The 56,652-nt window shown below is 75.3% G+C and carries 49 protein-coding genes and 1 riboswitch (2 of these 50 running past the window's edge); of the genes, 27 read left to right on the top strand and 22 right to left on the bottom strand.

The features are described 5' to 3' along the window. The 4 genes in view from ADL08_RS12230 to ADL08_RS12215 are tightly spaced (at most 54 nt apart) and all read right to left on the bottom strand, a layout consistent with a single transcriptional unit that may run on beyond the window. Nucleotides 1-301: the 5' portion of a DUF6286 domain-containing protein gene (locus ADL08_RS12230; RefSeq protein ID WP_053642113.1), read on the bottom strand. It extends 311 nt beyond the left edge of the window; the window shows 301 of its 612 coding nt (coding positions 1-301); the start codon lies at nucleotides 299-301; its stop codon lies off the left edge, out of view. Further along, a complete protein-coding gene (locus ADL08_RS12225; protein WP_053642112.1) occupies nucleotides 298-678 on the bottom strand; it encodes an Asp23/Gls24 family envelope stress response protein in 381 nt (126 codons plus the stop codon). The genes ADL08_RS12230 and ADL08_RS12225 overlap by 4 nt, the downstream gene beginning before the upstream one ends. Nucleotides 679-684: 6 nt before the next feature. Continuing rightward, the gene (locus tag ADL08_RS12220) at nucleotides 685-876 is read right to left on the bottom strand and encodes a hypothetical protein (protein ID WP_053642111.1); all 192 of its coding nucleotides are present in this window, start codon (nucleotides 874-876) and stop codon (nucleotides 685-687) included. Nucleotides 877-930: 54 nt separating this feature from the next. Further along, on the bottom strand, nucleotides 931-1,416 hold the full coding sequence (locus ADL08_RS12215; protein WP_078968306.1) for an Asp23/Gls24 family envelope stress response protein: 486 nt from the start codon (nucleotides 1,414-1,416) through the stop codon (nucleotides 931-933). Nucleotides 1,417-1,508: 92 nt separating this feature from the next. Between ADL08_RS12215 and ADL08_RS12210 the strand changes: the two genes are divergently transcribed. After that, nucleotides 1,509-2,180 (top strand): hypothetical protein, encoded by a 672-nt coding sequence (locus ADL08_RS12210; RefSeq protein ID WP_053642110.1) that lies wholly within the window; start codon nucleotides 1,509-1,511, stop codon nucleotides 2,178-2,180. Between the two features lie 28 nt (nucleotides 2,181-2,208). On the opposite strand, the gene ADL08_RS12205 is transcribed toward ADL08_RS12210, so the two are convergent. The 3 genes from ADL08_RS12205 to ADL08_RS12195 form a co-directional block, all read right to left on the bottom strand. Beyond that, entirely contained in the window at nucleotides 2,209-3,009 is an 801-nt protein-coding gene (locus ADL08_RS12205) for an enoyl-CoA hydratase/isomerase family protein (RefSeq protein ID WP_053642109.1), read from the bottom strand. 128 nt (nucleotides 3,010-3,137) lie between these two features. Continuing rightward, nucleotides 3,138-3,359, bottom strand: coding sequence for a helix-turn-helix domain-containing protein (locus tag ADL08_RS12200; RefSeq protein WP_006123601.1), 222 nt, complete (start codon nucleotides 3,357-3,359; stop codon nucleotides 3,138-3,140). 376 nt (nucleotides 3,360-3,735) lie between these two features. Further along, nucleotides 3,736-5,334, bottom strand: a complete 1,599-nt coding sequence (locus ADL08_RS12195; RefSeq protein ID WP_053642108.1) for an ABC-F family ATP-binding cassette domain-containing protein — start codon at nucleotides 5,332-5,334, stop codon at nucleotides 3,736-3,738. A gap of 270 nt (nucleotides 5,335-5,604) precedes the next feature. Here ADL08_RS12195 and ADL08_RS12190 point away from each other — a divergent pair, with 270 nt between their 5' ends. Both ADL08_RS12190 and ADL08_RS12185 read left to right on the top strand, forming a co-directional pair. Continuing rightward, nucleotides 5,605-6,495 (top strand): neutral zinc metallopeptidase, encoded by an 891-nt coding sequence (locus ADL08_RS12190; RefSeq protein WP_053642107.1) that lies wholly within the window; start codon nucleotides 5,605-5,607, stop codon nucleotides 6,493-6,495. Between the two features lie 69 nt (nucleotides 6,496-6,564). Further along, entirely contained in the window at nucleotides 6,565-6,966 is a 402-nt protein-coding gene (locus tag ADL08_RS12185) for a VOC family protein (protein ID WP_053642106.1), read from the top strand. Nucleotides 6,967-7,003: 37 nt separating this feature from the next. On the opposite strand, the gene ADL08_RS12180 is transcribed toward ADL08_RS12185, so the two are convergent. Continuing rightward, entirely contained in the window at nucleotides 7,004-8,422 is a 1,419-nt protein-coding gene (locus ADL08_RS12180; protein ID WP_078968307.1) for a hypothetical protein, read from the bottom strand. 355 nt (nucleotides 8,423-8,777) lie between these two features. After that, entirely contained in the window at nucleotides 8,778-9,905 is a 1,128-nt protein-coding gene (locus tag ADL08_RS12175) for an alpha/beta hydrolase (RefSeq protein ID WP_053642104.1), read from the bottom strand. Between the two features lie 391 nt (nucleotides 9,906-10,296). Between ADL08_RS12175 and ADL08_RS12170 the strand changes: the two genes are divergently transcribed. From ADL08_RS12170 to ADL08_RS12140, 7 genes are all read left to right on the top strand, one after another. Then, entirely contained in the window at nucleotides 10,297-11,568 is a 1,272-nt protein-coding gene (locus ADL08_RS12170; RefSeq protein ID WP_053642103.1) for an inorganic phosphate transporter, read from the top strand. A gap of 12 nt (nucleotides 11,569-11,580) precedes the next feature. Then, nucleotides 11,581-11,802, top strand: a complete 222-nt coding sequence (locus ADL08_RS12165) for a hypothetical protein (RefSeq protein WP_053642102.1) — start codon at nucleotides 11,581-11,583, stop codon at nucleotides 11,800-11,802. Between the two features lie 120 nt (nucleotides 11,803-11,922). Continuing rightward, nucleotides 11,923-12,055: riboswitch (cobalamin riboswitch) on the top strand. Between the two features lie 34 nt (nucleotides 12,056-12,089). Then, the gene (locus ADL08_RS12160) at nucleotides 12,090-13,061 is read left to right on the top strand and encodes a cobalamin biosynthesis protein (RefSeq protein WP_053642101.1); all 972 of its coding nucleotides are present in this window, start codon (nucleotides 12,090-12,092) and stop codon (nucleotides 13,059-13,061) included. Beyond that, complete coding sequence (locus ADL08_RS12155; protein WP_053642100.1) at nucleotides 13,058-14,605, top strand: cobyric acid synthase; 1,548 nt, start codon at nucleotides 13,058-13,060, stop codon at nucleotides 14,603-14,605. The genes ADL08_RS12160 and ADL08_RS12155 overlap by 4 nt, the downstream gene beginning before the upstream one ends. Nucleotides 14,606-14,828: 223 nt before the next feature. Next, nucleotides 14,829-16,919, top strand: coding sequence for a putative cobaltochelatase (locus ADL08_RS12150; protein WP_053642099.1), 2,091 nt, complete (start codon nucleotides 14,829-14,831; stop codon nucleotides 16,917-16,919). Further along, nucleotides 16,919-17,527, top strand: a complete 609-nt coding sequence (gene cobO, locus ADL08_RS12145; RefSeq protein ID WP_053642098.1) for a cob(I)yrinic acid a,c-diamide adenosyltransferase — start codon at nucleotides 16,919-16,921, stop codon at nucleotides 17,525-17,527. The genes ADL08_RS12150 and cobO overlap by 1 nt, the downstream gene beginning before the upstream one ends. Next, entirely contained in the window at nucleotides 17,521-18,885 is a 1,365-nt protein-coding gene (locus ADL08_RS12140; RefSeq protein ID WP_053642097.1) for a cobyrinate a,c-diamide synthase, read from the top strand. Before cobO ends, ADL08_RS12140 begins: the two co-directional genes overlap by 7 nt. A gap of 2 nt (nucleotides 18,886-18,887) precedes the next feature. Here the strand turns inward: ADL08_RS12140 and ADL08_RS12135 are convergent, their stop codons facing one another. Beyond that, nucleotides 18,888-19,616 (bottom strand): ZIP family metal transporter, encoded by a 729-nt coding sequence (locus ADL08_RS12135; RefSeq protein ID WP_053642096.1) that lies wholly within the window; start codon nucleotides 19,614-19,616, stop codon nucleotides 18,888-18,890. Nucleotides 19,617-19,622: 6 nt separating this feature from the next. Between ADL08_RS12135 and cobC the strand changes: the two genes are divergently transcribed. After that, a complete protein-coding gene (gene cobC / locus ADL08_RS12125) occupies nucleotides 19,623-21,236 on the top strand; it encodes an Rv2231c family pyridoxal phosphate-dependent protein CobC (RefSeq protein WP_078968308.1) in 1,614 nt (537 codons plus the stop codon). Between the two features lie 126 nt (nucleotides 21,237-21,362). Here the strand turns inward: cobC and ADL08_RS12120 are convergent, their stop codons facing one another. Together ADL08_RS12120 and ADL08_RS12115 are read right to left on the bottom strand one after the other, a co-directional pair. Beyond that, complete coding sequence (locus ADL08_RS12120) at nucleotides 21,363-22,361, bottom strand: SCO1860 family LAETG-anchored protein (RefSeq protein ID WP_053642094.1); 999 nt, start codon at nucleotides 22,359-22,361, stop codon at nucleotides 21,363-21,365. A gap of 320 nt (nucleotides 22,362-22,681) precedes the next feature. After that, a complete protein-coding gene (locus ADL08_RS12115; protein WP_053642093.1) occupies nucleotides 22,682-23,401 on the bottom strand; it encodes a siderophore-interacting protein in 720 nt (239 codons plus the stop codon). Nucleotides 23,402-23,461: 60 nt separating this feature from the next. Between ADL08_RS12115 and ADL08_RS12110 the strand changes: the two genes are divergently transcribed. Together ADL08_RS12110 and ADL08_RS12105 are read left to right on the top strand one after the other, a co-directional pair. After that, nucleotides 23,462-25,852, top strand: coding sequence for a penicillin acylase family protein (locus tag ADL08_RS12110; RefSeq protein ID WP_107092066.1), 2,391 nt, complete (start codon nucleotides 23,462-23,464; stop codon nucleotides 25,850-25,852). Further along, entirely contained in the window at nucleotides 25,849-26,409 is a 561-nt protein-coding gene (locus tag ADL08_RS12105) for a GNAT family N-acetyltransferase (protein WP_053642091.1), read from the top strand. Before ADL08_RS12110 ends, ADL08_RS12105 begins: the two co-directional genes overlap by 4 nt. Before the next feature lie 105 nt (nucleotides 26,410-26,514). Here ADL08_RS12105 and ADL08_RS12100 read toward each other — a convergent pair whose 3' ends face one another. Then, entirely contained in the window at nucleotides 26,515-27,600 is a 1,086-nt protein-coding gene (locus tag ADL08_RS12100) for an amidohydrolase family protein (protein WP_053642090.1), read from the bottom strand. A gap of 130 nt (nucleotides 27,601-27,730) precedes the next feature. On the opposite strand from ADL08_RS12100, the gene ADL08_RS12095 reads away from it, so the two are divergent. Beyond that, nucleotides 27,731-28,831 carry a pyridoxal-phosphate-dependent aminotransferase family protein gene (locus ADL08_RS12095; protein ID WP_053642172.1) on the top strand — a complete coding sequence of 367 codons (1,101 nt, stop codon included), beginning with the start codon at nucleotides 27,731-27,733 and terminating at the stop codon, nucleotides 28,829-28,831. Between the two features lie 78 nt (nucleotides 28,832-28,909). Here the strand turns inward: ADL08_RS12095 and ADL08_RS12090 are convergent, their stop codons facing one another. Next, nucleotides 28,910-29,977, bottom strand: coding sequence for an alkene reductase (locus ADL08_RS12090; protein ID WP_053642089.1), 1,068 nt, complete (start codon nucleotides 29,975-29,977; stop codon nucleotides 28,910-28,912). 141 nt (nucleotides 29,978-30,118) lie between these two features. Between ADL08_RS12090 and ADL08_RS12085 the strand changes: the two genes are divergently transcribed. Then, entirely contained in the window at nucleotides 30,119-30,628 is a 510-nt protein-coding gene (locus ADL08_RS12085) for a MarR family winged helix-turn-helix transcriptional regulator (RefSeq protein ID WP_053642088.1), read from the top strand. Between the two features lie 195 nt (nucleotides 30,629-30,823). Here ADL08_RS12085 and ADL08_RS12080 read toward each other — a convergent pair whose 3' ends face one another. Both ADL08_RS12080 and ADL08_RS12075 read right to left on the bottom strand, forming a co-directional pair. Next, nucleotides 30,824-31,882 (bottom strand): aminotransferase class V-fold PLP-dependent enzyme, encoded by a 1,059-nt coding sequence (locus tag ADL08_RS12080; RefSeq protein ID WP_053642087.1) that lies wholly within the window; start codon nucleotides 31,880-31,882, stop codon nucleotides 30,824-30,826. 154 nt (nucleotides 31,883-32,036) lie between these two features. Then, nucleotides 32,037-32,747, bottom strand: coding sequence for a DsbA family oxidoreductase (locus ADL08_RS12075; RefSeq protein WP_053642086.1), 711 nt, complete (start codon nucleotides 32,745-32,747; stop codon nucleotides 32,037-32,039). A gap of 862 nt (nucleotides 32,748-33,609) precedes the next feature. On the opposite strand from ADL08_RS12075, the gene ADL08_RS12070 reads away from it, so the two are divergent. Continuing rightward, the gene (locus tag ADL08_RS12070) at nucleotides 33,610-34,437 is read left to right on the top strand and encodes an NAD-dependent epimerase/dehydratase family protein (RefSeq protein ID WP_053642085.1); all 828 of its coding nucleotides are present in this window, start codon (nucleotides 33,610-33,612) and stop codon (nucleotides 34,435-34,437) included. On the opposite strand, the gene ADL08_RS12065 is transcribed toward ADL08_RS12070, so the two are convergent. Beyond that, nucleotides 34,412-35,497 carry a GlxA family transcriptional regulator gene (locus ADL08_RS12065; protein ID WP_234352110.1) on the bottom strand — a complete coding sequence of 362 codons (1,086 nt, stop codon included), beginning with the start codon at nucleotides 35,495-35,497 and terminating at the stop codon, nucleotides 34,412-34,414. The genes ADL08_RS12070 and ADL08_RS12065 overlap by 26 nt on opposite strands. 70 nt (nucleotides 35,498-35,567) lie before the next feature. Between ADL08_RS12065 and ADL08_RS12060 the strand changes: the two genes are divergently transcribed. Both ADL08_RS12060 and helR read left to right on the top strand, forming a co-directional pair. Beyond that, nucleotides 35,568-37,007 (top strand): MFS transporter, encoded by a 1,440-nt coding sequence (locus ADL08_RS12060; RefSeq protein ID WP_053642084.1) that lies wholly within the window; start codon nucleotides 35,568-35,570, stop codon nucleotides 37,005-37,007. A gap of 108 nt (nucleotides 37,008-37,115) precedes the next feature. Further along, complete coding sequence (gene helR, locus ADL08_RS12055; protein ID WP_053642083.1) at nucleotides 37,116-39,296, top strand: RNA polymerase recycling motor ATPase HelR; 2,181 nt, start codon at nucleotides 37,116-37,118, stop codon at nucleotides 39,294-39,296. A 14-nt stretch (nucleotides 39,297-39,310) separates the two neighbouring features. Here helR and ADL08_RS12050 read toward each other — a convergent pair whose 3' ends face one another. After that, nucleotides 39,311-40,225 carry an AraC family transcriptional regulator gene (locus ADL08_RS12050; RefSeq protein ID WP_053642171.1) on the bottom strand — a complete coding sequence of 305 codons (915 nt, stop codon included), beginning with the start codon at nucleotides 40,223-40,225 and terminating at the stop codon, nucleotides 39,311-39,313. Nucleotides 40,226-40,491: 266 nt separating this feature from the next. On the opposite strand from ADL08_RS12050, the gene ADL08_RS12045 reads away from it, so the two are divergent. Further along, nucleotides 40,492-41,454, top strand: a complete 963-nt coding sequence (locus tag ADL08_RS12045; protein ID WP_053642170.1) for a zinc-dependent alcohol dehydrogenase family protein — start codon at nucleotides 40,492-40,494, stop codon at nucleotides 41,452-41,454. 29 nt (nucleotides 41,455-41,483) lie between these two features. Here ADL08_RS12045 and ADL08_RS12040 read toward each other — a convergent pair whose 3' ends face one another. After that, nucleotides 41,484-42,983, bottom strand: coding sequence for an aldehyde dehydrogenase (NADP(+)) (locus tag ADL08_RS12040; RefSeq protein WP_078968314.1), 1,500 nt, complete (start codon nucleotides 42,981-42,983; stop codon nucleotides 41,484-41,486). A 154-nt stretch (nucleotides 42,984-43,137) separates the two neighbouring features. On the opposite strand from ADL08_RS12040, the gene ADL08_RS12035 reads away from it, so the two are divergent. Further along, a complete protein-coding gene (locus ADL08_RS12035) occupies nucleotides 43,138-43,908 on the top strand; it encodes an IclR family transcriptional regulator (RefSeq protein ID WP_053642082.1) in 771 nt (256 codons plus the stop codon). A 68-nt stretch (nucleotides 43,909-43,976) separates the two neighbouring features. Here the strand turns inward: ADL08_RS12035 and ADL08_RS12030 are convergent, their stop codons facing one another. After that, nucleotides 43,977-44,471, bottom strand: a complete 495-nt coding sequence (locus ADL08_RS12030) for a cupin domain-containing protein (protein ID WP_053642168.1) — start codon at nucleotides 44,469-44,471, stop codon at nucleotides 43,977-43,979. Between the two features lie 100 nt (nucleotides 44,472-44,571). Beyond that, nucleotides 44,572-45,663: a hypothetical protein gene (locus ADL08_RS12025; RefSeq protein ID WP_234352109.1), complete on the bottom strand. Its 1,092-nt coding sequence runs from the start codon at nucleotides 45,661-45,663 to the stop codon at nucleotides 44,572-44,574. 156 nt (nucleotides 45,664-45,819) lie between these two features. On the opposite strand from ADL08_RS12025, the gene ADL08_RS12020 reads away from it, so the two are divergent. The 5 genes from ADL08_RS12020 (at nucleotide 45,820) to ADL08_RS12000 (ending at nucleotide 54,444) form a co-directional block, all read left to right on the top strand. After that, entirely contained in the window at nucleotides 45,820-47,271 is a 1,452-nt protein-coding gene (locus ADL08_RS12020; RefSeq protein WP_053642081.1) for a peptidoglycan D,D-transpeptidase FtsI family protein, read from the top strand. A gap of 179 nt (nucleotides 47,272-47,450) precedes the next feature. Next, a complete protein-coding gene (locus ADL08_RS12015; RefSeq protein WP_053642166.1) occupies nucleotides 47,451-47,837 on the top strand; it encodes a hypothetical protein in 387 nt (128 codons plus the stop codon). A 229-nt stretch (nucleotides 47,838-48,066) separates the two neighbouring features. Continuing rightward, complete coding sequence (locus tag ADL08_RS12010) at nucleotides 48,067-50,133, top strand: SpoIIE family protein phosphatase (protein ID WP_053642080.1); 2,067 nt, start codon at nucleotides 48,067-48,069, stop codon at nucleotides 50,131-50,133. After that, a complete protein-coding gene (locus ADL08_RS12005) occupies nucleotides 50,130-52,985 on the top strand; it encodes a SpoIIE family protein phosphatase/ATP-binding protein (protein WP_078968311.1) in 2,856 nt (951 codons plus the stop codon). The genes ADL08_RS12010 and ADL08_RS12005 overlap by 4 nt, the downstream gene beginning before the upstream one ends. Before the next feature lie 703 nt (nucleotides 52,986-53,688). Continuing rightward, nucleotides 53,689-54,444 carry an SDR family oxidoreductase gene (locus tag ADL08_RS12000; protein WP_053642079.1) on the top strand — a complete coding sequence of 252 codons (756 nt, stop codon included), beginning with the start codon at nucleotides 53,689-53,691 and terminating at the stop codon, nucleotides 54,442-54,444. 337 nt (nucleotides 54,445-54,781) lie between these two features. Here ADL08_RS12000 and ADL08_RS11995 read toward each other — a convergent pair whose 3' ends face one another. Continuing rightward, nucleotides 54,782-55,807: an AraC family transcriptional regulator gene (locus tag ADL08_RS11995; RefSeq protein WP_107092067.1), complete on the bottom strand. Its 1,026-nt coding sequence runs from the start codon at nucleotides 55,805-55,807 to the stop codon at nucleotides 54,782-54,784. A gap of 55 nt (nucleotides 55,808-55,862) precedes the next feature. On the opposite strand from ADL08_RS11995, the gene ADL08_RS11990 reads away from it, so the two are divergent. Together ADL08_RS11990 and ADL08_RS11985 are read left to right on the top strand one after the other, a co-directional pair. Then, on the top strand, nucleotides 55,863-56,102 hold the full coding sequence (locus ADL08_RS11990) for a hypothetical protein (RefSeq protein WP_107092069.1): 240 nt from the start codon (nucleotides 55,863-55,865) through the stop codon (nucleotides 56,100-56,102). Between the two features lie 45 nt (nucleotides 56,103-56,147). Further along, nucleotides 56,148-56,652 carry the beginning of a TerD family protein gene (locus ADL08_RS11985; RefSeq protein WP_053642078.1) on the top strand. Its footprint extends 713 nt past the window's final position, so only the first 505 of its 1,218 coding nucleotides appear in the window; it begins with the start codon at nucleotides 56,148-56,150; its stop codon lies beyond the right edge, outside the window.

Below are 56,652 nucleotides of genomic sequence, written 5' to 3'. Positions count from 1 at the left end.
GGAGCAGGAGCCAGAGGCCGAGGACCGCGGCGACGCAGGCGCCGGCGAGGACCCAGGTGGAGTCGAGCGGCCGGGTCGCGAGGCCGTCGGCGGCCTCCTTGCGCCAGGCCATGGCCGACTGGTCGGCCCGTACGGCCGCCACGTCGTAGAGGAGCAGTCCGGCTCCGCCGAGGACGACGGCCGCGAGCAGGGCCGCCGGGATGCGCCGTACCGACCAGAAGCGGCGGGCGCGGGCCTCGGGAGCGGGAGCGGGCTCGTCCTCCCGGGCGGAGGGAGGGGACTGTTCCGGAGTGGTGGTCATGAGAGGCGGCCCCTCGGCGTGTCGTCGCGGGTGAGCGCGGAGTGGAGGCGCTCCACGTGGACGGACACCTCGTGGACCTCCATGCCCACGAGGTGTTCCACCTGGCTGCGGACCCGGTTCCGGACGGCGCCGCACTGGCGGGCTACGTCGGAGGGGTAGTCGAGTTCGAGGCTCACCGAGACCCGGGCGACGTCCCTGTGGACGTCGACCGAGGCATGGGGTTTCGATCCGCCCTTCGGGACGCCGCCCAGAGCCTCCCTGGCCGCCCGGGCGGCGATCTTCGCGACGACCCGGTCGGCGATGTCGGTCGCTCCCCGGTCACGCGCCGGGTCCCGTGCCGTGTCCTGCGCCGGGGCCGCTGCCAGTTCGGTCGCCACTCCGCGTCACCGCCGCCGGTCGTCGCGTTCGCGTCCCCGGAACAGATCGCGGGGTTCGAGATCTCCTTCGAGGAAACGACCGGCCACGAAGCCGACCACCCCGAGGGCCGCGATCAGCAGAAACGCTCCGAAGCCGCCGAAGTATCCGGCGAAGCCGAGAGCCATGCCGGCCAGTAGGCCGACCACCGCCATGCTCATAACGAGTCCCTTTCCTGGCCTTGTCACCGGCTCCGGACGCCGGAGTTCCGGCGTCTACTGGAGACGGCGCTGGTCGTCGTCGCCGCCGTCGTCATCGTCGTCCTCGTCGGGCAGCTTCACGTCGCTGACCGCGATGTTGACCTCCACGACCTCGAGGCCGGTCATCCGCTCCACGGCGGAGATGACGTTCTCCCTGACGTCGCCCGTGACCTCGGAGATGGGATAGCCGTACTCGATGACGATCTCCAGGTCGAGCGCGGTCTGCACCTCTCCGACCTCGGCCTTCACCCCTCGGGTGACGTTCGACCTGCTGCTGCCCCCGGGGACCCGGTCGCGTACGGCGCCGAAGGTGCGGGAGAGGCCGCTGCCCATGTCGTGGACGCCGTCGACGTCACGCGTGGCGAGGCCGGCGATCTTCTCCACGACGCCGTCGGCGATGGTCGTCTTGCCCCGGGTGGCGGCGGAGCCGCTCCGCTTGGTCAAGGGAGATCGCCGCACCTCGTCGGTCGTGGAGCCGCCGGAATGAGTGGTGTCCGTCATTAGTTTCGCCCCTTCTGGGTTATTTCGGGGTTCTCCGCTCAGATTAAGGGCGTTTCCTGCAATCTGCTCCGCCAATGCGGCAGTCTGGGGGAATGACGACGACTGACGGCTGGACGGCGGCGGTCCGCGACCGCCTCGCACCGGGCAGGCTGCTGCCGCTGGGAACGGCGGAGGACGGTGCCTGGATCACGGAACGGGCGGTGCGGCAGGCCCTCGACCGGACCGCCGCGGCGGTACGGGGAGTGGTGCCGGGCAGGCTCCGGGTCGGATCGGACCCCGACGGGGAGCAGGGTCCGGAGCCGCTGCCGGTGCCGCCGGGCGGTCTGCCGCCGGGACCGCTGCGGATCACCGCGGACTTCCGGGCGGTGGCGGGCCGGCCGCTGCCGGAGCTGACCGAGGAACTGCGGACGGCCCTGCTCGGGGCGGCGGGCGGGCTCGGGCTCACGGTAACCGGCGTGGACCTGCGGGTGACGGAGCTGCTCGACGCGGCGCCGGAGGAGGGGCCGGCCGCTCCCCCGCCCGGACGGCCCTCCCCGGCGACGGACGACCCGGTGGCCCTGGCGGTGCTGCGGGTCGAGGGGGTGGCGGGCGTGACGGACGCGCTGGGGCCGCCCGTGCGCCGCAGCGGGGACGCGCTGCGGGTCGAGCTGGCCGTGACGGCGGGCCGCCGCCCGCTGGACGTGGCCCGCGCCGCCCGGATCGCCGCGACCGCGGCCGGCGATGGGGCGACCGCGGTCACGGTGCTGGTGTCGGAGCTGCGCTGAGGGCGCCGCCCCGGCCGGACGCCCGGTGTCAGTCGCCGAGGCCCGCGAGGTCGCGCAGACGGCGGCCCTGGGCGGCGCGCTCGGCGACGCGCTGCTCCTCGTAGGAGCGGCCGGAGACTCCCTGGAGGAGCGCCTTGGTCTCGTTGACCGCGTCGCGGGGCGCCGCGACCAGGGCGGCGGCGAGGTCGCGTACGGCCGCGTCGAGCTGGTCGGCGGGCACGGCGAGGTTGGCGAGGCCGGTGCGCTCGGCCTCGTCGGCGTGCACGAAGCGTCCGGTGGCGCAGATCTCCAGGGCGCGGGCGTAGCCCACGAGGGAGACGAGGGGGTGCGTACCGGTGAGGTCGGGGACGAGGCCCAGGCTGGTCTCGCGCATGGCGAACTGCACGTCCTCGGCGACGACCCGCAGGTCGCAGGCGAGGGCGAGCTGGAAGCCCGCGCCGATGGCGTGGCCCTGGACGGCCGCGATCGACACGAGGTCGGCGCGGCGCCACCAGGTGAACGCCTCCTGGTACTCGGCGATGACGGCGTCGAGGTCCTCGTCGGACCCCCGCGCCATGTCGAGGAAGGAGGGCTCGCCGTCGAAGCCCTCGGGCGTGAACGCCTGCCGGTCGAGCCCGGCGGAGAAGGACTTGCCCTCGCCGCGCAGGACCACGACCCGCACGCTGCCCGGCAACGACCGTCCGGCTTCCGTCAACGCCCGCCACAGAGCGGGAGACTGGGCGTTGCGCTTCGCCGGATTGGTCAAGGTCACCGTGGCAACGGCGTCCTCGACGGTGAGCCGTACACCGTCCTTGTCGAATACGAGCTCAGAGTCGTCGAGCGTAGTCATGGGGCGCCTCCGGTTCCGGTGCAGCACTGCATCCGATGCTAAGTGACTGCACAGTAACCACCCGGTCGACCGTGGAGCCGGCCGGGTGGCCACCGGGAGACCCGGTGGCCCGGTGGGGCCGCCCCGTGTCAGGCCGAGGCCGCCTTCTTGCCCCGTGTCGCTCCGCCGCGTCCACGCAGCGTGACTCCGGACTCGCTGAGCATCCGGTGGACGAATCCGTAGGAGCGGCCGGTTTCCTCGGCCAGCGCCCGGATGCTCGCACCGGAGTCGTACTTCTTCTTCAGGTCTGCCGCGAGCTTGTCGCGCGCGGCGCCGGTCACCCGGCTGCCCTTCTTCAGAGTCTCGGCCACCCGTGCCTCCTCATGGGAAGTGCGCTCTGGACTTCTCATGATCACCCCTCCCGTCCGTCCTGGCCACCCATTCGACAAGGTCCGTGCCGCTTCGTTGGTGGACGAGTGCGGCATCGCCATGACCGGAAGCCCTGATTCCGGTCTTCGGGAAAGCCGTCTCCGCGCCGGGCGGAACGGGAAGCAGCAGGTCAGCGGGGCGCCGGGGACACACGTGCGGCGCGGGCCTGCCGGAAGGATTCAGCAGAGCACCGCGCCGACGGGTACGAGACGTCCTCACTCAGATGATGGATCACCCATGAGCCGAATGATCCAGCCCGGAATGATCGTTCCGGGTCCGGAAGGGGTTCCCGGGGGCCTTCGCGAGGCCCCCGACGGGTCAGGCCAGGGCCACCAGGTCCGCGTAGTCCGCGCCCCACAGGTCCTCGACGCCGTCCGGGAGCAGGATGATCCGCTCCGGGTCGAGCGCCTGCACGGCCCCCTCGTCGTGGGTGACGAGGACGACGGCGCCCTTGTACGTGCGCAGCGCGCCGAGGATCTCCTCGCGGCTGGCCGGGTCCAGGTTGTTGGTGGGCTCGTCGAGGAGCAGCACGTTCGCCGAGGAGACGACCAGGGTCGCCAGGGCGAGCCGGGTCTTCTCGCCGCCGGAGAGCACCCCGGCCGGCTTGTCGACGTCGTCGCCGGAGAAGAGGAACGAGCCCAGCGTCTTGCGCACGTCGACCAGGTCGAGGTCGGGCGCGGCCGAGCGCATGTTCTCCAGGACGGTCCGGTCCGGGTCGAGGGTCTCGTGCTCCTGGGCGTAGTAGCCGAGCTTCAGGCCGTGGCCCGGGGTGACCTCGCCGGTGTCGGGCTGCTCGACCCCGCCGAGGAGGCGCAGCAGGGTCGTCTTGCCGGCGCCGTTGAGGCCGAGGATGACGACGCGCGAGCCCTTGTCGATGGCGAGGCTCACATCGGTGAAGATCTCCAGGGAGCCGTACGACTTGGAGAGCCCCTCGGCCGTCAGCGGGGTCTTGCCGCAGGGCGAGGGCTCGGGGAAGCGCAGCTTGGCGACCTTGTCGGAGGCGCGCACCGCCTCCAGGCCGGAGAGCAGCCGCTCGGCGCGCTTGGCCATGTTCTGCGCGGCGACGGTCTTGGTGGCCTTGGCGCGCATCTTGTCGGCCTGCGAGTTGAGGGCGGCGGCCTTCTTCTCGGCGTTCTGGCGCTCGCGCTTGCGGCGCTTCTCGTCGGCCTCGCGCTGCTGCTGGTAGAGCTTCCAGCCCATGTTGTAGACGTCGATCACGGAGCGGTTGGCGTCCAGGTAGAAGACCTTGTTGACCACGGTCTCGACCAGGTCGACGTCGTGGGAGATGACGATGAAGCCGCCGCGGTAGGTCTTCAGGTAGTCGCGCAGCCAGACGATGGAGTCGGCGTCGAGGTGGTTCGTGGGCTCGTCGAGGAGGAGCGTGTCGGCGTCCGAGAAGAGGATCCGGGCGAGCTCGACGCGGCGGCGCTGACCGCCGGAGAGGGTGTGCAGCGGCTGGCCCATGACCCGGTCGGGCAGGCCGAGGGCGGCGGCGATGGTGGAGGCCTCGGCCTCGGCCGCGTAACCGCCCTTGGTCAGGAACTCGGTCTCCTGGCGCTCGTACTGGCGCAGGGCCTTGTCGCGGGTGGCGCCGGAGCCGGTGGCGATGCGCTCCTCGTTCATCCGCATCTTCTTGAGGAGGGTGTCCAGGCCGCGGGCGGAGAGGATGCGGTCGCGGGCCAGGACGTCGAGGTCGCCGGTGCGCGGGTCCTGCGGGAGGTAGCCGACCTCGCCGGAGCGGGCGATGGTGCCGCCGGCGGGCTGGCCCTCGCCGGCGAGGCACTTGGTGAGGGTGGTCTTGCCCGCTCCGTTGCGGCCGACCAGGCCGATGCGGTCGCCCTTGGCGACGCGGAAGGAAGCGGACTCGATGAGGACGCGGGCGCCGGCGCGCAGCTCGATGCCGGAAGCGGTGATCACGGACAGACTCCAGGGCGGTGGGGATACGGCGGAAGGACGGGGTGGAGGGCTTCGACGCCGCTAATGCACGGGGAGAATGGCCATACGGCCAGTCTAACGGGCCCCTGCAACTGGTTTTCGGCCATACGGGGCGTGGACCGCCTCCGTCCGGGCCTTCCCCGCCCGCCGCTCCCGCCGGCGCTTCGCAAAAGAAGCGCCGGGTACACGGGCGTCCGATACTCGGCGCAGGGCGGCGGTCACTGCCCGGCGGACAGCGGAGGGCGGTGGACCGTGCAGTTCGACGACAACGCCGATCTGGACACCTCGGAGGTCAATGACTCCCGGGGCGGCCGGATCCCGGGCGGCGGAGCGACCATCGGCGGCGGGATCATCGGTCTCGTCGCGCTGGTCCTGGGGCTGTTCTTCGGGGTGGGCCCCGACCAGCTGGGGCTCTCGGACGGCGGCGACCAGCCGGCCGCGACCTCGTCCCCGGCGACACAGGTGGACCAGGTCTGCAAGAAGGGCTCGGACGCCAACACGCGCGACGACTGCCGGATCGTCGCCGTCGTCAACAGCGTGCAGGACTACTGGCGGAGCGAGTACGGGCGCCGGGGCGGGACCTACCGCACCGCCTCCACCGAGCTCTTCACCCAGCGGGTCGGGACCGCGTGCGGCACGGCGACCTCGGCGGTGGGCCCCTTCTACTGCCCCGGCGACCGGCAGGTCTATCTGGACCTGGGCTTCTTCGAGGAGCTGCGGACCAAGTTCGGGGCGAGCGGCGGGCCCTTCGCCCAGGCGTACGTGGTGGCGCACGAGTACGGCCACCACGTCCAGAACCTGATGGGGACCCTGGGCCGCGCCCAGGACGGCCGGACCGGCGCGGACTCCAACGCGGTGCGGGTCGAGCTCCAGGCCGACTGCTACGCGGGCGTGTGGGCGCGGCACGCGACGACCACGCCCGACGAGAAGACCGGCCGGCTGCTGCTCACGAAGCTCACCGACCAGGACATCCGGGACGGCCTGGACGCGGCGGCCGCGGTGGGCGACGACCGGATCCAGGAGAGGTTCCAGGGCCGGGTGACGCCGGAGAGCTGGACCCACGGCTCGGCGGCGCAGCGGCAGCAGTGGTTCTACACGGGGTACGAGACGGGCGACATGGCCCGGTGCGACACCTTCCGCTGAGTTGTCGGTGGCGGCTGCGAGACTGAGACCTGGATCACACGCGGCCGATTTCGAGAGGACGTGGTCCGGATGACCGGGGCACCCCACATCTGTCCGACTCTGCTGTACGAGGACGCGAAGGCGGCGATCGAGCTCCTCACGGAGGGCTTCGGCTTCACCGCGACCGGTGTCTACGAGGGCGAGGACGGGCGCGTCGCGCACGCCGAGCTGTCCTTCGGGAACGGCGTCGTGATGCTGGGCAGCAAGGGCACCGGGAGCGCGTTCGACCGGGCGATGGCGGGCTCCGGTCCCACGGGCGTCTTCGTGTACGTGGAGGACGTGGACGAGCACCACGCGCGCGCGGTCGCCCACGGGGTGGAGGTCCTGGCGCCGCCCGCGGACCAGGAGTACGGCGCCCGGGACTACATGGCCCGGGACGCCGAGGGCAACGTCTGGAGCTTCGGGACGTACGTCCCCGGCGCCGCGGAGTAGCCGGGCGCCGGGGCCTCCCCCGAGGCGGGGCGGGGCGTCACGCTCCCCCGGTGTGGACCTGGAAGGCGGCCCTGCGGACCGCCTTCGCCAGGGCCGGGTCCGGGTGGGCGGCGGCGAGGGCGACCAGGACCTGGACCGTACGGGGGTGGCCGACGGCCCTGATCTCGTCGAGCAGCGCGGGGACGGTGCCCTGCACGGCGGAGTCGAGGTGGCGGACGAGGAGCGCGCTCTCGCCGTGGTCGGCGACGGCCGCGGCGGTGTCCACCCAGAGCCAGGTGGCCTCCTCCCGGGTCAGCACCTCCTGGGCGTCGTCGGGGTCGGCGCCCTCGTACTCCGCGAGCCAGAGCAGCGCGTACGGGCGCAGCGAGGGCTCGGCGACGGTGGCCCGGACCTCGGCCTCGGCGGGGGCGCCGACGACCCGGAGCGCCTCGAAGGCGAGGCCGCGCAGCAGGGCGTCCTCGCCGCGGGCGACGGCGAGGAGTTCGGCCACCGCGCTGGAGAGGGTGCGGGCCGCGAGCCAGGCGCGGTACTCGTCGCGGGCCGGGCCGGGGGTGAGCCGGGCGCAGCCGCGGAGCATGTCCCCGGCGGACTGCTCGATGTTGCCCGCGGGGCTCTGCGCGGCGACGCAGATCTGCTCCAGCTTGACCCACACGGCCCAGTTGCCGAGCGGGGTCAGGGTGGCGTGGCGCTCGTCCGCGCCGGAGTCCAGGGTGAGCGCGCCGACGGCGGCCAGGCCCTCCAGGGCCCAGTCGAGGAGGGCGGGGAGGCCCGTGGTGCCCGCCTCGGCGGGGGCCTCCGGGGCTTCCGGGGCCTGCTCGGGCGCGGGGACCTCGCAGCGCTCCCCGCGCAGCTCCTCGACCCGCTGGCCGAGGAGGTCCAGGAGGGCCGGGACGGGGACCGGGCCCTGGGAGAGCTGGAGCAGCGAGAGCACCTGCGGGAGGGCCTCGACGACCTCGGCGACGGCGCTCGGGGCGACCCCCTCGGGGGCCGGGTGCACCAGGGACCAGGCGTCGAAGAGGGCGACCCAGCCGCGCAGCACGGCGGAGTCGTCGCGGTCCCAGGCGTGCAGCCGCCAGCCGGGGCGGGCGGTGTCGCCGTGGAGTTCGACGAGGCCGGCGAGCCGGGCGCGGTCCCAGCCGGCCCGGACCTGGCCGGGCGTCAGGTCGAGGGCCGCGGCCGCCCGTTCCTGCGGGGGGACGGCGTCGGGGCCGGTGCGGGGGGTCTTGCCGGCCCCGCCCTCTACGGCGGCCCAGCGGGCGATCCGCACGGCGTCGGCGAGGACGTGCCGGGCCTGGCGGGCGAGTTCCGCGCGGGGCGGAGTGCCCTCGGGCGGCCGCGGCGCCGGCCGGGTGCGCCGGGTCGTCACGGCCCGTCGGGCGGTGGCCAGCGACCGTGGGCGGACGAGTCGGAGTCTGGAGTTGCGCGCCAATGGTTCATCGGGCTTTCGAGACGTCACGGGGGCAGTCTTCCCGCTGACGGCCGGAAAGCCCAATCGGAATCGGCCGCGCCGTCGGAACGGGGCCCGCGGAGGGCCCGCGAAGACGGTACGGAGGCCTGGCGGAGGCTTCGCGGAGACCTCGCGGAGTCTTCGGGGAGGCCGTGCGGATCCTCCCCGGCGGGCTCTCCGGGCCGGTGGCGGGAGGGCCCCGGGCCGGTGCCGTACGAAAAGCCCCGGCCGGTGGCGGAGGGCCCCGGTCCGGTGCCGGGAGACCCCGGTCGGCGCGGGAAAGGCCCCGGTCCGGTGCCGGGAGACCCCGGCGCGGTACCGGCGGCGCCGGAGCGGTACCGGGCGGGCCCCGGCGCGCGAGGGCTCAGAGCAAGGGGGTGAGGAAGCGGCGCAGGGTCTCCTCGTAGCGGATCGGGTCCGTGTTCCACATCGCCGCGTGCGGGGCGTCCCGGACGGTCTGGAGGCCGACCAGGTCGGGACGGCGGGCGGCGAGTTCGACGGAGGGCTCCCAGGGGGCGATCGCGTCCTCGGGGCCGTGGAAGAGGAGGGCCGGGGCGCGCAGGGCGCCGGGGGCCGAGGCGAGCTGGAGGAGGTCGCCGTGCGGGCCGGTCCTGCCCCGGGCGGCGCGGACGGCGAGCGGGACCAGGAAGCCGGGGACGTGCCGGGCCGACGCGAGGTTGCGGAGGGTGACCTCCCAGTCCAGGACCGGGGAGTCGAGGACGAGGCCGCCGATCCGGTCGCGCACCCCCGAGTCGGCGGCGGCGCGCAGGGCCATCGACGCCCCGGGCCCCCAGCCGTGCAGGACGACCTTCCGGGCGCCGCGGCGGACGGCGTAGCGCAGGGCGGCGTCGACGTCGCGCCACTCGGAGTCGCCGAGGTGGGCGAGGCCGTCCGGGGAGGGGGGCGCGCCCTCGTCGCCCCGGTAGGCGGGGACGAGGACGGGGATCCGGTGCCGGTGGTAGAAGGGGACGACGTTGAGCGGGTGTTCGCGGGTGGTGCCGAGGCCGTGCAGGGCGATCACCCAGGTGGTGCGCGGGGCGGGCACGAGCCAGGCGGGCAGGGGGCCGAGTTCGCCGGGGATCTCCACGTCCTCGTGGTCGAGCCCGAGGGCGCTCGTGGGCGTCCCCCGGTGGAGCGCGGGGGTGAGCCGGACGCGGGCGCCGGTACCGGGGGCGCCGAGCTCGACCCGTTCCAGGCGCCGGACGACGGTGTCGGCGGTGTGCGGGGCCCGGTCGAGGACGGGGCCGAGGACGGCGTGCAGGCCGGAGCCCTCCATGCCGTACGTGCCGGGGCGCAGCGAGGCGAGGCTGCGGGTGAGGGTGATCCGGTCGGGGCCCGTGACGTGCACGGTCAGTCTCGGATCGCCGGGCAGGGGGCGTATCGACGACGCCCTGAGGGCGAGGTCGCTGGCGTACCGGCCGGCCGCGACCGCGGCCGCGCCGGCACCGAGCAGGGTGGTGACGGTCGCTGCCGTCGCTGTAGCCGGGCGCACACCCCCAGTGTCCGCAGGGCGGGGCCGGGGTGCCACCGGAGGATCGAACGGGGGCGAAAGGGGCGCGCTCCGGGGTCCGGAGGGCCGCCCGGGAGAGTGACGCGGCTCTCCTCGGCGGGGTCCCCCGGTCGGGTGGCGCGGTCCGCGGAGCGGAACGGGGCGGTGCGGGAGGAACCGGGACGGGCCGCCGAGGGCCCGCGAGGGCCGGGATTACCCGGGGTCGCGGGGCGCCCGCATCGTGGACGCCCCTCCCCGGGACCCCCTCGGGAGGGCCAAGCGGAATCCCTTGACACCGGATAGGGACACCACGCCGCCCGCCCCAGTTCACCTTCCGTTCACCCAGGTTGCTTACGTTCGACCAGCCACTGACGTCAAACGATTGCCTGGGTAAATGGAACACATCACGCTGCTGCTCGCCATTGTGGTCGTGACAGCTCTCGTGTTCGATTTCACGAACGGTTTCCACGACACCGCCAACGCGATGGCCACGACCATCTCGACCGGTGCGCTCAAGCCCAAGACGGCGGTGGCCATGTCCGCCGTGCTCAACCTCGTCGGCGCGTTCCTGTCCGTGGAGGTCGCCAAGACGATCTCCGGCGGGATCATCAACGAAGAGGGCATCCGCACAGAGGTGATCTTCGCCGCGCTGGTCGGCGCCATCCTGTGGAACCTGCTGACCTGGCTGCTCGGACTTCCGTCCAGCTCCTCCCACGCGCTCTTCGGCGGTCTCATCGGCGCCGCGGTCATGTCGGCCGGCTGGTCGGCCGTGAACGGCTCCACCATCGTCACCAAGGTCCTCATCCCGGCCGTCGCCGCGCCGCTCGTCGCGGGTCTCGCCGCGATGGCCGCGACCAAGCTGACGTACCGGATCAAGGCCAATCCCGAGGCGAAGGCCACGGCCAAGGGCTACCGGGCCGGCCAGATCGCCTCCGCCGGTCTCGTCTCCCTCGCCCACGGCACCAACGACGCCCAGAAGACGATGGGCATCATCACCCTCGCCCTGGTCACCCAGGGTGTCGTCGCCCCCGGCTCGAACCCCCCGCTCTGGGTCGTAATCTCCGCCGGCGTCGCCATCGCGCTCGGCACCTACCTGGGCGGCTGGCGCATCATCCGCACCATGGGCAGGGGCCTCACCGACCTCCAGCCGCAGCAGGGCTTCGCCGCCCAGACCAGCGCCGCGACGGTCATCCTGGCCTCCTCGCACCTCGGCTTCTCCCTCTCCACCACCCAGTCCTGCTCGGGTGCCGTGATGGGTGCCGGCCTCGGCCGCAAGGGCGGTGTCGTCCGCTGGTCGACCGCGACCCGGATGTTCGTCGCCTGGGGTCTGACCCTGCCCGCCGCGGGCCTGGTCGGCGCCGGCGCCGAGTTCCTCACCAAGCAGGGCCCCTGGGGCATCGCCGCCGTCGCGGTCCTGCTCGTGGCCGGCTCGGCCGTCATCTGGGCGCTCTCCCGCCGCAAGCCGGTCGACCACCACAACGTCACGGCCGACGACCCGTACGCCGAGGAGCCCGCGGGCGTGGTGACCACCGCCATCGCGGCCGTCACCCCGCCGCCGCCGGCCGGCTCCGTCGCCGCCGTCGCCGACGAGGACCTCAAGGCGACCATCCCGGCCCCGGCCCCCACCGACCCGACCGCTCCCCCGGCCCCGGCCGCGAAGGTCTAAGGAACGCACCGCATGAAGATCGACTGGGCAGCCCTCGGCTCCGTCTTCGGAGTCAGCCTCGTGGCGACCGTCGCCCTGGTGGGCCTCTTCTCCCTCGGCATCGTCGGCCTCACCAAGCAGGAGGAGGCCGCCGCCCGGGGCGGCTCCGCCGCTCTGGCCCGCACCGGCGCCTACGCCTGCTTCGGACTGTGCCTGGCGGCCGTCGCCTACGGCATCTACCTGATCGTCGTCTGACGGTCCCCGCTCCGCCGGCCGGGCGGTCCGCACCTTCGGGAGCGGGCCGCCCGGCCTCGTTCCTGTGGCGCTCCGCACAGTGCGCCGCCGCAGGTCAAGGGCGGGTTGACGCCCGTTCTCGGGGCGTGGTGGACTGCCGAGGCCATTACGGCGGCAGCAGAGGAAGTCCGGTGCGAATCCGGCGCGGTCCCGCCACTGTGACCGGATCCGAGGGGTCCGGGAGCCAGGAACTCTCGCCGCCGGTCACGTCGATCCAGGGCGCGGACCCTGAGTGAGGACATAGCGCCATGCCCGGCCGCAGCAGAGCCACCGGTGTCTTCGCGTACGGCGCGGCCGCGGGCCTCGCCGTCGATCTGCTCCTCGGCGACCCCCGCCGGGGGCACCCCGTCGCCGCGTTCGGCCGGACCGCCGCCGCCGTCGAGAAGCGCCTCCACCACGACCACCGGGGCTGGGGCGCCCTGCACGCCGCCGTCTGCGCCGGCTCCACCGCCGCCCTCGGCGCCCTCGCCGCCCGGGCCGTGCGGGACCGGCCGGCCGCCGCCGTCGCCCTGACCGCCGCCGCCGTGTGGGCCGTCGTCGGCGGTACGACCCTGGGGCGGGAGGCCCGCGCGATCGGCGGGGCGCTGGCCGCCGGGGACCTGGAGGTGGCCCGCGAGCGCCTTCCGCACCTGTGCGGGCGCGACCCGCAGTCCCTGGACGGTCCCGCGATGGCCCGCGCGGTCGTCGAGTCGGTCGCCGAGAACACCTCGGACGCCGTGGTCGGCGCCCTGTTCTGGGGCGCGGTCGCGGGCGTGCCGGGACTCGTCGGCTTCCGGGCGGTCAACACCCTGGACGCGATGGTCGGCCACAAGTCGCCCCGGTACCGCCGCTTCGGCTGGGCCTCGGCCCGGCTCGACGACCTGGCCGGCTGGCCGGGCGCGCGCCTGACGGCCGTGCTCGCCACCGTCGCCGGGGGCGATCCGCGCGGGGCCGTACGGGCCTGGCGGGCGGACGCGTCGAAGCACCCGAGCCCGAACGCGGGTCCGGTCGAGGCCTCCTTCGCGGGCGCGTTGGGCGTACGGCTCGGGGGCACCCTCTCGTACGGCGGGCGCGTCGAGCACCGGCCGGTGCTCAACGGGGAGGGGCGGGCCGTCGAGGTGGCGGACGTCGAACGGGCGGTGGCGCTCTCGCGCCGGGTGACCGCGCTGACCCTGGCCGCCTGTGTGGGCGGCCGGCTGATCGCCGACGCCGTGGGGCGCGGGAAGCGGAGGAGTTCATGAGGGGCGGGGGGCTGCTGGTCGCCGGGACCACGTCCGACGCGGGCAAGAGCGTCGTGACGGCCGGGATCTGCCGCTGGCTGGTCCGCAAGGGCCTGAAGGTGGCGCCGTTCAAGGGGCAGAACATGTCCCTCAACTCCTTCGTCACGCGCGAGGGCGCCGAGATCGGGCGGGCCCAGGCCATGCAGGCGCAGGCCGCCCGGGTCGAGCCGACCGCGCTGATGAACCCGGTGCTGCTCAAGCCGGGGAGCGACCGCTCCAGCCAGGTCGTCCTGATGGGGAAGCCGGTGGGCGAGCTGAGCGCGCGCGGCTACCACGGGGGACGGCAGAAGGAGCTGTTCGAGCCGGTCATGGCGTGCCTGGAGGAGCTGCGGAGCACGTACGACGCGGTGATCTGCGAGGGCGCCGGCAGCCCGGCCGAGATCAACCTGCGGCGCACCGACATCGTGAACATGGGGATAGCGCGGGCCGCGAAGCTGCCCGTGGTGGTGGTCGGGGACATCGACCGGGGCGGGGTCTTCGCCCAGTTCTTCGGCACGACGGCGCTGCTGTCGCCGGAGGACCAGGCGCTCGTCGCCGGGTACCTGGTGAACAAGTTCCGGGGCGACGTGAGCCTGCTGGAACCCGGGCTCGACATGCTGCACGGCCTGACCGGGCGCCGGACCTTCGGCGTCCTGCCGTACGCGCACGGGCTCGGCATCGACGAGGAGGACGGGATGGGGGTCCCCCCTGGTCGAGCGAAGTCGAGACCTTGGGGGAGGGTCTCCCTGCGGGGCACCGTCCGGGAGTCGGTCGTGGCGCCGCCGGTCGGCGCGGACGTGCTGCGGGTCGCCGTGTGCGCCGTCCCCCTGATGTCCAACTTCACGGACGTGGACGCGCTGGCGGCCGAGCCGGGCGTGGTCGTCCGGTTCGTGGACCGGCCGGAGGAACTGGTCGACGCGGACCTGGTCGTCGTGCCGGGCACGCGCGGCACGGTGAAGGCGCTCGCCTGGCTGCGGGAGCGCGGCCTCGCGGACGCCCTGGCCCGGCGCGCGGCCGAGGGCCGCCCGGTGCTCGGCGTCTGCGGCGGCTTCCAGGTCCTGGGCGAGCGGATCGAGGACGAGGTCGAGTCGAGGGCCGGTGTGGTCGACGGGCTCGGCCTGCTTCCCGTACGGGTGCGGTTCGAGGCCGGGAAGACCCTGGCCCGGCCGGTCGGCGAGGCGCTCGGCGAGCGGGTCGAGGGGTACGAGATCCACCACGGCGTCGCGGACGTGCGAGGGGGAGAGCCGTTCTTGGACGGCTGCCGGGTCGGCTCCGTGTGGGGCACCCACTGGCACGGCTCCCTGGAGAGCGACGGCTTCCGGCGGGCGTTCCTGCGGGAGGTCGCGGCGGCGGCCGGGCGCCGGTTCGTCCCGGCCCCGGACACGTCGTTCGGCGCGCTGCGCGAGGAACAGCTCGACCGGCTGGGCGACCTGATCGAGGAGCACGCGGACACGGACGCGCTGCTGCGGCTGATCGAGGAGGGCGCCCCGGCGGGGCTGCCGTTCGTGCCGCCGGGGGCGCCGTGAGCGCGGGGGCGCGGCCCGGGGCCGCCGTGCGCGGGGGCGCCGCGAGGACGCGCGCGGGCCGCGCGCCGGACCCGGGGCGGCACCGCGCGGGCCACGGTCCCGACCCGGGGCGGCACCGCGCACGGGCGACGCCGGACCCGTGGCGGAGCCGCACGAAGGACGCGTCGGACCCGTGGCCGGGCCGCTCGCGCAGGCGCAACGAATCCGAGGAGAGGACCACCCGATGAGCACCCGGTATCCGTTCACCGCCGTCGTCGGCATGGACGACCTGCGGCTCGCGCTGCTGCTCAACGCCGTCAGCCCGGCCGTGGGCGGTGTGCTGGTCCGGGGCGAGAAGGGCACCGCGAAGTCCACCGCCGTGCGGGCGCTCGCCGAGCTGCTGCCCGCCGTGCCGGTGGTCGCGGGCTGCCGGTTCGGCTGCGACCCGGCGTCGCCCGACCCGGGCTGCCCGGACGGGCCGCACGAGGCGGGTCCGGGGGTCGCGCGGCCCGCGCGGATGGTCGAACTGCCCGTCGGCGCCTCCGAGGACCGGCTCGTCGGTTCGCTCGACATCGAGAAGGCGCTCGCGGAGGGCGTGAAGGCGTTCGAGCCGGGGCTGCTCGCCGACGCGCACCGGGGCATCCTGTACGTCGACGAGGTCAACCTCCTCCACGACCACCTGATCGACCTGCTGCTCGACGCCGCCGCCATGGGCTTCTCGAACGTCGAGCGCGAGGGCGTCTCCGTGCGGCACGCCGCCCGGTTCCTGCTCGTCGGGACGATGAACCCCGAGGAGGGCGAGCTGCGGCCGCAGCTCCTCGACCGGTTCGGACTGACCGTGGAGGTCGCCGCCTCCCGCGAGCCCGAGCAGCGGGTGGAGGTCGTGCGGCGGCGGCTCGCCTTCGAGGACGACCCGGCCGCGTTCGCCGCGCGCTGGACCGGCGAGGAGAGCGCGCTGCGCGAACGGATCGTCGCCGCGCGCGCCCTCCTTCCGCGGGTGACCCTCGGGGACGCCGTCCTGCTCCAGATCGCCGCGACCTGCGCCGCGTTCGAGGTGGACGGCATGCGCGCCGACATCGTCATGGCCCGCGCGGCCACCGCGCTCGCCGCCTGGGCCGGACGGACCGAGGTCACCTCCGAGGACGTGCGGCAGGCCGCGCTCCTGGCCCTCCCCCACCGCCGCCGGCGCTCGCCCTTCGACGCGCCGGGGCTCGACGAGGACAAGCTCGACGAGACCCTGGAGCGGTTCGGGGGCGAGGAGCCGGAGTCCGGCCCGGACGAGGACCCCGACCCGGAGCCGGACGGCCCCGGCGACGGCGGCCCGGGGGACGGCGGGGGCGGTCCGGACGGCGGCGGGATCCCGCCGCAGGGCGACGGGCCCGCGCCCGAGGACGTACCGGCGCCGGAAGAAGCCCCCGAGCCCGGGTCCGCGCCCGAACCCGCGCCGCAGAAGGCCGGGGCCGGTTCCGGCGAGCGGGCCGCCGTCAAGGCCGCCGAGCCCTTCCGTACGAAGGCCCTGAGCGTGCCCGGTCTCGGCGAGGGCGCGGCCGGGCGCCGCTCCCGGGCCCGCACCGAGCACGGCCGCACGACCGGCTCCGTCCGGCCCCGGGGCGCGCTGACCAAGCTGCACCTGGCGGCGACCGTGCAGGCGGCCGCCCCGCACCAGAAGGCGCGCGGGCGGACCGGGCGGGGGCTCGTGGTCCGGCGCGACGACCTGCGGCAGGCGACCCGGGAGGGCCGCGAGGGCAACCTCGTGCTCTTCGCGGTCGACGCCTCGGGCTCGATGGCGGCCCGGCAGCGGATGAGCGCGGTCAAGGGCGCGGTCCTCTCGCTGCTCCTCGACGCCTACCAGCGGCGCGACAAGGTCGGCCTGGTCACCTTCCGCGGCCGGGACGCCGAGGTGGCGCTGCCGCCGACCTCGTCCGTGGACGCGGCCGCCGCCCGGCTCGAACAGCTGCCGACGGGCGGGCGCACCCCGCTCTCGGCCGGGCTGCTCAAGGCGCACGACGTGCTGCGGGTCGAGCGGCTGCGGGACCCCTCGCGCCGCCCCCTGCTCGTCGTCGTGACGGACGGGCGGGCGACCGGGGGCCGCGCGGCCGGCGACCCGGTGGCGCTCGCCGCCCGCGCGGCGCGGCTGCACGCCGCCGAGGGCACGGCGTCGGTGGTCGTGGACTGCGAGACCGGGCCGGTGCGGCTCGGCCTCGCGGGGCAGCTCGCGCGCGAACTCGGCGGCACGGCCGTGACGTTGGACGAGCTGCGCGCCGACTCGATCGCCGGCCTCGTCAGGGACGTACAGGCAGGACACGCAGCACGGACAGCCAGGAGGGCCGCTTAATGCCGCAGGGACAGCCGACCGTCGTTCCCGACGACGGTCTGACCACCCGCCAGCGCCGCAACCGCGCGCTGGTGATGGTGCACACGGGCGTCGGCAAGGGGAAGTCGACCGCCGCCTTCGGGATGGCGCTGCGCGCCTGGAACCAGGGCTGGCCGATCGGGGTGTTCCAGTTCGTGAAGTCCGCCAAGTGGAAGGTCGGCGAGGAGAACGCCCTCAAGGCGCTCGGCGAGACCGGCAAGGGCGGCACGGTCACCTGGAACAAGATGGGCGAGGGCTGGTCCTGGATCCAGCGCGAGGTCGCCGAGGGCGAGCAGTCGCACGAGGACAAGGCGCGCGAGGGCTGGGAGCAGGTCAAGCGGGACCTCGCGGAGGAGAGGTACAAGTTCTACGTCCTCGACGAGTTCGCCTACCTGCTGCACTGGGGCTGGATCGACGTGAACGAGGTCGTGGAGGTGCTGCGGAGGCGGCCCGGGCAGCAGCACGTCGTCATCACCGGCCGCAACGCGCCGCGGGAGCTGGTGGACTTCGCGGACCTCGTCACCGACATGTCCAAGGTCAAGCACCCGATGGACGCCGGTCAGAAGGGCCAGCGGGGCATCGAGTGGTAGCACGTCTCGTCATCGCCGCGCCCTCCTCGGGCGCGGGCAAGACCACGGTCGCGACCGGCCTGATGGCCGCGTTCGCGGGCCGTGGCCTGGCCGTCTCCCCGCACAAGGTCGGCCCGGACTACATCGACCCCGGCTACCACGCGCTCGCGACGGGCCGCCCGGGGCGCAACCTCGACGCGTACATGTGCGGGACGGGCCTGGTGGCGCCGCTCTTCCTGCACGGGTCGCGCGGCTGCGACCTGGCCGTGGTCGAGGGGGTCATGGGCCTGTACGACGGGGCCGCCGACCAGGGCGAGCTGGCGTCCACCGCGCAGGTGTCGAAGCTCCTCAAGGCACCGGTGGTGCTGGTCGTGGACGCGTCGTCGCAGTCGCGGTCGGTGGCGGCGCTCGTGCACGGGTTCGCGTCCTGGGACCCGGAGGTGCGGATCGGGGGCGTGATCCTCAACAAGGTCGCGACCGACCGGCACGAGCACCTGCTGCGGGAGGCGCTCGGGGAGTCCGGGGTGCCGGTCCTCGGCGTGCTGCGGCGGGCGCCCGCCGTGGCGACGCCGTCGCGGCACCTGGGGCTCGTGCCGGTGGCCGAGCGGCAGGCCGCCGCCGTGGAGGCGGTGGCGGCGCAGGCCGAACAGGTGCTCGCCGGGTGCGACATGGAGGCGCTGCTCGCGCTCGCGCGGTCGGCTCCGGAGCTGTCCGCGGAGGCGTGGTCGCCGGAGGCCGCGGGGCGCGCGGTCGCGGGCCGGCCCCGGATCGCGATGGCGGGCGGGGCCGCGTTCACGTTCTCGTACGCCGAGCACACCGAGCTGCTGACCGCCGCCGGCGCCGAGGTCGTCGCCTTCGACCCGCTGCGGGACGAGGCCCTGCCCGAGGGGACCTCCGGGCTGGTGATCGGCGGCGGCTTCCCCGAGGTGTACGGGGGCGAGCTGTCCGCCAACGAGCCGCTGCGGAAGGCCGTGGCCGAGCTCGCCGCCTCGGGCGCGCCGGTCGCGGCCGAGTGCGCCGGGCTGCTCTACCTGGCGCGGTCGCTGGACGGCACGCCCATGTGCGGGGTGCTCGACGCCGACGCGCGCATGTCGGAGCGGCTGACGCTCGGGTACCGGGACGCGGTCGCCGTCAGCGACAGCGTGCTCGCGCCGGCCGGGGCGCGGATGCGGGGGCACGAGTTCCACCGCACCGTGATCGAGCCGGGCGCCGGGGCGCGGGCCGCGTGGGGGCTGCGGCAGCCCGAGCGGCGGGTGGAGGGCTTCGTCCAGGGAGGGGTGCACGCCAGTTACGTGCACACGCACTGGGCGGGCGCTCCCGGGGCGGCGGCGCGGTTCGTGGCGCGGTGCGCGGGTGGCGACGGCGGTCCGGTCGCGTGAGGTCAGCCCCCGGAGGCCCCCACCACGAGCCAGATGAAGCCGACGCCCGCCACCGTACACAGCAGGGTGGAACGGGCGGGGTGGTCGTGGTGGGCCTCGGGCAGGATCTCGGCGGCGGCGAGGTAGAGCAGGGCGCCGCCGAAGAAGCCGAGATAGCTGCCAAGAAGTTCCTCCGGAAGGGTGAACAGCAGAGTGGAGGCGGCGCCGAGAACCGGGGCGACGGCGTCCGCGACGAGCATCGCGAGGGCCTTGCGGCGCGCGTTCCCGTAGAGGCTCGTGATCGTGTACGTGTTGAAGCCGTCGGCGAAGTCGTGGGTGATGACGGCGAGGGCGACGGTGGCGCCCATGCCGCCGCCGACCTGGAAGGCGGCGCCGAGCGCGATGCCGTCCATGAGGCTGTGGCCGACCATCGCGGCGGCGGCCGTCATGCCCACCTGGGGCACCCTCTCGTCGGCCGCGACCCCGTGCGCGGCCCGGCGTACGGCGAGCAGGCGCTCCACGACGTGGGCGAAGAGGAAGCCGCCGACGAAGAGCAGCAGGGCCTCCGGGACGCCGAACACCTCCTGCCCGGCGGCCTCCAGGGCCTCGGGCAGGAGGTCGAGTCCGACGACGCCGAGCATGAGCCCGCCGGCGAGTCCGAGGACGAGGTGACGCCGGTCGGTGACGCGCCCGGCGACCCATCCTCCGAAGAGCGTCATGAGGAACGCGCCGAGCGCGACGACCACAGCCATGGGGCTTTGCTATCGGATGGGGAGGCGTCCGCGCACCTCGGTGCGGGCGCCCGGCCGGGCGTTCCGGTGGACGAGGTGCTGGCCCTCGTGGACGCGGTCCTGCGGGAGGCGGGGCTGACGCGCGCGGCCGTCCGGTCCCTCGCCACGCTGGACGCGCGGGCGGCGGAGCCGGGGATCGCGGGGGCGGCGGCGGTGCTCGGCGTGCCGGTGCGGGGGTTCGCGGCCGGGGAGTTGGCGGCCGTGTCCGTACCGCACCCGTCCGCGCCGCCCCTGGCCGCGACGGGCACGGCCTCGGTGGCGGAGGCGGCGGCTCTGCTCGCGGCGGGCGGGGGCGCGGGGGCGGACGGGGGCGGGGTGGTGGAGCCCGTGGCGCGTGCGCGGGCCGTGCTGCTCGTGCCGAAGCGGAAAACCCGGCGCGTAACGTGCGCTCTCGCCGCTTCCGTCCCGGTTCGGCCGCGCGAAGACGCCCCGGGCGCACGGTTGTTGCCCCGAACTCACGGGTACATCGCTGGCGAGCCTGGCTCACCCCCCACCATCCCCACCCCCCACACGACGGCGGCCATGGACATGCACACGCATACCGACGCCCACGACCTTCGCCACCACGGTGACGCCGAGGTCAGGGACGAGAAGCTCATCGACCTGGCGGTCAACGTCCGGACGGACACCCCTCCGGACTGGCTGCGCAGACGCATCGCCGACTCCCTGACCGGCCTCGCCGCCTACCCCGACGGCCGGGTCGCGCGGGCCGCGGTCGCCGAGCGGCACGACCTGCCCCCGAACCGGGTGCTGCTCACGGCCGGCGCGGCGGAGGCCTTCGTGCTGCTCGCGCGGGCGCTGCCGGTGCGGCGGCCGGTCGTGGTGCACCCGCAGTTCACCGAGCCGGAGGCGGCGCTGCGCGACGCCGGACACGCGGTGGGCCGGGTGCTGCTGCGCGAGGAGGACGGCTTCCGGCTGGATCCGGCGGCGGTCCCGGAGGACGCGGACCTGGTGGTGATCGGGAACCCGACGAACCCGACCTCCGTGCTGCACCCCGCCGCCACGATCGCCGCGCTCGCCCGGCCGGGGCGGACCCTGGTGGTGGACGAGGCCTTCATGGACGCGGTGCCGGGCGAGCGGGAGTCGCTGGCCGGGCGGACGGACGTGCCGGGGCTGGTGGTGCTGCGGAGCCTCACCAAGACCTGGGGCCTGGCCGGGCTGCGGATCGGGTACGTGCTCGCCGGCCCCGAGACGGTCGCGGCCCTGGAGCGGGCGCAGCCGCTGTGGCCGGTGTCGACGCCCGCCCTGGTGGCGGCGGAGGCCTGCATGTCGCGGGCGGCGCTCGCGGAGGCCGAGCACGCGGCGCACCGGATCGGGATGGAGCGGGCCCATCTGCTCGCGGGCCTCGCGGAGTTCGACGAGGTGCGGACGGTGGCGGGGGCCGAGGGCCCCTTCGTGCTGGTGCGGATCGACGGGGCGGACGTGGTGCGGGAGCGGTTGCGGTCGCTGGGCTTCGCGGCCCGCCGGGGCGACACGTTCCCGGGGCTCGACCGGAACTGGCTGCGGCTCGCGGTCCGGGACCGGGCGACGACGAACCGCTTCCTCCAGGTCCTGGACCAGGCGCTGTTGATGGGCGGCTGAGGAGACCTCGGCCGCCCGTTCCCGGGAACGGGCGGGGGCCCGGGGAGGGCGGCGTCGTCACCGCCGCCCTCCCCGGGCCCCGCCGTCCTCCTTCCCCGCACCCCCCGGCGCCTCCCCCTCGGGCCGTCAGCCGCGCGAGCGGGCCCGCGAGCGGGTCAGCGCGAGCGCGCCGCCGCCCGCCACGACGAGGGCGAGCGCCCCGGCCGCGATGTACGGGGTGGTGGAGCTGCCGCCGGTCTCGGCGAGGTTCTGGGTGGGGGTGGTGCCGCCGTTGTTCGTGGTGAGGCCGCCTCCGTCGCTCGGTTCGGCGGAGGGCTCCCGGCTCGGCTGCTCGGAAGGCCGTCCGGTGGGCTTCTGGGTCGGCTTCGCGGTGGGCTTCGCGGTCGGCTTCTCCGTCGGCTCGGTGCCCTTGGGCGTCTCGCAGGTGGCCTCGGCGAGGGTGACGGTGCCGTCGACCTTCGCGACGCCCAGGTTCAGCGGGTTGACCTTCACCTTGAGTTCGAGGGCGGTCGCCGCGGCGGTGCGGGAGGTCGTGGAGGTGCGGGAGAGGTCCAGGGTGACCTCGCCGACGCCCGGGACGGCGACCTGGGTCCGGCCGCCCGCGGAGAGGGTGGTCCTCTTGCCGAGGACGGTCACGTGGCCGAGGACGTTGGACTCGGCGACCGGCCGCTTCCCCACCTCGCACAGCGCCTTGGAGGTGACCTTCTCGACCTCGACGAGGGAGAGCAGCGGGAGGCCGGGGACGTGCACGCGCGCCTTGACGAGGTTCACGTGCCCCTCGGCCCCCTCCTCGTCCACCGTGGCCCCGGAGGTGGCGACGTCGGCCTTGAGGACGTCGACCGGCTCGCCGTTCTCGGCCCCCTGCACCTTCACGGAGAGCGCGGTCTCGTTCTCGCTCTCCGGCGCCCTGACCTCGTTGAGGGAGGCCCGGAGCGGCACGTTCACCGTCTTGCCGAGGAGGGAGACGTCGAGGCCGGTCCGCAGGACGACGGCGGTGGCGCGCCCTTCGCCGCCCGTGGCGTGCGCCGCGGGGGCCGCGAGGAGCACGGGGCCGACGGCCAGGGCGGCGACGGTCGCGGCGGCCGCGGAACGGCGTACGGGCATGCGGAAGGTGTTGCTGTTCAAGGTGGTGGAACCCCCACAGGAGACATGGCGTCGCCGGCCGCTCACCACGGGGACGGTGGCTCGGCGCGGTCCCGGCGACTTGGGACACCGGAATCTTTACGCACGGAGAGTGAACCGGCAGTCACCTGACGTCGGTTCACCCCAAAGGGGGGTTTCCGTCTTCACTTTCGATTCTTTTCGCTACAACCGTTCTCGCCCGCCCCCTGCGTTTCGTACGAAAGGCCGGGTGCGGGCGCGGGCGGGAACGGCGAGCGGGGGGACGGTCAGGGGTGTGAACGACCGGTTCCGCGCGGGGGTAACGGATCGTCAACCCGGTGCGCTCAGCCCTCGCGCCAGTAGCCGAGGGCGTGGACGCGCTCCTTGGGCAGCGCCAGCTCCTTGCGGGCGTATCCGCCGAGGGCGCGGGTGGTCGCGGTGTCGCAGGCGATCCAGACGTACGAGGCGGCGTCCGCGAGCGCGGGCAGCTCGGCCTTCACGCGGGCGACGAGTTCGGCGCCGCCCTTCTCGCGCGGCACCCGGCGCAGGTCGTGCCGCTCGGGGTCGACGCGGAACGGCAGCTCCTCGTCGGAGGCGTGCTGGGTCTCGAACCAGACGGTGGCCGGGAGGTCCGGGAAGGCGTCGAGCAGGGAGTTGACCGCCGGCAGGGAGGCCGCGTCGCCGACCACGAGCAGCCGTCCGGGCAGCGGGTCGGGGGCCTCGAAGCCGGTGCCCTGGAGGGTGGCCTCGACGGTGTCGCCGGCGGCGCAGTCCCGGGCCCAGCGGCTCGCGACCCCGTCGTGGAGCGCGAACTCCAGGCTGAAGGTGCCGGCCGCCACGTCCGGGTCGACGAGGGTGTAGGCGCGCTGGTGCGGCTTGCCGCCGTTGTCGAACCAGACGCGGACCCACATCGTCGGGTGGACCCCGGCGGCGGCGAGGAGGCCGCCGTCCGTGAAGTGCACCCGCCGGTAGTCCTCGGTGACCTGCTCGGCCCCCGTCACGGTGAACGTGAAGTCCTTGCCGCGCATCAGCTTGAGAACGGCGCCCTGCCAGCCGTGACCCACCGCGATCCCCTCCCCTTTGGTTACTGTAGATTAATTTAGGTCAGCCTAACCTAAGAATTCATGGAAAAGCAGGGACGGGAGCGGTTCTCCGTGAGCATCGAGGTCTACCGGGACGCCTGGGGCGTTCCGCATCTGCGTGCCGGGGACCCGGACGAACTCGCCTTCGCCCAGGGGCGGGTCACCGCACGTGACCGCGCCTGGCAGCTGGAGGTGGAGCGGCACCGGGCCGGGGGGACCACGGCCGCGTTCCTCGGCGCCGCCGAGCTCGGCTGGGACGTCTTCGCCCGGCGGGTCCGGCTCGCGGACACCGCCCGCCGCTGCTTCGAGCACCTGGAGCGCGCGGACGCGCCGACGGCCGCGTGGGTGCGCGCGTACGTGGACGGGGTCAACGACGGTCTGGCGGAGGGGGCGCGGCGCGCGCCCGAGTTCGCGGAGACCGGTCTCGCGCCCGGCCGCTGGGAGCCCTGGACCCCGCTCGCCGTCTGGCTCTCGACCCACATCCTCTTCGCGGGCTTCCCCACCAAGCTGTGGCGGGAGGAGGTCGCGCGGCGGCTCGGCGAGGAGTGGACGGAGCTGTTCGCGACGGACGGACCCGGCACCGCGGGCTCCAACGGCTGGGTGGTGGCGGGCGGGCGGACCGCGAGCGGGGCGGCCCTGATGGCCGGCGACCCGCACCGGTTCGTCGAGGCGCCGGGCGTCTACCAGCAGATCCGGCTCGCCTGCCCCGCGTACGACGTGGTGGGCCTCGCCGTGCCGGGCGTCCCCGGCCTCGCGCACTTCGGCCACACCGGGCCGGTGGCCTGGGCGATCACCAACGCGATGGCGGACTACCAGGACGTCTACCGGGAGCGGCTGCGGCGGCTCCCGGACGGGGGCGTGGAGGCCCTCGGCCCCGAGGGCTGGCGCCCGGCGACGGCCCACACGGAGACGATCGAGGTCGCGGGCGGGGAGCCGGTCGTGATCGAGGTGATCGAGACGGACCGGGGACCGGTGATCGTCGGCGTGGACGACGAGCCGGAGACCGGAGGCCCTGAGACCGAGGGCCCGACGGACGGCGCCCCGGCGGACAGTGCCCCGGCGGACGCCCGTACGGCGGGTGACAGCCCGGCCGCGGACGCCTGGGCCGCGGACGCCTGGGCCGCGGGCGAAGACCCGGCGGACGCCCGGACGGCGAACGGCGCCGGCCCGGCCGCGGGCGCGCCGGCGAGCGGCCCGGCGGGGGCTCCGGCCGGCGGCGTTCCCGGGGCCGGAGTCCTCGGGGAGGGCCCGGTCGGCGGCGCCCCGGAGGACGGCCGGTCCGGTGAGGGGGCCGGCTGGGAGGCCCTCGCCCTGCGCTACCCGCCCCGGGTCACCGGGCGGCTCGGTTTCGAGGTGCTGCCCGCGCTGCTGCGGGCCCGGACCGTCGGGGACGTGGACGCGGCCCTCGACGGCTGGGTCGAGCCGGTGAACGTGGTCCAGGCCGCCGACACGCGGGGCGGGCTGCTGCACCGGGTCGCCGGCCACGTCCCCGTACGGCCCCGGGCCAACTCCCTGCGCACCGTGCCCGCCTGGGACGCGGCGCACGGCTGGGCGGACGCGCCCGCCCCGCTGCCCCGCGCCGAGGTCCGGGGGCACGCCGTGATGGCCAACGCCCGGGGCCTGGCCGCGCCGCTGGGAGTCGAGTTCGCCCCGCCGCACCGGGCGGACCGGATCGACGCGCTGCTCGGCGCCTCGGCCGACTGGACCCCGGAGACGACCACCGCCGTCCACCGGGACACCGACAACCCCTCGGCGGCCCGCCTCCTCGCGGCGGTCGGCGGCGCCGGAGCCGGCCTCTCCCCCGCCGCCTCGGCCGTGCGGGAGCGGCTGCTCGCCTGGGACCGGCGCATGGACGCGGAGAGCACCGGCGCCGGTCTGTACGCGGCCGTCCGGGGCGCGGTCGTCCGCCGCCTCGCCGGGCACGAGGCCTTCGCGGCGCTGCGCGACCCCGCCCCGTACCCCGAGGTGTTCCGGCCCTGGCTGGCCCTCGGGCCGCGCGTCGCCTTCGCCCTGGAGACCCTGCTCACGGCCGGGCCCGTGCCCGCCGGGGACGTGGAGCGGATCGTCCGCGAGGCCCTGGAGGAGGTCGCGGCCGGGGAGCCGCCCGCCGCCTGGGGCGTCACCCACCGGCTCGCGCCCTGGCAGGCGCTGCCCGACCCCGACGACGCGCGGTGGCCGGGGCTCGCCGGGGACCACGACTGCGTGCTCTCCACGTCCAGCGTGCCCGGCTGGACCGACCGGAGCGCGCGCGCCTCCGCCGCCCGCTACGTCTGGGACCTGGCCGACCGCGAGCGCAGCGGGTGGGTCGTCCCCTTCGGCGCGTCCGGCGTGCCCGGCGACCCCCACCACCAGGACCAACTCCCCCTGTGGCTGCGGGGCGAGCTCGCCCCCGTCACCACCGACTGGCAGTACCTCACCAAGGAGCAGGGATGACCACCGCCGTTCACGTCCAGACCGTCGAGGGCTTCGGCACCGTCACCGTCAGGCCCGTCGACCCGGACCGGGACGCCCCGCTCCTGCACGGCTGGGTCAACGCGGAGCGGTCCCGCTTCTGGGGCATGACCGGGACCACCGTCGAGCAGGTCCGGGACGTCTACGCGCACCTGGACTCGCTCACCACCCACCACGGCTTCCTGGTCAGCAGGGACGACGAGCCCGTCGCCCTGCTCCAGACGTACGACCCCGCGGCCGACCGGGTGAGCGAGTGCTACGAGGTGCTGCCCGGGGACGTCGGCGCGCACTTCCTCATCGCGCCGCACGCGTCCCCGGAGCCGGGCTTCACCGGCAAGCTCGTCACCGCGCTGATCGCGTTCACGCTGAAGGACCGCGCGCGGGTCGTGGTCGAGCCCGACGCCGCCAACGAGAAGGCCGTCGCCCGCATGGTGCGGGCCGGTTTCGAGCTGGGCCCGGAGGTCGTGCTGCCGGAGGTGGACCTGCCGGAGGTCTTCCTCCCGGAGAAGCGGGCCCGGCTCGCGTTCCTGAGCCGCTGAGCCCCGGTCGGCCCACGGCCCGGCCCCCGGGCCGCCGCCCGGCCGGGCGTGACGGGCGACCGGTCGGCCCACGGCCCGCCCGCCGGCCCCCGGGGCGGTGGCCGGTCAGCCCACGACCCGCCCGTTGACGACGATCCGGCGCGGCGCCGCCAGGACGCGGACGTCCGCGCGCGGGTCCTCGCCGTAGACGACGAGGTCGGCGGGGGCGCCCTCCTCCAGGGCGGGGCGGCCCAGCCAGGCCCTGGCCCCCCAGGCGGTGGCCGAGAGGGCGTCGAGCGGCGGGATGCCGGCCCGGGTCAGCTCCTCGACCTCCTCCGCGACCAGGCCGTGGGCGAGGGAGCCGCCCGCGTCGGTGCCGACGAAGACCGGGACGCCCGCGTCGTAGGCGGCGCGGACCGTGTCGTACCGCCGCTCGTGCAGCCGTCGCATGTGGGCCGACCAGCGGGGGAACTTCTCCTGGCCGCCGTCCGCGAGGTGCGGGAAGGTCGCGATGTTGACCAGGGTCGGGACGATGGCGACGCCCCGCTCCGCGAAGAGCGGGATGGTGTCCTCGGTGAGCCCGGTGGCGTGTTCGACGCAGTCGATCCCGGCCTCGACGAGGTCGCGGAGCGAGTCCTCGGCGAAGCAGTGGGCGGTGACCCGGGCGCCGAGCCGGTGGGCCTCCGCGATGGCCGCCTCCACCTCGGGGCGCGGCCAGCAGGCGGTGAGGTCGCCGGCCCCGCGGTCGATCCAGTCGCCGACGAGCTTGACCCAGCCGTCGCCGCGGCGGGCCTCCCGGCCGACGTACGCGACGAGGTCGGCGGGCTCGATCTCGTGGGCGTAGTCGCGGATGTAGCGGCGGGTGCGGGCGATGTGCCGCCCCGCGCGGATGATCTTCGGCAGGTCGTCGCGGTCGTCGATCCAGCGGGTGTCGGAGGGCGACCCGGCGTCCCGGATGAGCAGGGTCCCGGCGTCCCGGTCGGTGAGGGCCTGCTTCTCGGCGGTCTCCGCGTCGACGGGCCCGTGCCGGTCGAGGCCGACGTGGCAGTGGGCGTCGACGAGTCCGGGCAGGACCCAGCCCTCGACGGTCACCGCCTCGGCGGCGGGCCGGTCGAAGGTGATCCGCCCGTCGACGCACCACAGTTCGTCCCGGACGTCCTCGGGGCCGACGAGCACCCGCCCCTTCACGTGCAGCACCGCGCGATCGCTCATGACCGCACTGTACGAGGAGGGCCCGGCCGCCGTCGGCCCCGGGGCGGCCGGGGCCGCTGGGTACCCTGATCCGGAGCTCCCTCCGTACCGGAAACCGGCGAACCGAACCGAAGAAGGCACCACCGTGACCGTGACACACCCGCTCCTGGACCTGGCCCCGCTGACCGCCGCGCACTTCGCGTCGATCGAGCGGCGGGTGGCCGCGCTGCTCTCCACGGAGCAGGACGTGGTGATCACCCAGGGCGAGGCGCTGCTGCCGCTCGAAGGGTGCATCCGGAGCGGGGCGCGGGCCGGTTCGACCGCGCTGAACGTCGTCACCGGCCCGTACGGGCAGACCTTCGGGAACTGGCTGCGGGACTGCGGCGCGACCGTGGTCGACCTGGAGGTGCCCTTCCACGCGGCGGTGACGGCGGAGCAGGTGGAGCGGGCGCTCGCCGAGCACCCGGAGATCGACTTCGTGTCCCTGGTGCACGCGGAGGCGGCGACCGGCAACACCAACCCGGTCGCGGAGATCGGCGAGGTCGTACGGGCCCACGGGGCGCTGTTCTACCTGGACGCGGTGGCCTCGATCGGCGCGGAGCCGGTGCTGCCGGACGCCTGGGGCGTGGACATGTGCATCATCGGCGCGCAGAAGGCGATGGGCGGCCCCGCGGGCGTGTCCGCGGTGTCGGTGAGCGCGCGGGCCTGGGAGCGGTTCGCCGCCAACCCGGCCGCGCCGCGCCGCTCGTACCTCTCGCTCCTGGACTGGAAGGAGCGCTGGATCGACGGCGGCCGGAAGGCGCTGCTGCACGCGCCGGCGCAGCTGGAGATGCTGGCCCTGGAGGCCTGTGTGGAGCGGATCGAGGCGGAGGGGCTGGACGCGCTGATGGCGCGGCACGCCTCGGCGGCGGCCGCGACCCGCGCGGGCGCGCTCGCGCTGGGCGGCGGTCTGGAGCCGTACGTGTACGAGGCCGAGGACGCGGCCCCGGTGGCGACGACGCTGCGCACGCCGGAGGGCGTGAACGCGGCCGGGCTGGTGGCGAAGGCGCTGGCGGCCGATCCCTCGCTGCCGCTGATCGCGGGCGGCGGGGCGCTGTCCGGGGAGATGATCCGGGTCAACCACTACGGGGTGGACGCGACCCCGGGCGCCGTGCAGTCCTCGCTCGCGGCGCTCGGCGCGGCGCTCGGGGAGACGGGCCGCGCGGTGGACCTGGAGGGCGCGCGCCGGGCGGTGACGGAGGCCTGGGCGTAACCCGCAGGGGCTCTCGCGCGCGGGAGGGGGCGGGGTTCCGGTGCCGGAACCCCGCCCCCTCGGCGTGTGCCCGGACGCTTACAGCGCCGGGTAGTCCGTGTAGCCGCGGTGGTCGCCGCCGAAGAAGGTGGCGGGGTCCGGGGTGTTATACGGGCCGCCGGCCTTCAGACGGGCGGGCAGGTCGGGGTTGGCGATGAAGAGGGCGCCGTAGGCGACGAGGTCGGCGGTGCCGTCCTCGATCAGGGCGAGGGCGTCGGGGCCGGTCGGGCCCTCGGTGGCCGGGTTGAGGACGAAGGTGCCGGAGAACGCCTTGCGCAGGGCGAGGGTCAGCTCGCGGACCTCGGGCCCGGCCTCGGTGACGTGCAGGTACGCGATGCCGACCGGGTCGATCGCGGCGACGAGGGCCGGGTAGAGCTCGTCGGTGTCGGTCTCGGCGATGTCGTTGTAGGTGTTGGCCGGGGAGAGGCGCAGGCCGGTGCGCTCGGGGCCGATCTCGGCGGCGACGGCCTTGACGACCTCGACGGCGAAGCGGACGCGGTTCTCGACCGGGCCGCCCCACTCGTCGGTGCGGTGGTTGGAGCCGGTGGCGAGGAACTGCTGGATCAGATAGCCGTTGGCGCCGTGGATCTCGACGCCGTCGAAGCCGGCCTCGACGGCGTTGCGGGCGGCGGTGGCGAAGCCGGCGATCGTCTCCGCTATCTCGTCGGCGGTGAGCTCGCGCGGGGCGACGAAGTCGATGAGCCCGGTGCCGGCGAAGAGCTTTCCGGCCGGGGCGACGGCGGAGGGGCCGACGGGGTGGAGGCCGCCGCCGAGGACCTCGGGGTGGCTGATCCGGCCGGCGTGCATCAGCTGGGCGAAGATCCGGCCGCCCTTCGCGTGGACGGCGTCGGTGACCTCGCGCCAGGCGGCGATCTGCTCGGCGGTGTGCAGGCCGGGGGTGTTGGGGTAGCCCTGGCCGATGGCGGTGGGCTGGACGCCCTCGGTGATGATGAGGCCGGTGGAGGCGCGCTGGGCGTAGTACTCCGCGACGAGCGCGGTGGGGACGCGGCTCTCGCCCTCGGCCCGGCTGCGGGTCATGGGGGCCATGGCGATGCGGTTGGCGAGCCGGGTGCCGGCGAGGTCGATCGGATCGAAGGCGGTGGTCATGGCGGTCCCTTCGTACAAAGTGTGTGGTCGACCAAGTATCAGGTTTATGTGGTCGGCCAAGTATCTGGTCCGGACGCCACTGTAACCCATTCATTGGCCGACCAAGGTAATCTTTGTGCGACGACGTCCCGAGGAGCTCCCGTGTCCGGAACCGACCCCGTCTGTACCGAACCGCCGCCCGCCGCCACCCGCTGCGGGCCCGTCGGCCACGCCCTGGCGCGGGTGGCGCGGATGCACCGGATCGCCATGGGGCGGCGGCTGCGGGAGCTCGGGCTCTACCCGGGCCAGGAGCTGATGATGATGCGCCTGTGGGACTGCGGTCCGGTCCGGCAGTCGGAGCTGATCCAGTCCCTGGGCCTGGACCCGTCGACGGTGACGAAGATGCTCCAGCGGCTCGAACAGTCCGGACACGTCCGCCGCGGTCCGGACCCGGCGGACCGGCGCGCGGTCCTGGTCGAGGCGACGGAGAGGGGCCAGGCGCTGCGCACGGGCGTCGAGGACGCCTGGCAGGACCTGGAGGCGCACTCGCTCGACGGACTCGGCGCGGCCGACCGCGCGGAGCTGGCCCGGCTGCTCGGCCTCGTCGCGGAGAACCTGCGCGCGGAGACGGAGGAGGCGGGCGACTGCCCGCCGGGACCGGCGGACTGCTGAGGGCGACGGCCCGCAGCGGCCTGCCGCATGCCGAGGGCGACGGCCCGCCGGGGCCGGTCGCATGCCGAGGGCGACGGCCCGCCGGGGCCGGTCGCATGCCGAGGGCGACGGCCCGCCGGGGCCGGTCGCATGCCGAGGGCGACGGCCCACTGCGGTCAGCCGTCCGGCGAGGCGCGGGCCCTCCCCCCTCGTGCCTCAGCCCGCCAGGACGTCCAGGGCGCGGTCCACGTCCGCCGCCGTGTTGTACAGGTGGAAGGAGGCCCGCAGGTTGCCCGCGCGGGCCGAGAGCAGGACGCCGGCGCTCTCCAGGGCGTCCGCGCGGTCCCCGAGGCCCGGGACGGCGACGACCGTCGAGTCGTCCGCGACCGGCTCGTGCCCGAGGGAGCGGAGGCCGGCGCGGAAGCGGGCCGCGAGCCCCTTGTCGTGGGCCTCGATCCGCTCGATGCCGATCTCTTCGAGGAGGGCGAGCGAGCGGGCCGCCCCGTGGTACGAGAGGAAGGCCATCGGCTCGTCGAACCGGCGCGCGGAGCGGGCCAGTTCGCGGACCGGGCCGTAGCTGTTGGCCCACCGCTCCTCGCCGGTGACCCAGTTGGCGTGGATGGCGAGGAGCGAGTCCTGCGCCTCCTCGGTGACGGTGAGGAAGGACGCCCCGCGCGGGCAGAGCAGGTACTTGTAGCCGCCGGCGACCGTGTAGTCCCACTGTCCCGCGCGCAGCGGCAGCCAGCCGGCCGCCTGGGTGGCGTCCAGGAGGGTGCGGGCGCCGTGGGCGGCGGCGGCCTCCCGTACCGCCGCGAGGTCGGCCGTCCGGCCGTCGGCCGACTGCACGGCGGAGAAGGCGACGAGGTCGGTCTCCGGGCGGACGGACGCGGCGAGCCGCTCCAGGGGCGCGAAGCGGACCTTGAGGTCGCCGCGGATCGTGAAGGGGGTGATGACGGAGGAGAAGTCGCCCTCGGGGAAGAGGACCTCGGACCCGGCGGGCAGCGACTGGGCGATCATCCCGCAGTGCACGGCGACCGAGCTGCCGACGGCGACGCGCTCGGGGGCGACCCCGACGAGCCGGGCGAAGCTCGCCCGCGCCTCGTCGACGATCTCGAAGCTCCCGGACCCGCCGGGGCGCCCGTCGGCGGTCTCCCGGGCGAGGAGCGTGACGGCCTCGACGGTCCTGCGGGGCATCAGCCCGCAGGTGGAGGTGTTGAGATAGGTCTTCTTGGGCGCGAACTCGGCGCTGCCGAGCGGCTGGTCGAGGGAATCCATGTCCCCACCCTGGATTCCCGGCGATCACCCGTCAATCGTGCTCCCACCCCGGGGGTCACCCAAGCGCGCCTTATCGCCGCAGGTCAGCGCGGGCAAGGAGCCCCGGCCCGGGGACGGCGGGAGCCGAAATCCGGGCCGGGGGCTCAGAGGCGGCTCAGGCCCTCGGGACCTCGCAGCCGTCCGGGCCGCAGGCCTCCGCGTCCGTGCCGGTGCCGAGCGGCTGGAGGACGCGGCCCTGCCAGGCCTGTTCGAGGGCCTGGGTGAAGACCTCGGCGGGCTGGCCGCCGGAGACGCCGTAGCGGCGGTCGAGGACGAAGAACGGCACGCCGTTCGCGCCGAGTTCGGCGGCCTCGCGCTCGTCCTGCCGTACGTCGTCGGCGTAGGCGGTCCCGTCGGTGAGGACGGCCCGGACCTCGGTCTCGTCGAGGCCGGCCTCCACGCCGAGCGCCACCAGGGTCTCGGCGTCGAAGACGGAGCGCTCCTCCGCGAAGTTGGCCCGGTAGGCCAGGTCCAGGAGCTCGCCCTGCCGGCCGCGCGCCTTCGCGAGGTGGAGCAGCCGGTGGATGTCGAAGGTGTTGCCGTGGTCGCGGCCCTCGGTGCGGTAGCCGAGCCCCTCGGAGTGCGCGCTGGAGGCCACGTGCGCCTCCATGGCCCGGGCCTCGTCGAGGGTGCGGCCGTACTTCTTCGCCAGCATCTCCAGGACGGGCTCCGGGTCGCCCTTGGCGCGGCCGGGATCGAGCTCGAAGGAGCGGTGCACCACCTCGACGTCGTCCCGGTGCGCGAAGGCCGCGAGCCCCTTCTCGAAGCGCGCCTTTCCTACGTAGCACCAGGGGCAGGCGATGTCGCTCCAGATCTCGACGCGCATGGGGTTCTCTCCGGGGGGTGACGGGGGTGAAGACGGGGTGTTCGGTGCGGAGAACGCTCCCACCTGCCCGTTTCATTCCGCGTGCGGGGGCGGTGTGAGGCGGTGCACAGGGACGACGCGCCCGTCGAAGGGGTCTTCGCGGGACCGCACCCGGTGGCCCGGTCGTCCGGGCCGGAGAAGTGCACGCCCGCCTCCTCCGCCTCCGCCGTACGCACCCGCAGGAACCTCCCCCCGAGGTCCCGTGCCACCGCACAGGGGGCGAGGACCTCGTGCGCGGCACTCGTGTCCAGCGGTGTCGCCTCACCGTTCTCGAACCGGCACACGAAGAGGCCGGAGCTCATGGAGCGTCTTCTCCCCGCGGCCGGGCCCACGCCGGCAAGAGCGTCGTTGTTCGGGATCCCGACAGGGACGGGAGGCACCCTCGCTAGCCTGTCGGCATGTCGGAGACCACGCAGAAGTCCCCGGTTCGATGCGTCAAGTGCAGCGGAGCGGGGGTCGTTCTTTCCAAGGCGGCGGACACATCCACGAGACTGCCCCGTTGGCGGTACCGATGTCTCGACTGCGCCGTTGCCTGGTGGGTCGACGAACACGAGCACTGGCAGGAGTATCCGCCCGAAAGGTAGGGGATGTTCCTTCCCGTACGAACGCCGGTCCAGCGGCTGCGGAGCGCAGGTCACGGCGGATGCGCGCGGGCCGGGTGCGCATGCCTTCGTGGCGGAGGTCAGGAGGCTGTGCCCCGAGGCGAGGATCACGCGGGACGGAGGGGCGGACGGTTCACGCGCGGGCGACGTCGCTCCGGATGAGGAAGGATCGCCGTTCGCCCGGAGCACGGCCAGCGGGCTCGAAACAGGGGAGGCATGCGGTGGGACTGGGGACAGTGGTGGTCACCGGGGCGGCGGGGAAGATCGGCTCGGCCGTGCGCGGGGCGCTGCGCGGCGAGGTGGACCGCCTGGTCCTGCTCGACCACGTTCCCCTCCGGGCCGAGGCCGCGAACGAGGTGGTCCGCACCGTGGACCTGCGGGACGCGGCCGCCGTCGAGACCGCGCTCGTGGGCGCGGACGCCGTGCTCCACCTGGGCGGCCTGCCGGACGAGGCACCGCTCGAACACCTCTTGGACACCAACGTGCTGGGCACCCATCACGTCCTGGAGGCCGCCCGTCGCGCGGCGGTCCCCCGAGTCGTCCTGGCCAGCAGCAACCGCGTGACCGGCTTCTACCCCGTGGCCCACCGCACCGGTCCCCGGGAGCCGGTGCGCCCGGACGGCCTGTACGGGGTGAGCAAGGCGGCCGTCGAAGCCCTGGGGCGGTTGTACGCGGACAAGTTCGGGATATCCGTGATCTGCCTGCGCATCGGCAGCTTCGAGGAGGTGCCCGCGGAACCGCGCCACCTGGCGACCTGGCTCAGCCCTCGCGACGCCGTCGGCTTCTGCCGGGCCGCGCTCGTCGCCCCGTTCTCCACGCGTTTCGCCACGGTGTACGCCGTCTCGGCCAACACCCGGCGCTTCTGGGAGCTCCCCGCAGAATCCGAACTGGCCTACACGCCCCTCGACGACGCCGAAACCCACGCGCCGCACATCGCGGACGCCGCTCCCGATGCCGATTCCGGCGTCGATTCCGGCGCCGGCCCCGAGGCTCCGCAGGGCGGCCCGTACGCCCTGCCCGAGTTCACGTTGAAGCACCTCCGGCCGTGAACGACCGGGAGGCTCGGACGAGCGGGGCGGTTCCGGGCCCACCTGCCTCGCCCTCTCCGGTTCCGGGCCCACCCGGCGCCCGCTCCCCCGCGCCGCCCCCCGCCAGGCGGCTGAACGTGGCGCGGTAGGCGCTCGGGGTGAGCCCGGTGCGGCGCAGGAGGTGGCCGCGCAGGGAGTCCGCCGTGCCGAGGCCGCAGGCGCGGGCCGCCGCGTCCATGGGGAGGGTGGTGGTCTCCAGGAGCTCCTTCGCCCGCTCGACGCGCTGGTGGAGCAGCCACTGGAGCGGGCTGACGCCGGTCTCGGCGTGGAAGCGGCGGGAAAGGGTGCGGACGGAGACCCCGGCGTGCCGGGCGAGGTCGGCGAGGCCGAGCGGCTCGTCGAGGTGCGCCATCGCCCACGCGCGCGTGTCGGCGAAGGAGACCCCGCGCTCGGGCGGCAGCGGGGTCTGGGTGAACTGGGCCTGGCCGCCGGGCCGCACGGGGGCGACGAGGGCGAGCCGGGCGACGGTGTTGGCGACGGCGGCGCCGTGGTCGGTGCGGATGACGTGCAGGCAGAGGTCGATGCCCGCCGCGTACCCGGAGGAGGTGAGGACGGGGCCGTCCTGCACGTAGAGGACGTCGTCCTGGAGGTCGACGGCGGGATGACGGGCGGCGAGCAGCGGCCGGTACGTCCAGTACGTCGTGGCCGCGCGGCCGTCGAGCAGTCCGGCCTCGGCGAGCGCGAAGGCGCCGGTGCAGATGGAGGCGATCCGCTTGCCCCCGGCGGCGGCGGCGCGCAGCGCGTCGAGGATGCGCGGGTCGGGGTCGGTGTACGAGCCGCTGCCCGCGAGGACCACCGTGTCGGCCCCGGCCACGGCGTCGAGCCCGTGCGGGACCATCAGGTCGAGGCCGCCGGTGGTGGCGACGGGCCCGGGGTCGGGGGCGCAGATGACCGTCTCGTACCCCGGTCCGCCGTCGATCTCGACCTTGCCGAACAGCATCTCCGGGATGGCGAGGTTGAACATCGAGACGGGCGGGGCGGCGATCACGGCGACGCGCCGGACGCGGGACGCGGTCGGCATGGCCAGAACCTCCGGTCACATGGCATTCGGGCCACTACTGTACGGGTCCGCAGGTCACGAAGCTGGGGTCATGTCCTCAACGGCCCGCAGCGAAGTCCCTGTCGTCCCCGCAACCCCCGGCGTCCCCGATGCGCCCGGCGCCTCCGGGGCCCCGTCCTCCCCCGGTCCGGCGCTCGCCGCCGCGATGCTCGGGTTCGCCCTCATCACCCTCGACACCTCGGTCGTCAACGTCGCCCTGCCCGCCGTCGGCGCCGACCTGGGGACCGGCATGACCGGCCTCCAGTGGGTGGTCGACTCCTACACGCTGGCCCTCGCCGCGCTGCTGCTGTCCAGCGGGGCGCTCGCGGACCGGGTCGGGGCGAGCCGGGCGTACGGCGCCGGGGTCGTCGTCTTCACGCTCGCCTCGGCCGCCTGCGGTCTCGCCCCCGGCCTTCCCGCGCTGCTCGCGGCCCGGACGGTGCAGGGCGCCGCGGCGGCCGTGATGCTGCCGGCCTCCCTCGCGCTCGTGCGGGAGGCGTACGGCGATCCGGGCCGGCGGGCCCGCGCGGTGTCGCTGTGGGCGGCGGGCGGGACGGTCGCGGTGGCGCTCGGCCCGGTCGTGGGCGGGGCGCTGACGACGGCGTGGAGCTGGCGCGGCGTCTTCTTCGTGAACCTGCCGCTCGGCCTCGCCGCGCTGCTCCCGCTCGCCCGGGTGGCGCGTTCGGTCCGGCGGCCCGCGCCGCTGGACCTGCCGGGGCAGCTGACGGCGACGGCGGCGCTCGGGGCGCTGACCTTCGCCGCCGTCGAGGGCGGTGCGCGGGGGTGGTGGGCGCTGGGGACCGCGGTCGTCTCCTTCGCCGCGTTCCTGGTGATCGAGGCGCGGCGGCACGATCCGGTGGTGCCGCTCGGGCTCTTCCGGAACACGACGGTGGCGGTGACGGTGGCGGCGGGCGCGGCGAACAGCGTGGCCTTCTACGGCATGCTCTTCGTGTTCGGGCTCTTCTTCCAGCAGGTGCTCGGCCTCTCTGCGCTCGGCGCGGGGCTGATGTTCCTGCCGATGACGGGGCTGCTCGCCGGGGTGAACCTCCTGTCGGCGAAGGCGGCGGCGCGGTACGGGGCGCGGCTGCCGATCGTCGCGGGCCAGGTGGTCGCGGTGGCCGGGCTGCTCGGACTGCTCGCCGTGGACGCGGGGACCCCGCGGGCGGCGCAGGCCCTGCTCCTGGTGCCGCTGGCCCTCGGGGCGGGCTTCTCGCTGCCGCCGCTGATCGCCACGATGATGGAGGCCGTTCCGGCGGAGCGGGCGGGGACGGCGGCGGGGCTCCTGAACGCGGTCCGGCAGACGGCGGGCGGCCTCGCGATCGCGGTCTTCGGCTCCCTCGCGGACCGGTCGGTGGCGTCGGCGCTGCGCACGAGCCTGCTGATCAGTGCCGGATTCCTGACCCTGACGGCGCTGGCCTCGCTGCGGCTGCCGCGCCGCCGGGCCCGAGAGGTGGCGCGCACCGGGGGCGGACCCTCCCCTCGCCACTCTTAACGTATAGCGCACAGGGGGGCTTGCGGCAAGGCCCCCTCCGTACCGCAGAATCGCCGATCTGGCCGGAGAAGACCCAGGTCAGAAGCTGCGAAACGGGAGACCCACCACGTGCCCACCTCTTCGTCCGTACCGCCCCGCCCCGCCGTCCCGGCCCGTGCGTTCGACCTGCCCGAGCGGCTGGCCGCCAAGGCCGACCCGGCGCTGATCGCCGCCGACGAGCGGCACTTCGCCGCCGTCGCGGAGAGCCTGGAGCGGTCCGTCGCCGAGCTGTCCGGGCGGCTCGGCGCCCTGCGGAAGGCGCCCGGCGGCATCGGGCGCGCGGCGATGGAGCGGGACGCCGAGATCCACCGGCTGACCGCGCGCCTGCGCACCCTGCGCCGCTTCGGCCTGGACCTGTGCCTCGGCCGGGTCGTCGGCGCGGACGGTTCCGAGCCGCTGTACGTCGGGCGGCTCGGGCTCACCGACGACACCGGGCGCCGGCTGCTCGTCGACTGGCGCTCCCCGGCGGCCGAGCCGTTCTTCGGGGCGACCCACGGCAACCCGATGGGGCTCGCCAGCCGCCGCCGGTACCGCTGGACCGGCGGCCGGATCAACGACTACTGGGACGAGGTGTTCACCGCCGAGGGGCTCGAAGGGCACGCGGCCCTGGACGACCAGTCGGCGTTCGTCGCGAGCCTGGGCGGCGGGCGTTCGGCCCGGATGCGCGACGTGCTCGCCACCCTCCAGGCCGACCAGGACGCGATCGTCCGGGCCGGTTCCCGGGGCGCGCTCGTCGTCGACGGCGGTCCGGGCACGGGGAAGACCGTCGTCGCCCTGCACCGCTCCGCCTACCTCCTGTACGCGGACCCGCGCCTCGGGCGCCGCGGGGGCGGCGTGCTGTTCGTCGGTCCGCACCGGCCCTATCTGGACTACGTCTCCGACGTCCTGCCCGGCCTCGGCGAGGAGGGGGTGCGGACCTGCACCCTGCGGGACCTCGTCGCCGAGGGGGCGGAGGCGGTGGCCGAGGACGACCCGGAGGCGGCCGCCCTGAAGTCCTCGGCGGACATGGTGGAGGCGATCGAGACGGCCGTCCGGTTCTACGAGACGCCCCCGGCGGAGGCGATGACGGTCACGACCCCGTGGGGCGAGGTCCGGCTGACCGCCCGGGACTGGGCGCGGGCGTTCGGGGCGCCGGAGCCGGGGACCCCGCACAACGAGGCGCGCGAGCAGATCTGGGAGGAGCTGGCCGAGATCCTGCGGGACGGGCACGACGACGAGGTCCCCGAGGAGGAGTTCCGGGCGTCGCTGCGCCGGGACCGGGAGCTGACGGCCGCGCTGCACGGCGCGTGGCCGCTGATCGAGGCGGCCGACCTGGTCGGCGACCTGTGGACGGTCCCCGCCTATCTGCGCCTGTGCGCCCCCCGGCTCGGCCCGGAGGAGGTGCGGCGGCTGCGGCGCGCGGACGCGCACGCGTGGACGGTGTCCGACCTGCCGCTCCTGGACGCGGCCCGCCGGCGGCTCGGCGACCCGGAGGCGACGCGGCTCGGGCGCCGGCGCGAGGCCGCCGTCGCCGCCGAGCGCGCCCGCAGGGCCGAGGTCACCGCGAGCCTGCTGCAGAACGTGGTGATCGACGAGAGCGAGGGCGCGATGGGCATGCTGCGCGGGCGGGACCTCCAGGAGAGCCTGATCGACGAGGACGCGCTGCCCGCCGCCGCGTCCGACCCGCTGGCCGGTCCGTTCGCGCACGTCGTGGTGGACGAGGCGCAGGAGCTGACCGACGCGGAGTGGCGGATGCTCCTGGCGCGCTGCCCGTCGCGGAGCCTCACGATCGTCGGGGACCGCGCCCAGGCCCGGCACGGGTTCACGGAGTCGTGGCGGGAGCGTCTGGAGCGGATCGGGCTCGACCGGATCGAGGTGGCCTCCCTGTCCGTCAACTACCGGACGCCCGAGGAGGTCATGACGGAGGCGGAGCCGGTCATCAGGGCCGCGCTCCCGGACGCCAACGTGCCGGTGTCCGTCCGCCGCGGCGGCGTTCCCGTCGCGTACGGACCGGCCGGGGACCGGGACGCCGTCCTGGACGCCTGGCTCGCGGAGCACGCGGAGGGGGTCGCCTGCGTCATCGGCGATCCGGCGTTCCGCGAGAGGCCCCGCGTCCGCTCGCTGACCCCGTCCCTCGCGAAGGGCCTGGAGTTCGACCTGGTCGTCCTCGTCGACCCGGAGGCGTTCGGCGGGGGCGTCGCGGGGGCGGTGGACCGGTACGTGGCGATGACGCGGGCGACGCAGCGGCTGGTGGTCCTGCGGAGCGCCTGACGCCGGTCGCGCCGCTACGCGCCCCTCCGGTACTGGCCCGGGGCCACCCCGTACTCCCGCTTGAAGGCCTTGGCGAAGGCGAACTCGGAGGAGTAGCCCGCGCGTTGGGCGACCGCGCGGAGCGGGAGGTCGTCGGAGCGGAGCAGGCGGCCCGCCGCGGTCATCCGCCACCAGGTGAGGTACGCGAGGGGCGGGCGGCCGACGAGGGCGGTGAACCGGCGGGCGAACGCGGCGCGGGAGAGGCCCCCGAGCGCGCCGAGCTCCTCGACCGTCCACGCCCTGGCGGGGTCCCGGTGGAGGGCGCGCAGGGCGCCGGCGACCGCCGGGTCCGCGAGGGCGGCGGACCAGCCGGTGGACCGGTCGGCGCGCTCGGTGAGCCACCAGGTGCGCAGCAGGTAGAGCAGGAGGGTGTCGAGGAGGGCGGGCACGACGGCGTCGGAGCCGGGCTGAGGTTCGGCGAGTTCGGCGCCGAGCAGGTCGACGGCGGCGCGCAGCCGGGGGTGCGCGCCGATCCGGGCGGGGAGGTGCACGTACGGGGGCAGCTCGGTGAAGAGCGGGTGGGCGCGGGCCCGGCTGAGCTGGTAGGCGCCGCACAGCAGCAGGGTCTCCCCGGCGCCCGCGGGTCCCCGGTCGGGCGGGGTGGGCCAGGAGCCGTCGGGGTCGGGCAGGCTGTCGACGAGCGGGGTGTCGGGCCGGTCGGCGATGCCGTGTCCGGTGCCGTGGGCGAGGAGGACGATGTCGCCGGGGCCGAGGGGGACGGGGGCGCCGTCGTCCGGCGGGAGGAGCCAGGCGGTGCCCTGGAGGACGACGTGGAACCCGGCGCCCTCGTTCGCGGGGAAGCGGAACCCCCAGGGGGCGACGTGGACCGCGCGGGAGGAGTGGGGGCGGCCGGTGCGCATGGCGGCGACGGCATCGCTCAGTACGTCCATCCCGGCACCGTACCGTCCGGGCGCGGTGGCGAGACGATCGGACATCACGGGGAGGCGGAGGGACATGGATCGTCTCGCCGGGCCCTCCTACGGTCGGATCCGTGACGACGACGAACAAGACGACGACCGACACGACGACCGACACGACGACCGCGCCGAACGCGCCGACCGCGCCGACCGCCCCGAGCACGGCCGACGCCGCGAGCCCGGCGTACACGGCGAGCCCGGCGACGGGCACGACCACCAGGGCCGTCCTCTTCCACGAGCTGGGCGGCCCCGAGGTGCTGACGGTGGAGGAGGTGCCGCTGCCGGACCCCGGGCCCGGTGAGGTCCTCGTACGGGTCGAGGCGATCGGCCTCAACCGCGCCGAGGCGCTGTTCCGCGCGGGCACCTACCACTACCGGCCGACGCTGCCGGGTTCGCGGCTCGGCTACGAGGCGGCGGGGACCGTCGAGGCGGTGGGCGCGGGGGTCACCGCGTACGCCCCCGGCGATCCGGTGACGGCGGCGGCCAACTTCGACTTCGGAACGCACGGGGTGTACGCGGAGCGGGTGGTGCTGCCGGAGGAGTACCTGGTGGCCCGGCCGGCGGGGGCGGACGCGGTGACGGCGGCGGCGGTGTGGCTGACGCACTTCACCGCGTACGGCGGGATGGTGCTCACCGGCGGGCTGCGCCCCGGGGACCACGTGGTCGTCACCGGGGCGTCGAGCGGCGTGGGGACGGCGGCGATCCGGACGGCGCTGCGGGTGGGGGCGGTGCCGATCGCCACCACGCGGGGCGGGGGCAAGCGCGCACGGCTCCTGGAGCTGGGGGCCGCGCACGTGGTCGTCACGGAGGAGGAGGACCTGGTCGGGGAGGTGCGCCGGATCACCGGGGGCGCGGGCGCGGACCTGGTCTTCGACGCGATCGGCGGACCCGGGTTCGCCCGGCTCGGCGACGCGCTGCGGCCCGGCGGCACCGCCGTGCTGTACGGCTGGCTGGACCCCCGGCCGGTCGAGCTGTCCACGAACTGGCCGCTGACCACGCACGCGTACGCCAACGGGGCGCTCGCCAGGACCGAGGAGGGGCGCCGCCTGGCGGCCGGGTTCATCGGCTCGGGGCTGCGCGACGGCTCCCTGGCGCCGGTGGTCGCCGAGGTCTTCGACGGCCTGGAGCGGATCGCCGACGCCCACCGGCTGATGGAGTCCGGCACGCACACCGGGAAGATCGTGGTGCGCGTGCGCCACTAGGAGGCGCCCGGTAGGAGGTGTCCGGCGGGTCAGCGCCTCGGCAGTCCGAGCGGGTTGCCGTCGCGGAGTTCCGGCGGGAGGAGGCGGTCGGGGGTCGACTGGTAGGTGACCGGGCGGAGCCAGCGCTCGATCGCGGTCGCCCCGACCGAGGTGGAGGTGGAGGTGGCGGCCGGGTAGGGGCCGCCGTGGTGCTGGGCGGCGGCGACGGCGACGCCGGTGGGCCAGCCGTTGACGAGGACGCGCCCGGCCAGCGGGGCGAGGGCGGCGAGCAGCGGGGCCGCGTCGGGGTCCTCGGCCGTCTCGGTGGTGTGCAGGGTGGCCGTGAGGTTGCCGGGCAGCAGGTCCAGGACGGCGGCGGCCTCCTCGCGGGTGGAGTAGCGGGCGACGACGGTGACCGGGCCGAAGCACTCCTCCAGGAGGAGGTGGTGGCCGCCCGCGAGGAGCCGCTCGGCGTCGACGGCGAGGACGCCGGCGCTGACGGTGTGCGCGCCGCCCGCGCCCGGGGTGACGGGGGTGCCGACCCCGGGGAGCGCGGCGCGCTCCCCGACCCCGGCGACGAAGGCGTCCCGCATCCGGTGGTCGAGCATGACGGAGGGCTCGGTCTCGCCGACGCCGGCGGTGAGGGCGTCGAGGAAGCGGTCGCCCGCCGCGCCCCGGGGGGCGAGGACGAAGCCGGGCTTGGTGCAGAACTGTCCCGCGCCCAGGGTCATGGAGGCGGCGAGTCCGGCGCCGAGCCCGGCGGCCCGCTCCCCGGCGGCGGCGGGGGTGACCACGACCGGGTTGAGGGAGCCGAGTTCGCCGTGGAAGGGGATCGGTACGGGCCGGGCGGCGGCCGCGTCGAAGAGCGCCCGGCCGCCGCGCACGGAGCCGGTGAAGCCCGCCGCCGCGACGAGCGGGTGGCGCACCAGGCGGACGCCCGCGTCGAAGCCGTGGACGAGGACGACGACGTCCTCGGGGAGGCCCGCCTCGACGGCGGCCCGGCGCAGGAGGGAGGCGCAGAGTTCGGAGGTGGCCGGGTGGTCGGGGTGGGCCTTGACCACCACGGGGCAGCCGGCCGCGAGGGCGCTGGCGGTGTCGCCGCCGGGGACGGAGAAGGCGAGCGGGAAGTTGCCGGCCGCGTAGACGGCGACGACGCCGAGCGGGACCTTCCAGCGGCGCAGGTCGGGGCGGGGCGGGACGGCCGCGGGGTCGGGGAGGTCGATCCGGACGTCCAGGAAGGAGCCTTCCTCGACGATGTCGGCGAAGGCCCGCAACTGGGCGGTGGTGCGGGCGAGTTCGCCGGTGAGCCGGACGGGCCCGAGGGCCGTCTCGGCGTCGGCGGCCTCCACGACGTGGTCGCGGGCCCCGTCGAGGAGGTCGGCGGCGGTACGGAGGAGCACGACCCGCGCGGTCCGGTCGGCGAGGGCCCCGCGGGCGCCGTGGGCGGCCCGGACGGCCCGGTCGACCTCCTCCGCCGTGGCCTCCACCGCGACCTGTTCGCGCGGCTTCCCCGTCCGGGGGTCCACGCTCCACACTGGTTCCGCCGCCACCGCCACGCCCCTGTTCGCTACCCTGAACACCGTTTCCGCACATGAACGCGTTTCCGGTGGACTCTATTGACGGCCCGGCCGTCTCCACAAGGGGCGCCGTCCGGCCGGAACGGCCGCCGGACGGCGGGCGGGCGAGGGAAGAGGGGCGAGGGGCGTGGCGAGTGCCGACGCGGGCGGGGCGCAGGTGAAGTCCGCGGTGCGGACCGTGGAACTGCTGGAGTACTTCGCCGGGCGGGCCGGGATGCACTCGCTGGCCGGCGTCCAGGAGGCCGTCGGCTATCCCAAGTCCAGTCTGTACATGCTGCTGCGCACCCTGGTGGAGCTGGGCTGGGTGGAGACGGACGCGACCGGCACCCGGTACGGCATCGGGGTGCGGGCGCTGCTCGTCGGCACCGCCTACGTCGACGGCGACGAGGTGGTGGCCGCCTCCCGGACCGTCCTGGACCGGCTCGCGGACGCCACCGCCGAGACGATCCACCTGGCGCGGCTCGACGGCGCCGACGTGGTCCACCTGGCGACCCGTCAGTCCCCGCACCACCTGAGGCCGTTCACCCGGATCGGGCGGCGGCTGCCCGCGCACTCGACCGCGCTCGGCAAGGCGCTGCTGGCCACCCACGACGACGAGCAGGTGCGCGAGCTGCTCCCGGAGACCCTGCCGGCGCCGACCGGGCACACGGTCACCGATCGCGAGGAGCTGATCGAGGAGCTGCGCGCCGTCCGCGAGCGGGGCTTCGCGGTGGACCGCGAGGAGAACACGCTGGGGCTGAGCTGCTTCGGCGTCGCGATCCCCTACCGGACCCCGGCGCGGGACGCGGTCAGCTGCTCGGTGCCGGTGGCGCGGCTCACCCCGGCCCACGAGCGGGCGATCGGGGACGCGCTCCTGGAGGCGCGGGACCGGCTGGCCCTGGTGACCCGGCGCCTCTGATCCCGGGGGCCAGGCTGCTGAGGGGGCCTCCGGGCTCCCGGCGCCTCCGGACTCCCGGAGCCGGGGGTTCAGCGTCCGGCCAGGGCCGCCCGCCAGACCGGGCTGTCCACGTAGTGGTTGTCGTACCGCTCCGAGGACGCAGCGATCTCCTCGACGTCCGCCTCGCCGCGCGCGACCCGGCCGAGGAGGCGCAGGTAGTCGAAGCGGTCCGCGCCCGGCGTGAAGACGAACAGGACGTCGGCCTCCGCGCCGGGCGCGGCCGCGAAGGCGTGCGGGGTGTGCGGCGGGACCAGCAGGAAGTCCCCCCGCTCCAGGACGGTCAGCTCCTCGCCGACGAGGACCTGGAGGGAGCCGCCGAGCACGAAGAACATCTCCGAGGCCCGGGTGTGGAAGTGCGCCGGGGCGCCGACCGCCCCCTTCGCGAACGAGGAGCGGTAGCTGGTGAGCCGGCCGCCGGTAGCGCCGGAGTCGGCGAGGAGGGTCATCACGCTGCTCGGGTCGGCGGTGGTCTCGGCGTCGGCGGCGCGGGTGAGGAGCGGGGCGAAGGGCGCGGTCTCGTTCATGAACACCACCCTAGGGCGTCATTGGCCCCGGGAACGGGTGCAATCCGGCGCCGGAATCACGGGCCAATCGCCCTCCTGGACCGGCGCCCCGAGGGGTCCGCTACGACCGCGTCGCCGTCCCGCAGCCCGTCCCGCCCCGGCCCTCGCCCAGCGGCTCCGTGCGGGCGTAGGGGTCGACCTTCCCGCCGTCCGGATCGGTGTCCACCGCTCCCCCGCCGAATTCCGGCCGGAAGTAACCGGTGGGGGCGCCGCAGCCGCCGTTGGTCATGTGGAGCTTGTACGACAGGAGGGTGAGGGTGCCCTCCTCGGTGGCCACCTTCGCCGGGTCGTCCCAGCTCACCACGGTCTCCCGCCGCGCGATCACGCGCACGACCTCGTCGCCGCCGCCGGCCGGGGCGACCGGGTACACGTACGTGACGTCGGCGGTCACCTCCAGGGCTCCGAGCCTCCCCTCCCGGTAGGAGAGCCGGCCCCGGGTCCTGACCTCGTCCCCGACGAGGCGGGCCTGCGCCGGGTCGAAGCGGCTGAAGAGCAGCAGCGGGTCGTGGTCCTCGTCCGGGGTGCGCAGCGCGGTCGACACGAAGTCCGTGACGTCCTTCTGGCGCGGGTTCATCAGGGCGATGGCCCTCTCCGGACGGGCGCCCCGCAGCACCGCCGGGTCCAGGCCGGACGCGGCGAGGAAGTCACGCGTGCGCGTGAGGGCCCGCGTCACCTCCGCCTTCGTCAGCCGGCCGGTGGCCCCGGCCCCGGGCACGGTGATGCCGGCCGTACCGCTCGCCCAGCGCGCCGCCGGGGAGCCCCGGAACGGGTCGTCGGGCGTGGCCCGCCCGTCCGCCTCGGCGGGAGGGGCCTCCGTCGGCCGCTCCGTCTCCTGCGCGAGGGGCGCGCCGGCCCGGTCCCCGCCGCCGGACCAGCCGACGACGCCTCCCGGGTCCACCGCCACGAACAGCAGCGCGAGGGCGGCCGCGAAGCCCGCCACGTACCGGCCCTTCCGGCGCCGGGGCCGTACGGGCGGGGACGTGGGCGCGCGCCACGGCGCCGGCTCCGCGGGCTCCGTCCGCAGCCGGGCCGCCGTCTCGCGGGCCCGTGCGGACGGCTCCTTCGGCGCGTCCCCCGCGCCGGCGGCCGAGGTCCGGAGGAACTCCTCCCACACCTCGTCCGGCACCGACGAACCGTCCCGGTCCCCGCTCACGTCCGACCCCTCCCCGTTCCCACGCGTTTCCGGCCCCCTCCCCGGGGCCTCCGCATGATCGCACAGCCGACCGAACGGATCCGGACATGAAGGTTCGCTGAGAAACGGGACACATCCGGAACGTCCGCCGCCGGTCCGTTCGTCCGGACAAGTGCGATGAACAAGACGATCAGGCACACCTCGGTCTTCGTGCTGCTCCTCGTGCTCGCCCTCCTCGGCCGGGCCACGTGGGTGCAGGCGTACGAGGCCAAGGCGCTCGCGGACGACCAGAAGAACCGGCGGAAGACGATCGCGCAGTACGCGCAGCCGCTCGGGAACATCGTCGTGGCCGGCTCCCCGGTCACCGGCTCGGAGAGGAACGGAGGGGGGACGGACCTGGAGTACCGGCGGACCTACACGGACGGCGAGCTGTACGCGGCCGTCACCGGCTACAGCTCGCAGGCGTACGGCGCCACCCAGCTGGAGGGCATCTACGCGGACGTCCTCGACGGCACCGACGAGCGGCTGAGGAACCCGCTGGACGCGGTGACCCGCAAGCAGCAGGAGCCGGGCACGGTCCTCACCACGATCGACCCCGCCGTGCAGAAGGCCGCCTACCGGGCGCTCGGGAACAAAAAGGGCGCGGCCGTCGCCGTCGACCCGGTCAGCGGCCGGATCCTCGCCCTGGCCTCCACGCCGTCCTACGACCCGTCGAAGATCTCCGGGACGAACGACGGGGCCGCCTGGCAGGCGCTGACCGGCGACGAGGACAAGCCGCTGGTCAACCGGGCGCTGCGGCAGCCGCTGCCGCCCGGCTCCACCTTCAAGCTGGTCGTCGCGGCGGCGGCCCTGGAGGACGGCCTCTACCGCTCGGTGGACACGGCGACGGAGAGCCCCGACCCGTACACGCTGCCGCACACCCGGACCGTGCTGAGGAACGAGAACGCGTCCGCGCCCTGCGAGAACGCCACGATCCGCACCGCGCTGCGGTACTCCTGCAACAACGTCTTCGGCAAGATGGCCGCCGACCTGGGGCGGGACAAGGTGCGGGCCATGGCGGAGAAGTTCGGCTTCAACGACGCCGGGCTCGACGTCCCGGTCCGGGCGTACGCGAGCGTGTACCCGTCGAAGGCGGACCCGGCGCAGACGGCGCTCACCGGCATCGGCCAGTTCGACGTGACGGCCACCCCGCTCCAGATGGCCATGGTGTCGGCGGCGATCGCCAACGACGGCCTCCTCGCGGCCCCGCACATGGTGTCGGAGGTCGTCGACTCCGACGGCGACGCGCTCGCCTCCTTCGAGGACGGGGACACCCGGCGGATCGTCTCCTCCTCGACGGCCGGACAGCTGCGCAGCGCGATGGTGACCGTGGTGGAGGAGGGCACAGGCACGAACGCGGCGGTCGCCGGGGCGGAGGTCGGCGGCAAGACGGGCACGGCCCAGCACGGCGAGAACAACAGCAAGACGCCGTACGCCTGGTTCACCTCGTACGCCAAGGACCCCTCGACCGGGAAGCAGGTCGCCGTCGCGGTGATGATCGAGGACTCGGGCGCGGCCCGCTCCGAGGTCAGCGGCAACGGCCTGGCGGCCCCGGTGGCACAGAAGATGATGGCGGCGGCCCTGAAGTGACGCCGGTGTGACGACGGTGGCGCCGAAGTGACGGTGGGCGGGGCCCGATTGGCCGTCGGGCCCCGTCACGCGGTATGCAGGGGCGCGCTCCCATCCGAGCACACATTCGATCCCGTACCCCTGCTTCCCCCTCACGGAGGACCGCCGTGCGTCTGCCCCGTTCCCTGTCCGGCTGGACCATGGCGGTCTTCGGCGTGCTCGCCGCCGCGCTCGGCGTGGTGGGCCTGGTCGCCCCGGACGCCCTGCTCACGGTCATGGGCTTCGAACCGGTGCCCGACGGCGGGCGGTCGGACGGCGACCACACCCTGGTCTTCCTGACGGCCTCCTCGATGGCCGCGCTCAACATGGGCGTCTACTACGTCCTGGCCTCGCTCGCCGACTGGAAGCCGTTCTTCCGCTGGACGGTCCCCTTCCGCCTCCTCACCTGCGCGGTCTTCACCCTCGCCGTCGTCACCGGCCGCGCCCCGGCCGGCTTCCTGGGCGTGGGCCTGTGGGAGGGGCTCGGCGCGCTCGTGACGGGGGCCGCGCTGCGGTACGAGAAGAGGGCCCGCACGGACGCTCCCTAGGGGGTGTCCGGAAAGTCCTGTGCGGTGTCCGCGGTGTCCGGTGCGTGCGGTCGGCACGCCGGGCGGAAGCCCTCGTACGGGACGTACTCGGGCTTTCGCCCGGTGGGGCGAGAGTGCGTGCCGGGCGCCGCGGGCGCCGTGCGGGACCTTCCGGACACCCCCTAGGTGCGGCGCGGCCTCCGGGCGGGGAGCATGGAGGAAAAGCACGGGCGCGGCGGGAGGAGGCAGGGTGACGGCCGGTTCCTTCCCTGGGACGGCGGGGCGGGTCGGGGTGCCCCTGGGCGGCAAGGGGCTGCTCGACGTGCTCGGGGTCGCGGCCGTCGTCCTGGACGCGCGCGGCCGGATCGTGCTGTGGAGCCCGCAGGCCGAGGCCCTCTTCGGCTTCCGCGCCGAGGAGGCCCTCGGCCGGTACGTGGCGCCGCTGATCGTCGCCGAGGACCACCGCGAGGAGGCGATGCGCCTCTTCGGCGAGGTGCTCGCCGCCGGCACGACCTGGGCGGGCACCTTCCCCGTACGGCACAAGGACGGCACCACCCGGCGGGTGGAGTTCCGCAACATGCGGCTCACCGACGACCTGGGCGGGCTCTACGCCCTGGGGATCGCCGCCGACCACTCCGTCGTCGAGCGGGTCGAGGCCGAGCTGGCCCTCTCCGACCGCCTCGTCTCCCAGTCCCCGATCGGCCTCGCCGTCTTCGACACCGCGCTGCGCTTCGTGCTGGTGAACCCGGCCCTGGAGCGGATCAACGGCATCCCCGCCGCGCTGCACGCCGGGCGGCGGATCTCCGACATGCTGCCGGGGATCGACGCGCCGGGGGTGGAGGAGGTGCTGCGGACGGTCCTGGAGACGGGCGAGCCGCTGCTCGACCACTCCACGGTGGGCCGGACCCCCGCCGACCCGGACCACGACCACGTCTGGTCGGTGTCCTTCTACCGCCTCGAAGGGGGCGAGGGCCGGGTCCTGGGCGTGGCCGCGTCGGTGATCGACGTGACCGAGCGGCACCGGGCGGACGCGGAGGCGGACCGCTCCCGGCGGCGGCTCGCGCTCATCGCGGACGCCTCGGCCCGGGTCGGCACCACCCTGGAGGTGGAGCGGACCGCCGACGAGCTGGCCTCGGTGGTGGTCCCGGCGCTCGCGGACATCGCCGCCGTCGACGTCCTCGACTCCGTCCTGTCGCTGCGCAGGCCCGGCGCGCCCGACGAGGGGCCCGCGCTGTTCCGGGCGCTCGCGGTGAAGGCGGCGGGGCGCACGGAGGCGCTGCCGGCCGCCGACCCGCCGGGGTCGGTCGCGATGTACGGAGCGGACCGGCTGGTCACCCGGTGCGTGCACACGGGCCTGCCGGTCCTGGTGGAGCGGGTCGGCCCCGGGGACCTGTCCCGGATCGCGCGGAGCCCGGAGGCGGCGGAGATGCTGGCCAGGGCCGGGGTCCACTCGTACCTGGCGGTGCCGCTGATCGCGCGCGGCGAGGTGCTCGGCGCGCTCGACATGAAGCGGGACCGCAACGCGCTGCCGTTCGACGGGGACGACGTGCTGCTCGCGACGGAGCTGGCGGCCCGGGCGGCGGTGAGCATCGACAACGCGCGGTGGTACCAGAGCGTGCGGAACTCGGCGGTGACGCTCCAGCGCAGTCTGCTGCCGGGGGCGCCACCGGCGCGGGCGGGCTTGGAGGTGGCGACCCGCTACCAGCCGGCGCAGGCGTCCAGCGAGGTCGGCGGGGACTGGTACGACGTGATCCCGCTGCCCGACGACAAGACGGCGCTCGTCGTCGGGGACGTGATGGGCAGCGGGATCGACGCGGCGGCGACGATGGGCCGGCTGCGGACGGCGACCTGCGCGTTCGCGGACCTCGACCTGTCCCCCGCGCAGGTGCTGCGGCACCTGGACCGGATCACGGAGGGCCTGGAGCACTACATCGCGACCTGCCTCTTCGCCGTGCACGACCCCGTCCGGCAGCGGTGCCGGATCGCGAACGCGGGCCATCTGCCGCCCGTGCGGGTCCCGGTGGACGGTCCGGCCGAGCTGGTGCGGCTCTCGACCGGGGTGCCGCTGGGGGTGGGCGGCGGCACCTTCCGCACGGCCCGGGTGCCGTTCCGGCCCGGGGACCGGCTGGTGCTCTACACGGACGGGCTGATCGAGACCCGTGACGAGGCGATCGACGAGCGGCTCGCGCTGCTCGTGGGCCTCCTCGACGAGGCGCGCGGCCCCCTTGAGGAGACGTGCGACCTGCTGCTGAAGGCGCTGCGCCGGCCGGGCGCGCCGGACGACGTGGCGCTCCTGATCGCCCGGAGCACGGGATGACCTCGCGGAAGCGGCGGAACGGCCCGGGACCCGGCACCGGCACCGGCACCGGCACCGGCACCGGCCAGAAGAGCACGCGGGCGCGGCGGGGGAAGGAGCAGGGGCAGAAGCGCGGGACGGGGCTGCGGAGCGTCGCCGGGCAGGTCTTCGCCCTGGAGGCGCTGATCGCGCTCCTGGTGATCGTGGCGGCGGCGTTCGTCACGTTCTACCAGGAGCGGCGGGACACCGAGCGGGACGCCCGGGCCCGCTCGCTCGCCGTCGCGGAGGCGCTCGCGAACGCCCCGGGCATCGACGCGGCGCTGGCCTCGCCCGATCCGACGGAGCGGCTCCAGGACGAGGCGGAGGCGATCCGGCGGGCCACGCGGCTGGACTTCATCGCGATCCTGGGGCCGGACGGGATGCGGTACACCGACTCGCAGCCGGACCTGATCGGCCGCAGGGCGGTCGGCGACCTCTCGCGGGCGGCGGTGGACGGCGAGTCGTACACGGAGATCTTCCAGGGCGCGCCGAACGACGCGGTGCGGGCCGTGGTCCCCGTGGTGAACGACCGGGGCAGGATCGTCGGCCTGGTGACCAGCGGCATCGAGGTGGAGAACATCGCGCACTCCGTCCAGAACCGGCTGCCGCTGCTCGCCGGGGCGGCGGGCGGCGCGCTCCTGGTGGCCGTGGGCGGGGCGGCCCTGGTGAGCCGGCGGCTGCGGCGGCAGACGCACGGCCTCGGGCCGGCCGAGATGACCCGGATGAAGGAGCACCACGAGGCGGTGCTGCACGCCGTGCGGGAGGGGGTGCTGATCATCGACTCCGACCACCGGCTGCTGCTCGCCAACGACGAGGCGCGCCGGCTGCTCGGCCTCGGGCCGGAGTCCGAGCAGCGGCACGTCTCGGAGCTGGGCCTGGACCCGCGTACGGTCGAGCTCCTGGAGTCCGGGGAGGCGGCGACCGACGAGGTCCACCGGGCGGGCGACCGGCTGCTCGCGGTGAGCGTGCGGCCCACGCTGCCGCACGGCTCCGAGTCCGGCTGCGTGATGACGATGCGGGACACGACCGAGCTGGCCTCGCTGTCCGGCCGGGCGGCGGTGGCCCGGGGCCGGCTCCAGCTGCTGTACGAGGCGGGGGTCCGGATCGGGACGACCCTGGAGGTCGTGCGGACGGCGGAGGAACTGGCGGAGGTGGCGGTGCCGCGGTTCGCGGACTTCGCCACGGTGGAGCTGCTCGAACCGGTGCTGCGCGGCGAGGAGCCCTCCGAGCTGGTGGAGACGGCGGCCTCGTCGGCGGAGATGCGGCGGACGGCGCTGAGCGGGGTGCGGCAGGACCAGCCGCTCCAGCCGGTCGGGGACACCGTCCGCTTCGACGTGCCCAGCACCCCGATGGCCATGTCCCTGGCCACCGGGCACGCGGTGGTGCAGCCGGAGCTGGCCGCGGCGGAGGGCTGGCGGGCGCAGGATCCGGAGGGGGCGGCGCAGGCCCTCGCGTACGGGATGCACTCGCTGCTCACGGTGCCGCTGCTGGCCCGCGGGGTGGTCCTCGGGATGGCGAACTTCTGGCGGGCGGACACGCCGGAGCCGTTCGGGGAGGAGGACCTGTCCTTCGCGGAGGAGCTGGCGGCGCGGGCGGCGGTGGCGATCGACAACGCGCGCCGGTTCACCCGGGAGCACGCGATGGCGGTGTCGCTCCAGCGGAGCCTGCTGCCCCGGGCGCTGCCGGAGCAGAGCGCGGTGGAGGTCGCGTACCGCTACCTCCCGGCGAAGGCCGGGGTGGGCGGCGACTGGTTCGACGTGATCCCGCTGCCGGGGGCGCGGGTGGCGCTCGTGGTGGGGGACGTGGTGGGGCACGGGCTGCACGCGGCGGCCACCATGGGGCGGCTGCGCACGGCGGTGCACAACTTCTCGACCCTGGACGTGCCGCCGGACGAGCTCCTCGGCCACCTGGACGAGCTGACGGGCCGGATCGATCCCCGGGAGTCGGAGGGGACGGACGGGGAGGGGCGGCGGCGCGACGAGGGGATCACGGGCGCGACCTGTCTGTACGCGATCTACGATCCGGCGTCCGGTCTGTGCACGGTGGCGAGCGCGGGCCATCCGGGGCCCGCGCTGGTGTCCTCCGACGGACGGGTGGAGTTCCCCGAGCTGTCGCCGGGGCTGCCGCTCGGGCTCGGTCTGGGCGAGGCGCCGTTCGCGTCGACGGAGCTGCGGCTGCCGGCGGGGAGCAAGCTGGTGCTCTTCACCGACGGGCTCCTGGAGGACCACGGCCGGGACTTCGACACGGGGCTCGGGATGCTGCGGTCCACGCTCACCCGTCCGGACCGGAACCCGGAGCAGACCTGCGCGGACGTCCTGGCGACGCTCCTGCCGCCCTCGCCGCGCGACGACATCGCGCTCCTGGTGGCGCGGACCCGGCTGCTCGACCGGGAGCGGATCGCCGAGTGGGAGGTGGCGCGGGACCCGTCGGCGGTGTCGCCGGTGCGGAACGCGGCGGCGGCGAAGCTGTCGGAGTGGGGGCTCGACGGGCTCGCGTTCTCGGCGGAGCTGATCCTGAGCGAGCTGATCACGAACGCGGTGCGGTACGGCGCGGATCCGGTGCGCGTACGGCTGCTCCACGACCGGACGCTGATCTGCGAGGTGTCGGACGGCAGCAGCACCTCGCCGCACCTGCGGCACGCGGCGGCGACGGACGAGGGCGGGCGCGGGCTCTACCTGGTCGCGCAGTACGCGGAGCGCTGGGGCACCCGGTACGGCCGGCGCGGCAAGACGATCTGGGCCGAGCTGCGGGCGGGCGCGGGCGGCCCCGAGCCGGCGGAGGCGGCGGAGGCGGCGATGCCGGACCTGGACGCGCTGGAGGACCTGGCCTGGTGAGCACCGGGCTCCGTCAGGGGGTGTCTGACAAATGAGCGCGGGCATTGGTCAGACACCCCCCAGGGTGCGCGGACGGCGGACACGCGTACGCACGGCGGTTGTGGGCCGCGGTGGGGGTCCCGTTCACCGCGGTGCCGATCGGCTCGGGCCCCGCGCTGTTCCCGATGCCGGAAGACGACGAGCGGTGCGCCCGGGGACCGGTCCGGGGGCCCGGAGGGCTGCGGGGGATCCGGAACCAGGCGTTCCCCCCGGCCACCGTCTGCGAGTTCGAGCGGGGGGACGTGTCCTCGCCCGGCAGCGCGCGGGTCCTCGGCGCCCTCCTCCGGATCGCCCTGATGGCCCTGGCCGTCTGCCCGTTCGGCGGACGGGGACCGGGGTCACCAGCCGCCCAGGACGCCGGAGCACTCCTTCTTCCCGCCGCAGGCGACCTGCCGGGACGCGAGCGGCGAGACGGAACGCCTCGCCTCCGGCCGACTGTCCTCGCTGACGGCGCTGCTCGCCCTCCCCGCCCTCGCCGCGGGCGTCGGTTTCGCCCTCGCGCGGCGCCGCCGCCGGGAGGAGGAGCGCTCCCACAAAATCCCTTGACCACCCGTCAGACGACTTCCTAGCGTGTCCCCGGCCGCACGGGCGGCGCGCGAACGGTCCTCCCGGCGGAGGAACGGCTCCGCGTCCGTCCCCGCACCGACCGAAGGAGAGACGCCGCATGACCCGTCCCCTCGCCCTCGTGACCGGGGTCGGCCGTACCGTCGGCATCGGCGCGGCCGTCGCCCGGCGCCTCGCGGAATCGGGCTGGGACCTCGTCCTCACCCACTGGACCCCCTACGACCTGCGCATGGAGTGGGGCGTCGAGCGGGGCGCGACCGAGGCGGTGCTCCGCGACCTCGCCGACCGGGGCGCGACCGCCGAGGCCGTCGAGGCCGACCTGGCCGACCCCGAGGCCCCCGCGTTCGTCCTCGACACCGCCGAGCGGCGCTTCGGCCGTCCGGTCACGGCCCTCGTCCTGTGCCACTGCGAGTCGGTCGACTCCGGTCTGCTCGACACCACGGTCGAGAGCTTCGACCGCCATTTCGCGGTCAACGCGCGCGCGTCCTGGCTGCTGATCCGGGAGTACGGCCGGCGGTTCACCGGCACCCCGGGCACCGGCCGCGTCGTCGCGCTGACCAGCGACCACACCGTGGGGAACCTCCCGTACGGGGCGAGCAAAGGCGCCCTGGACCGCATCACCCTGGCGGCCGCCCAGGAGCTCGCGCACCTCGGGGTCACCGCGAACGTGGTCAACCCGGGCCCGGTGGACACCGGCTGGATGTCCGAGGAGCTGCGGGAGGAGGTCGTCCGGAAGACCCCGCTCGGCCGCCTCGGCACCGCGCGGGACGCGGCGCACCTGGTGGACTTCCTCTGCTCGCCCGAGGGCCAGTGGGTCAACGGGCAGCTGCTGACGGGCAACGGCGGCCTGGTCTGAGCCCGGGGCGCGCCGCGGGAGCTACGCAGGACCCGGCCGGACTGATACGGGGGAGCCGGCCGGGTCCGGGTGACCGTCCGCACGGGCGGACCGGACCAGCTCACCGTAGGCCCGGCCGAAGATCGTCGCGAGCCGCGGAACGCGGGGCCTGTCCGGAATGCGCGACGGATCGGGGCGGCGGAAGCACTCCCCGGCCGGGGGACGCGCCCCCGGCGGCCCGAGCCCGTCCGGCGGCCCCGGCCGGCACCCCGCCCGGCGGGCCCGGCCGGGTCCGGCGGACGGCTTTGGCGCGATACCGCCGCCGGGCCCGCCGGGGCGCCCCCCGGGGCCGCTCCCGTCAGCGCCCCGCACGCAGCGTCCGGGACGGGTACTCGCCGTACTTCTCGCGGTAGCGCGCCGCGAACCGGCCCTGGTGGCCGAAGCCCCAGCGCCAGGCCACCTCGCTCACGCTCACCTCGTCCGGCGCGGCCGCCCGCAGCTCCTCGCGGACCCGGTCGAGGCGGACCTCCCGCACGTACGCCATCGGGGACATCCCCACGTACTCCCGGAAGGACTCCTGGAGGCGGCGCACGCTCACCCGGGCCAGGGCGGCGAGCTCGGTCGTGGTGAACGGGTGCTCGGGGCGCTCCCGCACCGCGTCCATCACCCGCTTGACCGGGGCCGGGCGCCGGGCCTCCCCCGGACGGTCGAGCGCCTCGCGCCAGGGGTGCTCGGCGGCCAGGAGCAGGCCGTTGAGCAGCGCCTCCTGGAGGGGGCCGGCCACCAGGGCGTGCCGGGCGAGGCCCTCCCCGGTCAGTGCCCCGTACGCGACCTGGCGGGCGAAGCGCACCCAGCTCAGGCCGGGGCCGCGCGTGATGTCCAGGCGGGGCGCGAAGACGAGCGGGCCGCGCGGCGGCCGTCCCGTCAGCTGTTCGAGGCGCTCGCGCAGCGCGGCCGCCCCGATCTTCACCGCCAGGGTCCGGCAGTCGCCGCTCCAGCGGTCCAGGAAGGTGTCCCCCGCCGGGTCGAGCAGCAGCGCCTCGGAGGCCGTCGCGACGAGCGGCGGGCCGCCGCCCTGGCGCAGCTCCATCGTCCCGGTCAGCGGGGCGTTCAGGTGGTAGGCGCCCAGCTCGCCGAAGCTCATCCGGACGTCGGCCCCGCAGCTGAGGTCGCCGATGACCAGCGGCCCGAGGGCGACGGTGTCGAACCGCGCCGCGAAGGGGCGCGACCCGCGTTCGACCAGGTCCATGCGGCTCGTGTAGTACCGCGCGTCGAGCTCCTCGCGCGCCTCGTCCACGTCCCCCGTCCGGAACGAGTCCCCGCCCTCCGGCCTCGCCCGCCCCACCGCGTCCGCCGTCGTTCCCCAAGCCCCCACTGCACCCATGGAGCGAAAGAATATTCATATGACGGATCTGACCGGGAACGGCAGGATGCCCGTCATGCCACGACCTCATGGATTCACCTACGAGCGGCGGCCCGACGGCTCCGTCGTCCTCACCCACCGGGGCCGCGCCGCGGGCGTGCTGCGCGGCGGGCGCGCCGAGAAGTTCCTGGCGGAGGTGGAGTCGGGCGACGCCCAGCTGGTCATGGCCCGCTGGACGGGCTCGTACCGCTTCGGGAACGAGCGGCAGGCCAGGAACCACCCCCGTAATCAGGGTGGCCGAACCGGGCGAAGGTAAGGGAACGGCAAAGGGGCCCGGATCGTTAGCCCTGGCATGACCGCTATGACCCCCGGCTCGAACATCCCTCTCACCGCCACGCGCGTGGCGGTGGACGTCGCCGCCCCGGTGCGGCTCGACGTCTCGGGCCTGCTGCTCGGCGCCAACGGCAAGGTGCGCTCGGACGACGACTTCATCTTCTACAACCAGCCGGCCGGGCCCGGTGTCACCTACCGCTCCGGCGGCGGGACCGCGCCCGACGCGATCCTGGTCGACACCGGCGCCCTGCCGGCCGGCGTCGAGAGGATCGTCGTCACGGCGAGCCCGGACGCCGCGGGCCAGACCTTCCAGGGCGTCGAGCCCACGGCGACGATCCGCGACGCGGACGGCGGCGGCGTGCTCGCCACCTTCACCCCGCCGCGGCTCGCCACGGAGACGGCGCTCGTGGTCGTCGAGATCTACCTGCGCAACGGCGCGTGGAAGGCCCGCGCGGTGGGCCAGGGCTACGCGAACGGGCTCGCCGGCATCGCGACCGACTTCGGCGTCTCGGTGGACGAGGAGCCGACCGCCG

This window comes from Streptomyces sp. NRRL F-6492 (assembly GCF_001280125.1).
GTDB lineage: Bacteria > Actinomycetota > Actinomycetes > Streptomycetales > Streptomycetaceae > Streptomyces.
Note: the sequence above shows the minus strand (reverse complement) of the source record. Positions and strands in the feature narration are given on the sequence as shown.

Coding starts and splice junctions, on each gene's coding strand:
- ADL08_RS12210 (WP_053642110.1), top strand. CDS start 1,509: ATGACGACGACTGACGGCTGGACGGCGGCGGTCCGCGACCGCCTCGCA.
- ADL08_RS12160 (WP_053642101.1), top strand. CDS start 12,090: ATGCCCGGCCGCAGCAGAGCCACCGGTGTCTTCGCGTACGGCGCGGCC.
- ADL08_RS12135 (WP_053642096.1), bottom strand. CDS start 19,616: ATGGCTGTGGTCGTCGCGCTCGGCGCGTTCCTCATGACGCTCTTCGGA.
- ADL08_RS12060 (WP_053642084.1), top strand. CDS start 35,568: ATGTCCTCAACGGCCCGCAGCGAAGTCCCTGTCGTCCCCGCAACCCCC.
- ADL08_RS12050 (WP_053642171.1), bottom strand. CDS start 40,225: ATGGACGTACTGAGCGATGCCGTCGCCGCCATGCGCACCGGCCGCCCC.
- ADL08_RS12185 (WP_053642106.1), top strand. CDS start 6,565: ATGACCGGGGCACCCCACATCTGTCCGACTCTGCTGTACGAGGACGCG.
- ADL08_RS12020 (WP_053642081.1), top strand. CDS start 45,820: ATGAACAAGACGATCAGGCACACCTCGGTCTTCGTGCTGCTCCTCGTG.
- ADL08_RS12150 (WP_053642099.1), top strand. CDS start 14,829: ATGAGCACCCGGTATCCGTTCACCGCCGTCGTCGGCATGGACGACCTG.
- ADL08_RS12220 (WP_053642111.1), bottom strand. CDS start 876: ATGAGCATGGCGGTGGTCGGCCTACTGGCCGGCATGGCTCTCGGCTTC.
- cobO (WP_053642098.1), top strand. CDS start 16,919: ATGCCGCAGGGACAGCCGACCGTCGTTCCCGACGACGGTCTGACCACC.
- ADL08_RS12105 (WP_053642091.1), top strand. CDS start 25,849: ATGACCACCGCCGTTCACGTCCAGACCGTCGAGGGCTTCGGCACCGTC.
- ADL08_RS11990 (WP_107092069.1), top strand. CDS start 55,863: ATGCCACGACCTCATGGATTCACCTACGAGCGGCGGCCCGACGGCTCC.
- ADL08_RS12030 (WP_053642168.1), bottom strand. CDS start 44,471: ATGAACGAGACCGCGCCCTTCGCCCCGCTCCTCACCCGCGCCGCCGAC.
- ADL08_RS12080 (WP_053642087.1), bottom strand. CDS start 31,882: ATGGATTCCCTCGACCAGCCGCTCGGCAGCGCCGAGTTCGCGCCCAAG.
- ADL08_RS12155 (WP_053642100.1), top strand. CDS start 13,058: ATGAGGGGCGGGGGGCTGCTGGTCGCCGGGACCACGTCCGACGCGGGC.
- ADL08_RS12015 (WP_053642166.1), top strand. CDS start 47,451: ATGGCGGTCTTCGGCGTGCTCGCCGCCGCGCTCGGCGTGGTGGGCCTG.
- ADL08_RS12215 (WP_078968306.1), bottom strand. CDS start 1,416: ATGACGGACACCACTCATTCCGGCGGCTCCACGACCGACGAGGTGCGG.
- ADL08_RS12165 (WP_053642102.1), top strand. CDS start 11,581: ATGAAGATCGACTGGGCAGCCCTCGGCTCCGTCTTCGGAGTCAGCCTC.
- ADL08_RS12000 (WP_053642079.1), top strand. CDS start 53,689: ATGACCCGTCCCCTCGCCCTCGTGACCGGGGTCGGCCGTACCGTCGGC.
- ADL08_RS11995 (WP_107092067.1), bottom strand. CDS start 55,807: ATGGGTGCAGTGGGGGCTTGGGGAACGACGGCGGACGCGGTGGGGCGG.
- ADL08_RS12170 (WP_053642103.1), top strand. CDS start 10,297: ATGGAACACATCACGCTGCTGCTCGCCATTGTGGTCGTGACAGCTCTC.
- ADL08_RS12075 (WP_053642086.1), bottom strand. CDS start 32,747: ATGCGCGTCGAGATCTGGAGCGACATCGCCTGCCCCTGGTGCTACGTA.
- ADL08_RS12205 (WP_053642109.1), bottom strand. CDS start 3,009: ATGACTACGCTCGACGACTCTGAGCTCGTATTCGACAAGGACGGTGTA.
- ADL08_RS12110 (WP_107092066.1), top strand. CDS start 23,462: ATGGAAAAGCAGGGACGGGAGCGGTTCTCCGTGAGCATCGAGGTCTAC.
- ADL08_RS12090 (WP_053642089.1), bottom strand. CDS start 29,977: ATGACCACCGCCTTCGATCCGATCGACCTCGCCGGCACCCGGCTCGCC.
- ADL08_RS12100 (WP_053642090.1), bottom strand. CDS start 27,600: ATGAGCGATCGCGCGGTGCTGCACGTGAAGGGGCGGGTGCTCGTCGGC.
- ADL08_RS12065 (WP_234352110.1), bottom strand. CDS start 35,497: ATGCCGACCGCGTCCCGCGTCCGGCGCGTCGCCGTGATCGCCGCCCCG.
- ADL08_RS12005 (WP_078968311.1), top strand. CDS start 50,130: ATGACCTCGCGGAAGCGGCGGAACGGCCCGGGACCCGGCACCGGCACC.